Origin of the sequence: Streptomyces rishiriensis, assembly GCF_003112535.1 — a bacterium.
Lineage (GTDB): Bacteria > Actinomycetota > Actinomycetes > Streptomycetales > Streptomycetaceae > Streptomyces > Streptomyces rishiriensis.
In genome coordinates this window covers 56,487-112,490 of sequence record NZ_BEWA01000016.1, presented here as the reverse complement: position 1 = coordinate 112,490, position 56,004 = coordinate 56,487, and the positions used below count along the sequence as shown (strand labels likewise).

The 56,004-nt window shown below is 72.0% G+C and carries 54 protein-coding genes (2 of these 54 running past the window's edge); 29 read left to right on the top strand and 25 right to left on the bottom strand.

What is annotated here, in order from left to right; translation table 11 throughout:
• The 5 genes from Sri02f_RS26850 to Sri02f_RS26830 form a co-directional block, all read right to left on the bottom strand.
• On the bottom strand, positions 1-41 hold the start of the coding sequence (locus tag Sri02f_RS26850) for a DUF4383 domain-containing protein (RefSeq protein ID WP_109003895.1). It extends 553 nt beyond the left edge of the window; 41 of the gene's 594 nt are visible here — the first part of the coding sequence; the start codon lies at positions 39-41; the stop codon falls past the left edge of the window.
• 144 nt (positions 42-185) lie between these two features.
• Positions 186-1,691 carry a cryptochrome/photolyase family protein gene (locus Sri02f_RS26845; protein ID WP_109003894.1) on the bottom strand — a complete coding sequence of 502 codons (1,506 nt, stop codon included), beginning with the start codon at positions 1,689-1,691 and terminating at the stop codon, positions 186-188.
• A 360-nt stretch (positions 1,692-2,051) separates the two neighbouring features.
• Positions 2,052-3,515, bottom strand: coding sequence for an MFS transporter (locus tag Sri02f_RS26840; protein ID WP_373865131.1), 1,464 nt, complete (start codon positions 3,513-3,515; stop codon positions 2,052-2,054).
• Positions 3,512-5,518, bottom strand: coding sequence for a PEP/pyruvate-binding domain-containing protein (locus Sri02f_RS26835; RefSeq protein WP_109003892.1), 2,007 nt, complete (start codon positions 5,516-5,518; stop codon positions 3,512-3,514). The genes Sri02f_RS26840 and Sri02f_RS26835 overlap by 4 nt, the downstream gene beginning before the upstream one ends.
• Positions 5,515-6,888 carry an ATP-grasp domain-containing protein gene (locus Sri02f_RS26830; RefSeq protein WP_109003891.1) on the bottom strand — a complete coding sequence of 458 codons (1,374 nt, stop codon included), beginning with the start codon at positions 6,886-6,888 and terminating at the stop codon, positions 5,515-5,517. Before Sri02f_RS26830 ends, Sri02f_RS26835 begins: the two co-directional genes overlap by 4 nt.
• 406 nt (positions 6,889-7,294) lie before the next feature.
• On the opposite strand from Sri02f_RS26830, the gene Sri02f_RS26825 reads away from it, so the two are divergent.
• Together Sri02f_RS26825 and Sri02f_RS26820 are read left to right on the top strand one after the other, a co-directional pair.
• On the top strand, positions 7,295-8,395 hold the full coding sequence (locus tag Sri02f_RS26825) for a PAS domain-containing protein (RefSeq protein ID WP_245970817.1): 1,101 nt from the start codon (positions 7,295-7,297) through the stop codon (positions 8,393-8,395).
• 169 nt (positions 8,396-8,564) lie between these two features.
• Positions 8,565-9,716 carry an acyl-CoA dehydrogenase family protein gene (locus tag Sri02f_RS26820; RefSeq protein WP_109003889.1) on the top strand — a complete coding sequence of 384 codons (1,152 nt, stop codon included), beginning with the start codon at positions 8,565-8,567 and terminating at the stop codon, positions 9,714-9,716.
• Here the strand turns inward: Sri02f_RS26820 and Sri02f_RS26815 are convergent.
• From Sri02f_RS26815 to Sri02f_RS26790, 6 genes are all read right to left on the bottom strand, one after another.
• Complete coding sequence (locus Sri02f_RS26815; protein WP_245970816.1) at positions 9,710-10,222, bottom strand: PaaI family thioesterase; 513 nt, start codon at positions 10,220-10,222, stop codon at positions 9,710-9,712. The two genes, Sri02f_RS26820 and Sri02f_RS26815, sit on opposite strands and share 7 nt — an antisense overlap.
• A gap of 16 nt (positions 10,223-10,238) precedes the next feature.
• Entirely contained in the window at positions 10,239-11,213 is a 975-nt protein-coding gene (locus Sri02f_RS26810; RefSeq protein ID WP_109003888.1) for an LLM class flavin-dependent oxidoreductase, read from the bottom strand.
• Positions 11,210-13,630, bottom strand: coding sequence for a bifunctional acetate--CoA ligase family protein/GNAT family N-acetyltransferase (locus Sri02f_RS26805; protein ID WP_109003887.1), 2,421 nt, complete (start codon positions 13,628-13,630; stop codon positions 11,210-11,212). The genes Sri02f_RS26810 and Sri02f_RS26805 overlap by 4 nt, the downstream gene beginning before the upstream one ends.
• 22 nt (positions 13,631-13,652) lie before the next feature.
• Positions 13,653-14,732 carry an amidohydrolase family protein gene (locus Sri02f_RS26800; protein WP_109003886.1) on the bottom strand — a complete coding sequence of 360 codons (1,080 nt, stop codon included), beginning with the start codon at positions 14,730-14,732 and terminating at the stop codon, positions 13,653-13,655.
• A 93-nt stretch (positions 14,733-14,825) separates the two neighbouring features.
• Positions 14,826-15,782, bottom strand: a complete 957-nt coding sequence (locus Sri02f_RS26795; protein ID WP_109003885.1) for an electron transfer flavoprotein subunit alpha/FixB family protein — start codon at positions 15,780-15,782, stop codon at positions 14,826-14,828.
• A gap of 27 nt (positions 15,783-15,809) precedes the next feature.
• The gene (locus tag Sri02f_RS26790; RefSeq protein WP_109003884.1) at positions 15,810-16,592 is read right to left on the bottom strand and encodes an electron transfer flavoprotein subunit beta/FixA family protein; all 783 of its coding nucleotides are present in this window, start codon (positions 16,590-16,592) and stop codon (positions 15,810-15,812) included.
• Positions 16,593-16,736: 144 nt separating this feature from the next.
• On the opposite strand from Sri02f_RS26790, the gene Sri02f_RS26785 reads away from it, so the two are divergent.
• The 7 genes from Sri02f_RS26785 to Sri02f_RS26755 are packed head-to-tail and all read left to right on the top strand — an operon-like array spanning position 16,737 to position 23,661.
• Complete coding sequence (locus Sri02f_RS26785) at positions 16,737-18,059, top strand: phenylacetate--CoA ligase family protein (RefSeq protein WP_109003883.1); 1,323 nt, start codon at positions 16,737-16,739, stop codon at positions 18,057-18,059.
• Complete coding sequence (locus tag Sri02f_RS26780; protein ID WP_109003882.1) at positions 18,059-18,790, top strand: hypothetical protein; 732 nt, start codon at positions 18,059-18,061, stop codon at positions 18,788-18,790. The genes Sri02f_RS26785 and Sri02f_RS26780 overlap by 1 nt, the downstream gene beginning before the upstream one ends.
• A gap of 2 nt (positions 18,791-18,792) precedes the next feature.
• On the top strand, positions 18,793-19,704 hold the full coding sequence (locus Sri02f_RS26775; protein WP_109003881.1) for an SDR family oxidoreductase: 912 nt from the start codon (positions 18,793-18,795) through the stop codon (positions 19,702-19,704).
• 1 nt (position 19,705) lies between these two features.
• Entirely contained in the window at positions 19,706-20,149 is a 444-nt protein-coding gene (locus tag Sri02f_RS26770; protein WP_109003880.1) for a Zn-ribbon domain-containing OB-fold protein, read from the top strand.
• Positions 20,146-21,294 carry a thiolase family protein gene (locus Sri02f_RS26765; RefSeq protein ID WP_109003879.1) on the top strand — a complete coding sequence of 383 codons (1,149 nt, stop codon included), beginning with the start codon at positions 20,146-20,148 and terminating at the stop codon, positions 21,292-21,294. Before Sri02f_RS26770 ends, Sri02f_RS26765 begins: the two co-directional genes overlap by 4 nt.
• Positions 21,295-21,340: 46 nt before the next feature.
• Positions 21,341-22,549 (top strand): acyl-CoA dehydrogenase family protein, encoded by a 1,209-nt coding sequence (locus Sri02f_RS26760; protein ID WP_245970815.1) that lies wholly within the window; start codon positions 21,341-21,343, stop codon positions 22,547-22,549.
• The gene (locus Sri02f_RS26755) at positions 22,546-23,661 is read left to right on the top strand and encodes an acyl-CoA dehydrogenase family protein (protein WP_109003877.1); all 1,116 of its coding nucleotides are present in this window, start codon (positions 22,546-22,548) and stop codon (positions 23,659-23,661) included. The genes Sri02f_RS26760 and Sri02f_RS26755 overlap by 4 nt, the downstream gene beginning before the upstream one ends.
• A 56-nt stretch (positions 23,662-23,717) precedes the next feature.
• On the opposite strand, the gene Sri02f_RS26750 is transcribed toward Sri02f_RS26755, so the two are convergent.
• From Sri02f_RS26750 to Sri02f_RS26725, 6 genes are read right to left on the bottom strand one after another with little or no spacing between them, the layout of a single operon-like run.
• A complete protein-coding gene (locus Sri02f_RS26750; protein ID WP_109004076.1) occupies positions 23,718-24,875 on the bottom strand; it encodes an acyl-CoA dehydrogenase family protein in 1,158 nt (385 codons plus the stop codon).
• Positions 24,876-24,895: 20 nt separating this feature from the next.
• Positions 24,896-25,450, bottom strand: coding sequence for a DoxX family protein (locus Sri02f_RS26745; protein WP_109003876.1), 555 nt, complete (start codon positions 25,448-25,450; stop codon positions 24,896-24,898).
• On the bottom strand, positions 25,447-26,358 hold the full coding sequence (locus Sri02f_RS26740; RefSeq protein ID WP_167467631.1) for an SDR family NAD(P)-dependent oxidoreductase: 912 nt from the start codon (positions 26,356-26,358) through the stop codon (positions 25,447-25,449). Before Sri02f_RS26740 ends, Sri02f_RS26745 begins: the two co-directional genes overlap by 4 nt.
• Before the next feature lie 57 nt (positions 26,359-26,415).
• The gene (locus Sri02f_RS26735) at positions 26,416-27,570 is read right to left on the bottom strand and encodes a CaiB/BaiF CoA transferase family protein (protein ID WP_109003874.1); all 1,155 of its coding nucleotides are present in this window, start codon (positions 27,568-27,570) and stop codon (positions 26,416-26,418) included.
• Positions 27,571-27,612: 42 nt separating this feature from the next.
• The gene (locus Sri02f_RS26730; RefSeq protein ID WP_109003873.1) at positions 27,613-28,392 is read right to left on the bottom strand and encodes an enoyl-CoA hydratase/isomerase family protein; all 780 of its coding nucleotides are present in this window, start codon (positions 28,390-28,392) and stop codon (positions 27,613-27,615) included.
• Position 28,393: 1 nt separating this feature from the next.
• A complete protein-coding gene (locus Sri02f_RS26725) occupies positions 28,394-29,149 on the bottom strand; it encodes an SDR family NAD(P)-dependent oxidoreductase (protein WP_109003872.1) in 756 nt (251 codons plus the stop codon).
• A 100-nt stretch (positions 29,150-29,249) separates the two neighbouring features.
• On the opposite strand from Sri02f_RS26725, the gene Sri02f_RS26720 reads away from it, so the two are divergent.
• From Sri02f_RS26720 to Sri02f_RS26695, 6 genes are all read left to right on the top strand, one after another.
• Positions 29,250-30,392 carry an acyl-CoA dehydrogenase family protein gene (locus tag Sri02f_RS26720; RefSeq protein ID WP_109003871.1) on the top strand — a complete coding sequence of 381 codons (1,143 nt, stop codon included), beginning with the start codon at positions 29,250-29,252 and terminating at the stop codon, positions 30,390-30,392.
• 99 nt (positions 30,393-30,491) lie between these two features.
• Positions 30,492-31,982 carry an aldehyde dehydrogenase family protein gene (locus tag Sri02f_RS26715; protein ID WP_109003870.1) on the top strand — a complete coding sequence of 497 codons (1,491 nt, stop codon included), beginning with the start codon at positions 30,492-30,494 and terminating at the stop codon, positions 31,980-31,982.
• Between the two features lie 21 nt (positions 31,983-32,003).
• Positions 32,004-33,608, top strand: coding sequence for an AMP-binding protein (locus tag Sri02f_RS26710; RefSeq protein ID WP_245970814.1), 1,605 nt, complete (start codon positions 32,004-32,006; stop codon positions 33,606-33,608).
• Between the two features lie 4 nt (positions 33,609-33,612).
• Positions 33,613-34,764, top strand: coding sequence for a thiolase family protein (locus Sri02f_RS26705; RefSeq protein WP_109003869.1), 1,152 nt, complete (start codon positions 33,613-33,615; stop codon positions 34,762-34,764).
• Positions 34,761-35,162, top strand: coding sequence for a Zn-ribbon domain-containing OB-fold protein (locus tag Sri02f_RS26700; protein WP_109003868.1), 402 nt, complete (start codon positions 34,761-34,763; stop codon positions 35,160-35,162). Before Sri02f_RS26705 ends, Sri02f_RS26700 begins: the two co-directional genes overlap by 4 nt.
• Before the next feature lie 17 nt (positions 35,163-35,179).
• Positions 35,180-35,929 carry a FadR/GntR family transcriptional regulator gene (locus Sri02f_RS26695; protein ID WP_245970813.1) on the top strand — a complete coding sequence of 250 codons (750 nt, stop codon included), beginning with the start codon at positions 35,180-35,182 and terminating at the stop codon, positions 35,927-35,929.
• Positions 35,930-35,933: 4 nt separating this feature from the next.
• Here Sri02f_RS26695 and Sri02f_RS26690 read toward each other — a convergent pair whose 3' ends face one another.
• The 3 genes from Sri02f_RS26690 to Sri02f_RS26680 are packed head-to-tail and all read right to left on the bottom strand — an operon-like array spanning position 35,934 to position 38,883.
• On the bottom strand, positions 35,934-36,956 hold the full coding sequence (locus Sri02f_RS26690; RefSeq protein WP_109003867.1) for an LLM class F420-dependent oxidoreductase: 1,023 nt from the start codon (positions 36,954-36,956) through the stop codon (positions 35,934-35,936).
• The gene (locus Sri02f_RS26685; protein WP_109003866.1) at positions 36,953-38,095 is read right to left on the bottom strand and encodes an acyl-CoA dehydrogenase family protein; all 1,143 of its coding nucleotides are present in this window, start codon (positions 38,093-38,095) and stop codon (positions 36,953-36,955) included. Before Sri02f_RS26685 ends, Sri02f_RS26690 begins: the two co-directional genes overlap by 4 nt.
• Before the next feature lie 20 nt (positions 38,096-38,115).
• A complete protein-coding gene (locus Sri02f_RS26680) occupies positions 38,116-38,883 on the bottom strand; it encodes an enoyl-CoA hydratase/isomerase family protein (RefSeq protein ID WP_245970812.1) in 768 nt (255 codons plus the stop codon).
• Positions 38,884-38,986: 103 nt separating this feature from the next.
• On the opposite strand from Sri02f_RS26680, the gene Sri02f_RS26675 reads away from it, so the two are divergent.
• Positions 38,987-39,877 carry a crotonase/enoyl-CoA hydratase family protein gene (locus tag Sri02f_RS26675; protein WP_109003865.1) on the top strand — a complete coding sequence of 297 codons (891 nt, stop codon included), beginning with the start codon at positions 38,987-38,989 and terminating at the stop codon, positions 39,875-39,877.
• 263 nt (positions 39,878-40,140) lie between these two features.
• Entirely contained in the window at positions 40,141-41,541 is a 1,401-nt protein-coding gene (locus tag Sri02f_RS26670) for a family 1 glycosylhydrolase (protein ID WP_109003864.1), read from the top strand.
• Here Sri02f_RS26670 and Sri02f_RS26665 read toward each other — a convergent pair.
• Both Sri02f_RS26665 and Sri02f_RS26660 read right to left on the bottom strand, forming a co-directional pair.
• Entirely contained in the window at positions 41,520-42,020 is a 501-nt protein-coding gene (locus Sri02f_RS26665; protein ID WP_109003863.1) for a MaoC family dehydratase, read from the bottom strand. The genes Sri02f_RS26670 and Sri02f_RS26665 overlap by 22 nt on opposite strands.
• A gap of 40 nt (positions 42,021-42,060) precedes the next feature.
• A complete protein-coding gene (locus tag Sri02f_RS26660; RefSeq protein WP_109003862.1) occupies positions 42,061-42,882 on the bottom strand; it encodes an enoyl-CoA hydratase/isomerase family protein in 822 nt (273 codons plus the stop codon).
• A 108-nt stretch (positions 42,883-42,990) separates the two neighbouring features.
• On the opposite strand from Sri02f_RS26660, the gene Sri02f_RS26655 reads away from it, so the two are divergent.
• From Sri02f_RS26655 to Sri02f_RS26640, 4 genes are all read left to right on the top strand, one after another.
• Positions 42,991-44,109 carry an acyl-CoA dehydrogenase family protein gene (locus tag Sri02f_RS26655; protein ID WP_109003861.1) on the top strand — a complete coding sequence of 373 codons (1,119 nt, stop codon included), beginning with the start codon at positions 42,991-42,993 and terminating at the stop codon, positions 44,107-44,109.
• Between the two features lie 69 nt (positions 44,110-44,178).
• On the top strand, positions 44,179-45,357 hold the full coding sequence (locus tag Sri02f_RS26650; protein WP_109003860.1) for an acyl-CoA dehydrogenase family protein: 1,179 nt from the start codon (positions 44,179-44,181) through the stop codon (positions 45,355-45,357).
• Positions 45,354-45,866, top strand: coding sequence for a nuclear transport factor 2 family protein (locus Sri02f_RS26645; protein ID WP_109003859.1), 513 nt, complete (start codon positions 45,354-45,356; stop codon positions 45,864-45,866). Before Sri02f_RS26650 ends, Sri02f_RS26645 begins: the two co-directional genes overlap by 4 nt.
• Positions 45,866-46,621 (top strand): SDR family NAD(P)-dependent oxidoreductase, encoded by a 756-nt coding sequence (locus tag Sri02f_RS26640; protein WP_109003858.1) that lies wholly within the window; start codon positions 45,866-45,868, stop codon positions 46,619-46,621. Before Sri02f_RS26645 ends, Sri02f_RS26640 begins: the two co-directional genes overlap by 1 nt.
• Before the next feature lie 26 nt (positions 46,622-46,647).
• Here the strand turns inward: Sri02f_RS26640 and Sri02f_RS26635 are convergent, their stop codons facing one another.
• Positions 46,648-47,829 (bottom strand): CaiB/BaiF CoA transferase family protein, encoded by a 1,182-nt coding sequence (locus tag Sri02f_RS26635; protein ID WP_109003857.1) that lies wholly within the window; start codon positions 47,827-47,829, stop codon positions 46,648-46,650.
• Between the two features lie 147 nt (positions 47,830-47,976).
• Here Sri02f_RS26635 and Sri02f_RS26630 point away from each other — a divergent pair, with 147 nt between their 5' ends.
• From Sri02f_RS26630 to Sri02f_RS26605, 6 genes are read left to right on the top strand one after another with little or no spacing between them, the layout of a single operon-like run.
• Positions 47,977-48,474 (top strand): PaaI family thioesterase, encoded by a 498-nt coding sequence (locus Sri02f_RS26630; RefSeq protein ID WP_109003856.1) that lies wholly within the window; start codon positions 47,977-47,979, stop codon positions 48,472-48,474.
• Positions 48,474-49,316, top strand: coding sequence for an enoyl-CoA hydratase-related protein (locus Sri02f_RS26625; RefSeq protein WP_109003855.1), 843 nt, complete (start codon positions 48,474-48,476; stop codon positions 49,314-49,316). The genes Sri02f_RS26630 and Sri02f_RS26625 overlap by 1 nt, the downstream gene beginning before the upstream one ends.
• Before the next feature lie 18 nt (positions 49,317-49,334).
• On the top strand, positions 49,335-49,787 hold the full coding sequence (locus tag Sri02f_RS26620) for an FAS1-like dehydratase domain-containing protein (RefSeq protein WP_109003854.1): 453 nt from the start codon (positions 49,335-49,337) through the stop codon (positions 49,785-49,787).
• Positions 49,784-50,206 carry a MaoC/PaaZ C-terminal domain-containing protein gene (locus Sri02f_RS26615; protein WP_109003853.1) on the top strand — a complete coding sequence of 141 codons (423 nt, stop codon included), beginning with the start codon at positions 49,784-49,786 and terminating at the stop codon, positions 50,204-50,206. Before Sri02f_RS26620 ends, Sri02f_RS26615 begins: the two co-directional genes overlap by 4 nt.
• Positions 50,207-50,210: 4 nt before the next feature.
• The gene (locus Sri02f_RS26610; RefSeq protein WP_109003852.1) at positions 50,211-51,674 is read left to right on the top strand and encodes a class I adenylate-forming enzyme family protein; all 1,464 of its coding nucleotides are present in this window, start codon (positions 50,211-50,213) and stop codon (positions 51,672-51,674) included.
• The gene (locus tag Sri02f_RS26605) at positions 51,667-52,764 is read left to right on the top strand and encodes a serine hydrolase domain-containing protein (protein ID WP_109003851.1); all 1,098 of its coding nucleotides are present in this window, start codon (positions 51,667-51,669) and stop codon (positions 52,762-52,764) included. The genes Sri02f_RS26610 and Sri02f_RS26605 overlap by 8 nt, the downstream gene beginning before the upstream one ends.
• A gap of 35 nt (positions 52,765-52,799) precedes the next feature.
• Here Sri02f_RS26605 and Sri02f_RS26600 read toward each other — a convergent pair whose 3' ends face one another.
• Positions 52,800-53,981 (bottom strand): amidohydrolase family protein, encoded by a 1,182-nt coding sequence (locus tag Sri02f_RS26600; RefSeq protein WP_109003850.1) that lies wholly within the window; start codon positions 53,979-53,981, stop codon positions 52,800-52,802.
• 135 nt (positions 53,982-54,116) lie between these two features.
• Entirely contained in the window at positions 54,117-54,920 is an 804-nt protein-coding gene (locus Sri02f_RS26595) for a FadR/GntR family transcriptional regulator (RefSeq protein WP_109003849.1), read from the bottom strand.
• Positions 54,921-55,088: 168 nt separating this feature from the next.
• Here Sri02f_RS26595 and Sri02f_RS26590 point away from each other — a divergent pair, with 168 nt between their 5' ends.
• Both Sri02f_RS26590 and Sri02f_RS26585 read left to right on the top strand, forming a co-directional pair.
• Positions 55,089-55,937, top strand: a complete 849-nt coding sequence (locus tag Sri02f_RS26590; protein WP_109004072.1) for an enoyl-CoA hydratase-related protein — start codon at positions 55,089-55,091, stop codon at positions 55,935-55,937.
• On the top strand, positions 55,934-56,004 hold the 5' end (the start) of the coding sequence (locus Sri02f_RS26585; RefSeq protein ID WP_109003848.1) for a DUF2889 domain-containing protein. Its footprint extends 514 nt past the window's final position; 71 of the gene's 585 nt are visible here — the first part of the coding sequence; the start codon lies at positions 55,934-55,936; the stop codon falls past the right edge of the window. The genes Sri02f_RS26590 and Sri02f_RS26585 overlap by 4 nt, the downstream gene beginning before the upstream one ends.

Here is a 56,004-nt window from a genome sequence, read left to right as displayed (position 1 = left end):
GCCAGCTGGTGATCGACGGGAAGCTCGTCGCTCAGCCTCATGGAAGATCCTCTCGGAGTGGGGTTCCCTCCCTCGGAGCCGCGCGTTCGCCGCCGCTCTTGTCCTCCTCTTCGCGTCGCGCACGGCGAACGGTTGCACTCCGAACGGGTGAGTTCGCACCGGACGCGGTTGTCCGCCGCCGCGGCTCATGGGGGGCCGTTCCCTCGCCGCCTCTCCTGTTCGAGCAGGTCGTCGAGATCCGTCAGCCGGTCGAGTCCGCGCACCGCCTGTGACATGCGCGGATTGCGTTCGAGCCGTGCACGGTGCCGATGCAGGAAGGCCCAGTACCCGGCGGTGAAGGGACAGGCGCCGGCGCCGGCTCGCACGCTCGGGCGGTAGGCGCATGGACCGCAGAAGTCGCTCATGCGGTTCACGTACGCGCCGCCCGAGGTGTACGGCTTGGTCGTCATCCGCCCGCCGTCCGCGTACTGGGACATGCCGACGACGTTCGGCAGCATCACCCAGTCGTAACCGTCGACGAAGCAGCGGTGGAACCAGTCGGTCACCGCTGCCGGGTCCCAGCCGCGCTGGAGCGCATGACTGCCGAGCAGCATCAGCCGGGGGATGTGATGGGTCCAGCCGGTGTCGCGCACCTGCGCGAGGACGGTGGAGAGACAGCGCGCGGTGACCGCGTCGGCGTCGAGGTCGAGGAACCAGTCGGGCAGCGGCGCGTGGTGCCCGAGGGCGTTGCTGCGCCGGTAGTCCTCTCCGAAGTACCAGTAGAGCTGCCACACGTACTCGCGCCAGCCCGCGATCTGCCGCACGAACCCCTCGACGCTGTTGACCGGGGCGTCACCGCGTCGCCACGCATCCTCTGCGAGGCCGACGCACTCCGCGGGATCGAGGAGCCCGAGGTTGAGCGACGACGACAGCAGGCTGTGACTGAGCACCGGGTCGTCGGCGAGCATGGCGTCCTCGTGCGGACCGAACCCGGCGAGCCGGTGCCCGACGAAGCGGCGCAGGGCGCTGCGGGCCTCACGCCGTGAGGCGGGAAACCGACGCGGTCCGTCACGGCCGACGAACGACACCTCCCCTGACCGCTCCCACCGGTCCAGGTCGTGGCGCACCTCCTCGTCCACGTCGTCCTCGTGGGGGCGGTAAGGGGCCGGCGCGCCGAGCGTGCGGGCCCCGGCGGGAGGCGCCTCCCGGTTGTCGTGGTCGTGGTTCCAGCGCCCGCCCGCCGGCTCCTCGCCGTTCATCAGCAGCTCGTGGCTGCGGCGCACCCAGCGGTAGAAGGTCTCCTGGCGCAGCCGCACTCCGCCATGGCCGTCGGCCCATGCCCGGAAGTCGTCGTGCGGGACGAGGAAGCCGAGCGCGGGAAGCACGCGCACACCGTCCATGGCCCGTACGAGCCCGAGAGCCGCTCGCGAGGTCGGGTGGTGCACGGTCAGCGGCGAGGAGCCGACCGCTTCGCGCACCCCTTCGCGGTACGTCTCGGCCTTGACGTAGCGCACACGGTCGCCGAGTTCGGCCGCCCGGTGGCGCATCGCGGAGAGCACGAGGTGGGCCTTGGCACGGTGGAAACGGCGCCGCCGGAAGACCGACCGCGCCTCGATCATCACGACGGGCGCGTCGCGGTCCGGGCCCTCCTGGCCGGGAGCCAGGAAGTGGGGTCCGAGCTGGTCGCCGAAGAGCCAGTGCGCGGTGGTCACGGGCGGGCTCCGGGCGGGATCGGCGAGGGCACGGTGATCATGGAGCGGCTCCGGGGGCTGTCGAAGGTGTCCACAGGGAGATTGCACCCGTGAGGCGTCCAGGGATGCACGGCGAACGGGTGACGTGCCCGCGCCCGCCCCCTCGCGGGAGCAGGAACCCTGCGGCGGCGGGCCCACCGCCGGGCCGGCCCGAGCGGCCCGCCGTCGCCTCGCTTGAACGCAGCCGCAGCCGCAGCCGCAGCCGCAGCCCATCGTCTCGCCTGAACGCTGCCGCTGGCGCTGCCCATGCCGGAACGGTGGCCGCCGCTCGGACCGTCCGTCGTCGGACGCCCTTGATGCGGGGCGCACGACGACGGGCCGTCAGCTCGTTCGTGGTCTGCGCAGGACCTGGTCCGGTTCCAGGGCCTCCTTGCGAGCGGCATCTGCCGCTTCCCCCGCGTCCGACAGGTCGGTCTTTGCACCGTCGTCCGCCTCCGCCGACGCGGTGCCACCGGCTCCCGCGCGGCCGTCGGACCGCGTCGGCACCGCCCGATCCCCGTCCCGGCCCCCGCGGGCGACCACGCCGCTGCGCAGCAGCAGTTGGAAGACCCCGAGCAACACGGCCGTGGCCAGCGCGCTGTGCCACAGCAGGGCGTCCAGGCGCCCGGCCGACAGGTACGCGCCCGCGGCGATCGCGGCGAGGGCGCACACCGCGCGGTCCACGATGCTCTCCACCGACAGCAGGGTGGCCCGCGGTGCGTGGGCGGGGATCGCGTCGTTGACCAGTTTGCGCTGGATCGGGAACGCGAACCCGGTGGCGGCGGCGAACAGGCAGAGCAGCGCGACGACGACCCACGGCCCGCCGAGGGTCATGGCCGCCAGGGTGCCCGCCAGCGCGAGACTGAGGACGGAGACCCAGGCGACCGGCGGGAGTCTGCGGCTGAGCCATCGGGGGCGTGCGGACGTCACCGCCTCCGCCACGGTCATCGCGGCCAGCACCCCGCCGTGCGAGGCCTCGCCGATGCCGTGGTCCAGCAGGATCGGCTGGAAGAGGTTGACCTGGCAGATGCGCGACAGCGTGAAGACCGCCACGCCCTGCACCATCACCAGGGCCAGCCACGGCGAGGAGGCGACGCAGCGCAGCGCGGTCCCCGCGTCCCGCAGGAAGCCGCCGCCCCGGCGCCCGCCGTCACCTCGGCCCTTGTCCGCTCCGGCTTCCGCTCCGCCTTCCGCTCCGGCGAGACGCGGCAGCAGCACCGCGCAGACGAGGGAGCCCGCCGCGCTCGCGGCGCTGAGCACGTACGGGGCCGGGTGCGCGAGAGCCATCAGCGGCCCGACCAGCGGCCAGCACACCACCTTGGCCGCCAGCCCCAGGGCCCGCGCGGTGCCCTCCGCCCGCAGGTAGTGGTCGTCGCACCGTTGCGCCCGAAGCCCGTCGTACAGGTAGGCGCTCGCCGCGCCCGAGGTGAGCGACCGGCCGGCGGCGATGGCCAGGAAGTGGAGGAGGAACCCGGTGTAGGTGGCGCTGACCACCGGGGCGAGGTTCGCGGCCGTCATCACCACCGCGCCGGCCCGCAGGCAGTTGCGGGCGCCGATCCGGTCGGCGATCAGCCCGGTCGGGATCTCCAGCAGGCAGAAGGCCACGTAGTAGATGCTCTGGATGCCGAAGATCTGCCCGTCCGAGAGGCCGGCCTCCTTCTGGTAGGCGTAGAAGACCGGCATCCACCACAGCAGGTTGAACAGCAACTGGAAGCCGTAGTTGAGCCGGATGATCCGGCGGGCGGTGTCGGTCAGGCCCGTGACCGCTCCGGTGCGGGGGCGCGGCGGGCCAGGACGCGCCCTCACAGCGCGTAGGGGCGGATCTGGACCAGCCGGAAATCGCCCTGCTCGGTCATCAGCCACTCGATGTCGAGGGGCTGGTCCACGTCGGTCCCGCTGAAGTGGGACTGCAGGAGCCGTCCGGTCAGGGACAGGTCGGCGAGGCGGGCGCGGACGGCGGCGGACAGCCCCTGGCCCCACGAGCCCAGCGCGACGGTGCGGCCGCCGCCCTCCACGGTGTTGTACAGGTACTGCTGCGGGAGTACCGTCCCGTCGACCACCTGCTCGGGCGAGCCCGGGGAGCAGTTGAGGTAGACGTTGCGGAAGTCCTCCCGGCGGGTCGGATTGCAGGTCACGAGGACGCCGCCCAGGGAGGCGGGCACGTACTCCTGGACGATCACACCCATGTAGGTGTCGTCGAGGGAGATGCCGACCTGGTGGCGCAGCCGCACGCTGCGGGGCGACACGAGGGAGGCCCACACCTGGCGTACGGCGTCGAGGAGTTCACCCGTGCCGTGGATGGTGGTGACGGAGTCGTAGACGCCCGCCGCGGAGAACCCGGGGAGGTCCTCGGCGTTGGAGGAGGAGCGCACCACCAGCCGTCCGCGTGAGGCCGCCGCGGCGGGGAAGGCCTGGTCGATCTGCCGGGCGACCGACTCGGGGACGGGGGTGAGCCGGATCAGGTGCTGCAGGTGCAGGCACAGCGAGTCCAGGACGTCGGTGGCGTCGAGTTCGAGCGCCATCTTGAGCTTGCCGATGCCCTGCTGCAGGGCCGGGGAGGAGGCGAGGAACCGCTGCTGGAGCGCGAAGGGGAGCGCGACGCCCTCCGGGGCGCCGACGGCCTCGGCGACGAACTCGGCCGCCCGGGCGCGCAGTTGCCCGGCGTCGGCGGTCGTGAGGCCGAGGCGGGCGGCGAGGTGGCCGTAGAGGTCCTCGCGCGGCGGACGGGGCCGCCCGTAGAAGGAGGTCAGGTCCACCGTGCGGCTGTCGAGGACGTGGTGCAGCTCGCCGAGGTTGGCCGCCTTCGTGCCGTAGCGGTCGCGGTCGGCGCTGCGCAACCGGTGCAGGGACAGCACGGGAGCGTCTTCGAGCAGCGGCGGTTCGAGGCGTATGCGCTGCTGGTGCCAGGCCGGCGCCCGCAGATCGGGATCGTGGTCGAGGCGCCGCAGAGATATGTCGTCCTCGTCGACCCGGTAGCGCACCCACGCGTCGTCGAGGCCGTCCTTGTCGACGAGTTGCTCCAGGTCGCGGACGATCGCGTTGGGGATGCCCCAGCCGGAGGCGAGGACGTTGGTGTGCGAAAGCGGCGTGATCGGCGCGGTGTTGATGAATCCGGCGACGCGCGGTACGTCGTCGGGCAGGCAGGGCATCGCCACGATGTCCGCCCAGCCCAGGCCGGCCGCCGCCGCGGAGTACTCCTCGGCCGTCCGGAAGAAGCGCAGCCGTCCGATGGCCTCGCCGGGGTTCAGCGGGGTGCGCTCCCGGGAACCGAACAGCTCGTGGCTCAGGATGCGGGGCACACGCTGTTCGCTGATCGCCGACAGCTCCTCCTCCTGCCCGTGGTTGGCGGGCTTGAGCAGCAGCGGCAGCCTGCTGTCGATCCGGGCCCGGACGAACTCGTAGAAGAATGTGAGCAGTTCGCCGTGCATGGTGTCGGCCTCGGTCGTCTCCAGGACGAGGAAGGGCCGCTCCCTGCTCTCCTCGCGCTCGCTGTGCAGGGACAGCACGCCGAGCAGGAAGCGGCGCTCGGGATCGGTGTAGACGGATGCGTTGAACGCGTCCAGCTGCGCGTCGAGCGCGGCCAGGTCCATCCCCAACACCCTGGTGGCGACGTAGTTGACGTGGAAGGGGTGCGCGGCGGTGTCGAGCAGGTGCCAGGTGTTCTCCGCGCGGTCGACGACGACCTTGAGGTAGGGGTGACCCGCCAGGACTCCCGACAGCGTCCGGAAGAGCGGCAGGGAGAGGTTCTCGCCGACGACCGTACGGTCCGCGGCGGCCTCGGCGGTTCCGGTGGCCAGGTGGGTGCTCATGCGGGAACCTCCTCGGACTGCGCGGCGGGCAGCACCCGGGGCAGGGCGTCCACCAGGGTCTCGAAGTCCCGCAGCACCGTCCGCGCGTCGGCGGCCGAGAGCAGGCACAGGGCGGCCATGGTGTTGGCGCCCGCGGCGGGGTCGTAGACCGGCACGACACTGCCGTCGGGCAGGGAGCTCTCCGCCACCACCGACAGCTCGCTGTCCGGGCTCAGCGGGACGTCCGACGCGACCACGGGGAAGTCCCAGACCCTGCGCCCCTGCCAGGCCTCGCCGCGGCCGTCGACCGCGAGGACGACGAGGGAGCCCGCCGCACCCCGGGCCTGCGCCGGTGTCAGGGCCTGCTCCGGCCAGGCGACAGGGCGTCCCAGAAGGTGGTCGACGAGCATGCCCACCAGGTCCAGTCCGAAGACCTCCTCGATCTGCGGCACCGTCATCGCGCCGCCGAACCGGGCGGCGGTCTCGATGAGCCACATGCTGCCGTCGGGGCCGAGCTTGATCTCCGTGTGCGTCCCGCAGTCGCGCAGGCCCAGCGCGTCGACGGCGCGGCGCGCCAGGTCCACGACGCGGTCCTGCGCGTCCGGCGAGAGCAGGGCGGGGGTGATGCCGGCGCGCTCGGTGAAGGGCTCGACGGTGGGCATCCGGCCGCTGAGGCAGACGGGGCGGAAGACACCGTCCGCCACGACGCCCTCGACGCTGAGGTAGTCGCCCCAGCCGGGCTCGGCGAACCAGTCCGCCACGGTGCCGCTGACGATCTCCTCGACCACGAAGTCGGCATCCGCCTCGGCGACATGCAACTCCGCGTATCCCAACTTGGCGGACTCCGCCATGACCTGGCGCGAGCGGGCCCAGGCGGCGGCCGCCTCGCCGGGGGAGGCGATGATCTGGTGGGCGGTGGATCCCGCGCTCCAGGCCGCCTTGAGCAGCACCGGACAGGACAAGGAGTTCACCGCCGCGTGCAGATCCGCCTCCGTGGCGACGGGACGGAACGCGGGCTGCGGCAGGCCGCTTCGCTGCCAGGTGCCGCGCATCAGCCGCTTGTCGCGCGCGAGTGCGGCGGCTGCGCCCGCGCCGGGCAGGCCGAGCTTCTCGCAGGCCTCGGCGACCGCGACGACCGCGTACTCGGAGAAGGTGATCACGGCGTCCGCGCCCACCTCCCGGGCGCGCGAGACGATCAGGGAGACCAGATCGGAGCGGACCGCGCCGTCCGGCGTCGTGACCGAGGCGCACCGTCTCGTGGCGGGACCCGCCACGGCGGGGGGAAGAGCGCTGAGCGCCAGCAGGTGCACATCCGCCCTCGCAGCCGTCCGGGACAGGACATGGCCGAGCGGCGGACCACCCTTGGCATGCACCAACAGCACCGTGCTCACAGGAATTCGTCTCCATTCACCTGGTCGGCAGGGGCCGTCGTCGGCACCGGCGGTGCGGTGACGGGCCCGGGGATCGCGTGCGGGGAACGGCGTCCGGTGTGTCCGCCCGCACCCTCCAGGGGACCAGGCCGTAATCGTCCATATCGCCGCAGAGGGAGCTCACGACTCAGGCAAATGCCTGAGTCGCCGGGTGATCCGCAGACTTCCGGCAACTCGGCCGGGAATGGAGCTTGTGCCGTACCGGGCGGGATATCCAACGTCATGTGACTGTGCGTCAGCCGGTCGTATACGGACGGAGACCGTTGTGGGCGACCCGAGCCTCAAGACACTGCTCGAGAACCTTCCCGTGTTCTGGAGAGAATTCGACGAGCCGTGCCGGGCGGGGGAGGGGCACGCCAAAGGGTCCTTGCGGACAGGTGAGTCCGCGGACGCGGGCGGCCTCGCCGACCCGGGCGGCTCACAGCGCACCGCGCACCGGCGGCAGCGGGGAGCAGAGCTCGCGCCGCCCCGCGGCTACGCCGCCTTCGCGGACCTCGTGGACCTCGCTCCGGCGGCCGCCTTCATCCGGGACCGCGACGGGCGCTACCTGTGGGCCAACCACGCCTACGCGCACCTCTACGGCACCGTGCCGCAGCAACTGGTCGGCAGATACATCGAGGACTTCGACGCTCCGGCCGAGGCCGACCGGTTCCGGGCCCTGGACCAGCAGATACTCACCCGGGGCACGCCCGTCCGCCACACTCTGCGCTACCTGCGCCAGGACGGCACCACGGGCCGTGCGGTCGGCCATCGCTTCCCGGTGCGGGAACAGTCCCGGACGTGCATCGCCGGCATCTACGTGGACATCACCGACCACCTGCGGGCCACGGCGCAGCGCCAGGAGGCCGAGGAGAACCTCAGCGCCCTGCGTGACCACAGCGGGCTGCCCTGCGCCCTGTTGTCGGCGAACGGGCGGGTGATCGAGGCGAGCGTGGCGGCCGCCGAACTCTTCCGTCTCGGCCTGACCGACCTCGTGGGCCGCCGTGCACACACCCTGCTGGCCCCCGAACCGGAGCTCGATCTCGACCGGTTGCACCGCCGCTGGAACAGCCTGATAGCCCGCCGCACCCGACGTGTCGAGACCACCGCCGTGCTCGTCGACGCCCATGGACTGCAGCGTCGGGCGGAGCTCCACCTGACGACTATCGGCCATTCCGCCAGCCGAGCGCGGCACGTGTGGGTCGTGATCACCCATCAGAGCCTCGCTCACGAGGCGCATCCGCCGCTGACCGCCGCGCAGATCCGCATCCTGTCGCTGCTGGCGCACGGCAGCAGCAACAGCGACATAGCCGCCTCGCTGAAACTGTCGCGGCAGACGCTCGACTACCACCTCAGCCGTCTGCGGCACCTGCTGGGCGCCGCGACCCGTCCGGCCCTCGTCGCGCGCGCCTACGTCCTCGGCATACTCGCCCCCCACGCCTGGCCCCCGCGCTCGGCCACGGCGGCCCATCCCCTCAGCACCGCGTGACCTTCGCGGACGGCGACGCCCGCGTCGCCGTCGAGCGGCGGCCGGCGGTGAGGGCGACCGCGCCGGGCCGGGCAGGCGGCCGCGGGTGACATGCTGTCGCCATCTAGCCCTATCCGCTAACATAGAATAATTAGATAGATGAATGGCCTAGTGGTGGCGAGGAGTGGCCGTGGACTTCGGGCTGACCGACGAGCAGGACCTGTTGCGCGCGACGGCACGGCAGTTCGTCGCCGACGTGTGCCCGGCCGAGAAGGCCAAGCGGTGGGACGAGGAGGGCGTCGTACCGCCCGAGCTGTTCCGGGGCATGGCGGACCTGGGGTGGTTCTCCCTGCCGTTCAGCGAGGACGAGGGCGGTGACGGCGGGGGCCCGCTGGAACTCGTCCTGATCGCCGAGGAGCTGGGGCGCGCCAGCTTCGACGTCGCCATGTGCTACATCGGGGTCCTCATCCCCGGCATCACGGTGTTCCGGTGGGGCAGCGAAGCGCAGCGCGACTTCATCCGCGAACAGGTCATGACCGGCCGCCACCGGCTCGCCGTCGGCCTCAGCGAGCCGGACAGCGGGTCCGACGCCGCGGCCCTGCGCACCACCGCCGAGGACCACGGCGACCACTTCGTCGTCCGCGGCCAGAAGGCGTGGTGCACCGGCGGCGGCCTGCCCGACACCACCATCGCGACCTATGTGCGCACCGGCCCCCGCGAGCCCAAGCACGGCGGCATCAGTCTTCTGCTCGTCGATCCCGCGACGCACGGCGTCGAGGTCCGGCGCACCCCGACGCTGGCCCGGCACATCCTGGGCACCAACGAGGTCTTCTTCCACGACGCGCCGGTGCCGAAGGAGAACCTCGTCGGCCCGCGCGACGGGGGGTGGAAGGTCATGCTCTCCAACATCGAGCTGGAGAAGGTGATCATCAGCGGGGGATACCTGGGGGCGGCGCAGGCCACCCTGGACGAGATGCTGGAGTACGCCCGCACCCGGCACGCCTTCAACCGTCCGATCGGGAACTTCCAGGCCCTCGCCCACGCCATGGCCGACCTGCAGACCGAGATCGACTCCGCCAGGCTGCTCACCCACCGCGCGGCGTGGCTGCTCGCCCGGGGCGAGCCGTGCACCCGTGAGGGCTCGATGGCGAAGCTGAAGGGCTCGGAGACGTACGTCGCCGCCGCCCGGCTCGGGATGCAGGTCCTCGCGGGACACGGGTTCTCCACGGAGAGCGTGATGAGCTTCCGCTACCGGGAGTCGATCGTGGCCACCATCTCCGGGGGCACGAGCCAGATCCAGCGCAACGGCATCGCCCGCACCATGGGGCTGCGCTCCTACTGAGCCTCGCCGTCCTGCCCGGCCAGCCACTCCTGGTGGCGTGCGAAGTGGCCCGCGTCCCGGGTCACCCAGATCCCCGCGGCCCGGGCCAGCACGGCCCGGTTCGGCAGGAGGACCATCTCGCCCGAGATGTACCAGCGCCTGCCCTCCCGCTTCTCCACCCAGGCCCGTACCTCGAGCGGTCGTTCCACCGGCACCGGCTTGACGAAGCTCAGGCTCAGTTCCGCCGTGACGCTCAACACCCGGTGCAGCAGCGGAAGATGACCGAGGCAGTCGTCCAGAACGGCCGCCGTCCAGCCGCCGTGCGCGACCTCGGGCCCGCCCTCCTGGTCACGCGGGCAGGTCAGCTCGAACCGCGCCGACCCGTCCTCGTCGAGCCGCTCGCGCCGCACTCCCAGCCGGCAGGAGCCGGCCGCGCGGCACGCCCCGCACAGCGCCACCCCACCGGGGGTCCGGGGCGGCTCCTGGAAGTCCGCACCGGCCCAGGGACCCGGTGTCGTCGTGGACATCGTGTGACTCCTCGCGTCAGACATCGGCAAGCAGCGGGCGCAGTTTCCCGGCGATCAGCTGGACCTGGCGGGACACCATGTCCTCGGGCATCCCGGCGAGCGAGGCCCACAGGAAGACCCCTTCCACCGGCAACCCCGCCACGTACGCCTTGACGGCCTCGGCCGTCTCCTGCGGTGTGCCGTACAGGAACTGACCGACGCCGCTCGCGCGCAGCCCGGTCTCCCGCCACTTCTCGGGATCGATGGGGCGGGGGAGCGGCCGGTCGGTTCCCTCGACCATGTAGCGGCGGTAACTGTCCCACTGGTACTGCAGATGCCGGCGCACCACCGGCCAGTCGCCCTCGGGGTCCTCGGTGACGAACGTGGTGAACGAGCCCTGCATCCGGGCCGCCGACGCGTCGAACCCGCTCTCGACCAGCCCCTCCCGGTACGGCGTCAGCAGCGCCGGGTCGAGCGACAGCAACCCCGTGCCGAGCCGGCCGGCCCGCCGGGCGCCCTGCGGGCCCTGGTAGCCGAGCCAGATCGGCAGCGGGTCCTGGACCGGACCGGGGGTGACCAGGGATTCGGCCCACAGCCGGCGGATGTCCCGGACCCGCTGATCGGTCGTCGTGTAGCGCTTGGCGAGGTCGGCTCCGTAGAGCCGGTACTCGGGGACCCGGTAGCCGGTGCCGAGACCGAGGTCCAGGCGACCGTCGCTGATGACGTCCACGATCGCGGCCTGCTCGGCGATCTCGGGCGCCGCGTGCAGCGGTGCGGGGACGACCGCGGTGCCCAGGCGCACCCGGCGGGTCCGGGCCGCGGCGGCGGCCGCCATGGTCAGCGGCTGGGGGAGGTAGCCGTCCTCGAAGCCATGGTGTTCGGAGAACCACACCGAGTCGATGCCCAGCCGGTCGGCCTCCTCGCACATCTCCAGGGCGAAGCCGTACACACGCGCCCAACTCCGCCGCCAGGGCGGAGGGTTGCGCAGGTCGAAGTAGATGCCCACCTTCATGCGGGGCCGCCTTTCACGATGCCTGCCGTGGCGTCGTCCGCCAACCGGATCGTCGCGTGCGCGACGGCCACTCCGTCCCCCGGCGGCAGCAGCCGTACCGGGCGCAGCTCCAGGGCCTCGATCTCGGGGAGGTCCTCGACCATCGCCGAGATCCGCAGAACCGTCTCCTCGATGGCCGCGAACTCCACGCCCCGCTTCTCCAGCAGTGGGGTGGCCCGCAGCGAGCGGACCATCTCGCGTGCGTCGCGGTCGCTCAGCGGAGTGACGCGGTGCGCGACGTCCGCCATGAGGTCGGCGTAGTCCCCGGTCAGCCCGAAGGAGACGACCGGTCCGAAGACCGGGTCGGCGCCGACGGAGAGGAACGCGTCCGGGCCGGGGCCCGGTTCCGTGTCGCGTACGGCGATCCCGTACGCGGCCAGCAACCCGGTGGCCACCGCCGCGGGCACGGTGCCGGGGCCGCAGGCGGCGACGAGGGAACGGGCGCGCTCGGCGTCGACTCCCGGGAGATCCGGTAGGACGCCCGCCGGGGTGCTGCGCCAGGCCTGGTAGGCCGCCGCGTGTCCGAGTGAGCCGGCCGCCGCCTCCGGGAACGCGTACGTCGGCACGACCAGGTCGCCCCGGTGCAGGAGATCGGCGACGCCCGCGCCGCCCAGGAAGCTCGCCACCACCGGTTTCTCGGGCCGGGCAGCGGCCGCGTCGAGGATCGCCGACGCCACCTCGTCGGCCTTGTCCGCCAGCGGCGGCATGAACAGGACGACGGCCGCGTCGATGCCGTCGTCGGCCAGGACCGCGTCCAGCGCCTGCCGGTAGTGCGCCGCCGCGGCCATCGGGGTCAGGTCGACCGGATTGGAGACGTCGGCCCGGGGCCCCAGGGCCGAACGCAACACGTCCCGGGTGCGCTCGCCGAGCGCGGGCACGCACAGACCGCTCGCCGCGCACGCGCCCACCGTCAGCGCCGCGGGCCCGCCCGCGTTGGTGACCACGGCGACCCGGTTGCCGGGCGGGGGAGGCTGGTGGGCGAGCAGCAGGGCCGCGTCGAACAGCTCCTGGAGACCGCGGGTGCGGATCACGCCGGACTGGGCGAACAGCGAGCTCACCGCCGAATCGGCGGGTCCCGGGTGGACCGCGACGATCGGTTTGCGCGGCGCTATCCGGCGGGCCACGCGGGCGAACCGGCGCGGATCGCCGAAGGCCTCGACGTGCAGCAGGATCACCGAGGTCCCCGGATCCTCCTCCCACCACTGGAGCAGTTCGTCGGTGGACACGTCCACGGCGTGCCCCACCGACACGAAACCGGAGAAGCCGAGCCGCAGCCGCCGGGCGAAGTCGAGCACGGCGAGCCCCAGCGGCCCGGACTGGCTGGACATCGCCACCCGGCCGGGCGACGGCAGCGCGGGCGAGAACGTCGCGGCCAGCCGCGCCGCAGGCGTCGTGTTGACCACGCCCATGCAGTTGGGCCCCACCAGCCGCATCCCCGAAGCCCGCGCGAAACGGGCCAGCTCCCGCTCGGACGTCCGGCCCCCGGCTCCGCTCTCGCCGAAGCCTGTGGAGACGACGACCACCGCCTTGACCCCGGCCTCGGCGCACTGCCGTACGACGTCGGGCACGGCGTCGGCCCGGACGGCCACCACCGCCAGGTCCGGCGGTTCGGGAAGGTCGCGGACGCGCGCGTACGCGCGTACGCCGGCGATCTGCTCGGCCTGCGGGTTGACCGGGAACACGCTGCCGCCGAAGCCGCCCCGCAGCAGGTTGGCCACGATCTCGTGGCCGATGGTCAGCGAGGAGCGGTTGGCCCCGATCACGGCGACCGACCGCGGTTCGAGCAGGGGCCGCAGGGAGCGCCGTACCGCGGTCTGCTCGCGGCGCTCGGCCCGGGCCACGGCGAGGGCCTGTGGGTCGACGGCGATCTCGAAGTGGATGATCTGGCCCGGCGGCCCGCTCTCGACCCGGTAGCCGGAACCGAGGAAGACATCGATCATCCGGGTGTTGTCGGCCAGGACGTCGGCCTCCAGCACCCGGATGCCGCGCGCGCGTGCCGCGGCGGCGATGTGCTCGAGCAGCAGCCTGCCGAACCCCTCGCTCTGGTGGTCGTCGCGGATGGTGAAGGTGACCTCGGCGTGCTCTGGATCCTGCGGGTCGCGGACGTAGCGGACCAGGCCGGCGATCTCGTCGCCGGACAGGGCGACCAGCGCCAGCTCGTCGAGGTAGTCCACGTGCGCGCCGCGCCGTATGACGTCGTCGCGGGCGCGGACCACCGGGCCGAGGGAGCGGTAGGCCAGGGTGGCCCGGGACAGGCTGCCGACGAACGCGACCAGCCGGTCGGCGTCCTCGGGCCGGATCGGCCTGACGAACGTCGACCGCCCGGTCCTGACGAGTCCGGGCCGTTCCAGGTCCTCGGGATACGGGGGAGTGGTCACCGCCGGTTCGCCTCGCTGCCGCTCAGACGGCCGCTTCCCGGGGAGTGCGTTCGGGCAGGCCGAAGAGCTCGTTGAAGGTCCCGCGCGTGACGCGCTCGCGCACCTCGTCCGGCACGCCGTCGAACAGGTCGTGGAGCGTGGCCTGGGTGTGGCCGTAGGTGCCCTCGAGATGGGGGTAGTCGTCGCCCCACATGACGTTGCGGTAGCCGGTCGACTCGACGATCTCCACCGAGCTCTTGTCGTGCTGGAAGGAGGCGTACACCTGCTGCCGGATGATCTCGCTGGGCAGGCGGCTCAGCTTCGGCCGGACGAACATGCCGTGCTGGCGGTACGCCTCGTCCATCCGGTCGCCGATGGCCGGCATCCAGCCCGCGCCGCCCTCCGCGATCAGGATCTTCAGGTCGGGGTGGCGGTCGAGGGCGCCGCCCGCGACCATGTGCGACACGACGCGCATGCCTGGGTAGGTCGTCTCCATGTAGTTGACGACCGCTCCGCCGGGTCCGCGGAAGACGACGTTCTGACCGCCCGTGCCGATGTGGAAGCCGAGCACCATGCCCGCCCGCTCGGCCGCGGTCCACAGCGGCTCCCAGCGGTCGAGGGCGTACTCCTCGCCTTCCCGTGTCGAGCACGGCAGGAAGACCGCCTTGAAGCCCAGCTCGGCCGCCCGCTCCAGCTCGGCGACCGCGTCGCCGACGTCGGCGGTCGAGACGCAGGCGGTGGTGATGACCCGCTCGTTCTTGCGGAGGATCTCCTCGTGCGCCCAGTCGTTCCAGGCCCGTACGGTCTCCCGGGCCAGCTCCGGGTCGGTGATCGACACGAGCCAGAACCCCATGGAGGGGAAAGCCAGTTGGGACCACACGCCCTCCTGGTCGAGGTCCTGGAGACGGACTTTCAGGTCCCAGGCGCCCGGCGGGCGCATGGCGTCCATGAAGTCTCCGAGCTGGCGGTCGATGCGCTCCCCGTCGATGTAGAGCATCTCGTACTTCTCGCCTCGCTCGCTGCGCGGGGCGCGAGCGCCGAGCCGCGCGGGGAGCCTCTCGGTCCACACGTCGGCGGGTTCCATCACATGGGAGTCCCCGGAGTTGACCCAGATCTTCGACATGCCGCTCCTTCGGGGCAATGGATGTAATCAGTTAGCGATTTTAGTTGTATGGGCGGTCGAAAGGGAAGGCCGGGAAGGACGGAGGGCCGGGAATCAGCTCCGGCGCCGCCGGATCTCCTCCACGAGCTGCGGCAGCACCTCGAAGAGGTCCCCGACGACGCCGTGGTCGGCGAGCTCGAAGAGGGGGGCGTCGGCGTCCTTGTTGACGACGACGATGGTCTTCGACGTCTGCATGCCCGCCCGGTGCTGGATCGCGCCGGAGATGCCGGCGGCCAGGTAGAGCTGCGGCGAGACCTGGGCGCCGGTCTGGCCGACCTGGTGACGGTGCGGGTACCAGCCCGAGTCCACGGCGGCCCGGGACGCCCCGACGGCCGCGCCGAGCGCGTCGGCGACCCGCTCGATCACGGTGAAGTCGCCGTTCACCCCCCGGCCGCCGGATACCACGATGTCGGCCTCGGTCAGCTCGGGACGGTCGCCGCGCTCGCGCGGTGTGCGGGCCAGGACCCGGACCGCGGCGGAGGCCGGGCCGAAGGCGACGTCCTGCTTCTCGACGAGCGGGGTGACGGGCGCCGGTTCGGGCGCGGTGGCGTTCGGCTTGACCGTGATGACCGGGACGCCGCGGGTGACGTGTGCCGTCACCTGGTAGGTCGCCGCGAACACCGACTGCTCGGTGACCGGGCCGTCCGGCCCGGGGACGACGTCGACGGCGTCGGTGATCAGCCCGGAGCCGAGGCGGAGCGCGACCCGTGCCGCGGTCTCCTTGCCGTCGGGCCCGGAGGGCAGCAGGAGAGCCGCCGCGCCGGTGCGCCCGGCGAGCTGCGTGAGGGCGTCGACGGCCGGGGTGACGAGGTGCTCGCCGACCTCCGGCGCGTCCACGACGTAGACCTTGTGCGCGCCGTACCGGCCGAGGACCTCGGTCGCGGAGTCCGCGCCGGGCCCCAGGAAGACGGCCGACGGCTCGCCCAGCCGGCGGGCCAGGGTGAGCAGTTCGAGGGTCGGCTTGTGCACGGCGCCGTCGGTGTGGTCGACGAGGACGAGGATCTCGGGCATGGCGGTGCGCTCCTTTCGGCGGGCGGGTCAGATGAACTTCCGGGCGGTGAGGAAGGCGGCCAGCCCGGCCCCGCCCGCACCGTCGTCGACGACGATCTCGCCCTTCGTGCGGGGCGGGCGCCTGGCCGTCGTGTCCACGGCCGACCGGGCGCCGCTGCGTCCCACCTGTGCCGGGTCGACCCCGAGGTCGGCGAGGTCCAGGGTCTCGACCGGCTTCCTCTTCGCGGCCATGATCCCCTTGAAGGAGGGGTAGCGCGCGTCGCCGGAGCGGTCGGTCACCGACACCACGGCCGGCAGCGTTCCCTGGACGCTCACGGTCGCGCCGTCGCCCTCCCGGCGACCGCTCACCGTGCCGTCGTCGACCGTCAGCCCCTCGACATGGGTGACGGCCGGGACGCCGAGCCGCTCGGCGAGCATCGCCGGCACGACGCCCATGGCGCCGTCCGTCGAGGCCATGCCGCACAGCACGAGATCGAAGCCGTGTCGCTCGATGGCCCTGGCCAGGACGAGTGAGGTGCCGAAGGCGTCGCTGCCCTCGATGCCCTCGTCGCTCACGTGGATGGCCGAGTCGCCGCCCATGGCGAGCGCCTTGCGCAGTGCGTCCCTGGCGTCGTCGGGTCCGACGGTGAGGTAGCTGATCTCGGTGTCGGCGCCGTCGGCCTCGGCGATCCGCAGCGCCTGCTCGATGGCGTACTCGTCGAGCTCGGACAGCAGTGAGTCGACCGAGGCGCGGTCGGTGGAGCCGTCCTCGGTGAAGGTGCGGTCGGCCGCGGCGTCGGGCACGTGCTTCACACAGACAACGATCTTCACGGCGCCTCCCGTAGGGTGAATGAGTATTAATAGTTAACTATATAGGTCCCGTGATGCGCGAGCCCTTGCCTTGAATCCGTCCAATTGGTTGACTGATTGCGCTGATAGCTGGAAGATCTGGGCACCGAGCCGCGAGGAGGCGCCATGGTCGGTGACAGGGACACCGCTGACAGGTACTTCGAGCCCCAGGTGGAGACCATGCCCCGCCGGCGACTGCGGGCACGGCAGGAGGAACGGGTCCTGGAGCTCGTCGGGTACGCCTACGCGAACTCGGCCTTCTACCGTGAACTCTGGGACGGGCACGGGGTGCACCCGCGCGACATCCGGTCCCTGGCGGACTTCCGGGCGCGCGTGCCGTTCATCACCAAGGACATGGTGCGGGCCTACCGTGCGCGCACCGGGGACCCCTTCGGCGGTCTGCTCTGCGTGCCCGGCGAGGAGCTGACCTCCGTCTCCTCCAGTTCGGGCACCACCGGCGAACCGGAGTTCTTCGCCGAGATCTGGCAGGACGCCCCGCCCCTGGTGACCGCGCAGGTGCGGGACCTGTGGGAGCTCGGGCTGCGGCCCGGGGACCGGGTACTGAGCCCGCCCGGCACCTTCCGCAATCTCATGGACCCCGGCTACCAGGCACTCGGCGCCGTGGTCATCGAGGTGGACACCTGGATGGGGAGGATGCACGAGGTCGTCGAGGCCATGCGCACCTACCGGCCGGCCTATCTGCAGATGATGTATCCGCAGATGGTGGAGCTGGAGCACCTGGCCGAGAAGACGGACCTGAAAGAGGCCTTCTCCTCCCTCAAAGGCGCCTCGTGCGCCGGGCAGCCCCTCAGCCGCAAGATGCGCGAGCGGATCCGCGACGACTGGGGCATCGACGTCTACGAGTACACCAGCGCCGCCGACACCGGCACCGCGTGGGAGTGCCGTGAGCACGACGGCTTCCACCTCTGGGAGGACACCGTCTTCGCGGAGTGCGTGGAGGTCGGGGAGGACGGCTGGCGTGATGTTCCCGAGGGCGACCTCGGCGAGCTGGTCGCCACCGACCTGGACAACCGGGCCGCCCCGCTGATCCGCTACCGCAGCGAGGACCTCGTCCGGCTGTCCGGCGAGACCTGCGGCTGCGGCCGCACCCATGCCCGGATGTGGGTGGCAGGGCGGCGCGGCGACGAGACGCTCGTCCAGGGACGCTCCGTGGTGCTGCGGGACGTCTGGCAGGCGGTGGAGGACCAGCCGGAGACGGTGGCGGGCGTCTTCCAGATCGTCCGGGACCGCCGCGAGGTCGACGAACTGCTCCTGCGCGTCGGCTACGACCCCGCACTCACCGGCGACGTCGACGCCCTGGCCGGCCGGCTGGGCGAGGCCGTGCGCGAGCGGACCGGAGTCAAGCCGGTGCTCGACATGCGCACCGAGGAGGACCTGTTGAAGACCATGACCAGCGTCGCCAAGTTCCCCCGGGTGGTGAAGAGGTGATGACCCGCGCCGACACCCTCGCCCGGGCCGGGCTACTCGACCGCCCCGCACTCGCCTACGTCGTGCGCTTCCCCGCCGCCGACGGCACGCGCGAGACGGAACTGACCTGGGCGGAACTCGCCCGGGACACCGAGTGGGCCACCGCACGGCTGCGGGAGCACGGCCTCGCCGCAGGACAGCGGGCGCTGCTGACCATGTCCGGCTTCGAGGGCTTCTGGGGACACGCGGTGATCGGCGCCCTGCGCGCGCTGAAAGTGACGTACGGCATCGCCGAGGCGATGGGCTGGGACCACCGGCGCACCTCGGTCTTCCACCGCGAACTGCGACCGCACGCGGTGATCGGCCTGTCCGCCGAGACCCTGGAGGGGCTCTCCGGGGTCGCCGACGTCGGTGAGATGTTCCGCCCGACGTCGGTCGTCCTGGCCCGGCCCGCCGCCGTGCCGGTGCTGCGCGCGCTGGGCGTGTCCGCCTGTCTGTTCTCGCCCCTGGGACCGGCACTCGCCCTGGAGTGTCCCGAGCGGAGCGGCGCGCACGTCAACGCCGCCGAATGGCGGGTCGCGGAGCGGGACGGGGAGTTGTCCGTGGCGGCGGGGGAGCAGCGCACGTCGCCCCTGCCCGAGACCCCGCTCGGCATTCCCGGCCGCGTCGCCGTCGGCCGGTGCGCCTGCGGCAGCCAGGACCCGCGGGTGCTGTTCTCCGTGGCCGGCCGGCCACTGTCATCGAGGAGCTGAGGATGTCCGAAGGAGTGGTCGACGGCCGGGTCGTGGTCGTCACCGGAGCCGGCAACGGCATCGGCCGGGCGCACGCCCTGGCGTTCGCCGCGCACGGGGCGAAGGTCGTGGTCAACGACCTGGGCGGCGGCCGCGACGGTGGGGGCGCGTCCGCCGGACCCGCCCAGGCCGTGGTGGACGAGATCGTCGCGGCGGGCGGTGAGGCCGTGGCCAACACGGACGACATCTCCGCCTGGGACGGCGCCGGCCGGCTCGTGCGGCAGGCCGTGGACGCCTACGGCGGCCTGGACGTGCTGGTCAACAACGCCGGCATCCTGCGCGACCGGATGATCGTGTCGATGACCGAGCAGGACTGGGACAGCGTGCTCGCCGTCCACCTCAAGGGCGGCTTCGCCACCCTGCACCACGCGGCCGCGTACTGGCGCGAGCGCGCCAAGTCCGGTCACGCCAACGACGCCCGGGTGATCAACACGACGTCCCCGTCCGGCATCTTCGGCAACCCGGGGCAGTCCAACTACGGCTCCGCCAAGGCCGGCATCGCGAGCCTCACCCTCATCGCCGCCGCCGAGCTCGCCCGCTACGGCGTGACGGTGAACGCCATCGCGCCCACCGCGCTCACCCGGCTCACCGAGGACATCGAGATGATGCGGCGGGCCGCCGAGGCGCAGGACCTCACCCCGGAGGCCGTCTCGCCGCTCGTGGTGTGGCTGGGCTCGGCGGCCTCGCGCGAGGTCACCGGCCGCGTCTTCGGCGTCGTCGGCAACCGCATCACCGTACTGGAGGGCTGGGTCAACGGCCCCGGCGCGAGCGCCGGGGCCCGGTGGACGCCGGAGGAACTGTCCTTCGTCGTCCCGAACCTGGTGGCCAAGGCGGCGCCGAACGCCGACGCCCTCGGCAACCGGAACGGAGCCTGAGATGACGCCGGACCGACGGCCGGTCGCCGAGGGCCTGTTCACCTGGCCGACCGACGAAGAGAACCCACTCCGGCTCATCGGCTCCGAGTGCGCCGACTGCGGTCTGGTCAGCTTCCCGGCCGCCCCGGACTGCGTCCGCTGCGCGAGCACACGGTCCGAGGAACGCCTGCTCGCGGACCGCGGAACGCTGTGGACGTACACCACCCAGGACTTCCGCCCGCCCTCCCCGCCGTACGACGGACCCGAGGCCTTCGAGCCCTACGCGGTCGGCTACGTCGAACTCCCCGGCGAACTGCTGGTCGAGGCGCGCCTCACCGAACCCGACCCGCGCAAGCTGCGCATCGGCCAGCCCATGCGGCTCACGCTCGTGCCGTACACCGTGCAGGACGACGGCACCGAGGTCGTCACGTTCGCCTTCACCCCGACCGCGGAGGAGACACCATGACCGAGGCCGTCATCATCGGCGTGGGACTCCATCCCTTCGGGCGGTTCCCCGGCAGAACCGCCCTGGACATGGGCGCGGACGCGGTGCGCATGGCGCTCGCCGACGCGGGCGTGACCTGGCCCCGGATCCAGGGGGGGTACATCGGCAGCTACGAGGTCGCCAACCCGGACGCCATCGTCGCCCGGCTGGGGTTGACCGGAGTCCCGCTGCGCGGCGTGTTCAACGGCTGCGCCACGGCCGGCACGGCCATCGCGCTGGCCGCGCGCGCCATCGAGACCGGCGAGCATGACCTGACCGTCGCGATCGGCCTGGACAAGCACCCTCGCGGGGCGTTCGCCGCCGACCCGTCCGTGGCCGGCATCCCCTCCTGGTACGGGCAGACCGGGCTCTTCCTCACCACCCACTTCTTCGGCATGAAGATCAACCGCTATATGCACGAGCACGGCGTCTCCCACGAGACGCTGGCCCGCGTGGCCTCGAAGAACTTCGGCAACGCCGCCGCCAACGACAAGGCCTGGCGCCGCACCCCCCTGTCGGTGGAGGAGATCCTCGCCTCGCCGGTCCTGAACTACCCGCTCCGCCAGTACATGTACTGCGGCCCGAACGAGGGCGCGGCGGCGGTCGTGCTGTGCCGGGCCGACCAGGCCCACAAGTACACCGGAAAGCCGGTGCGGGTCCGCTCCACCGCCCTGCGCAGCCGCAGGCTCGGCGCGTTCGAGGTGCAGAGCCCGTCGTTCCCCGTCGGCGAACCCGTCGGGAGTCCGACCGTGGCCGCCTCCCGGGCGGCGTACGAGCTGGCGGGCATCGGCCCGGAGGACGTCGACGTCGCGCAGCTCCAGGACACCGACGCCGGGTCGGAGGTCATCCACATGGCGGAGAACGGCCTGTGCAAGGACGGCGAACAGGAGCGGCTCATCGCCGAGGACGCCACCGCCATCGGCGGCCGGCTCCCGGTCAACACCGACGGCGGGCTGCTGGGCAACGGCGAGCCGATCGGCGCGTCCGGCCTGCGACAGATCCACGAGATCGTCCTGCAACTGCGCGGCACGGCCGGGACCCGGCAGATCCCCGGCGCGCCCCGCGTCGGCTACACCCACCTGTACGGCGCGCCGGGCGCGTCGGCCGTGACGATCCTCTCGACCTGACAGCACAGGGGACCCCGCAATGGGCTTGCCACAGGAAACACCCGACATGCAGGACTTCGCCGCCGAGGCGCGCCGCTTCCTCGACGCCCACGCGGCGAAGGCCCCCGACCGCACCGCCGTCACCTGGGGCGAGGGCGACGACTCGATGGCGTACTTCAGCAGCCTCCCGCCCGAGGCGGAGGCGGAGCAGGTGCGGCGGGCACGTGCGTGGCAGCGGATCCGCCACGAGAACGGCTTCGGCTGGATCACCGGCCCGCCCGAGTACGGCGGACGGGGGCTGACCCCGGTCCACGACCTGCTCTACGACGCCGTGGAGTCCGAGTACGACGTCCCCGACACCGGAGTGCTCGCCGTCGTCGGCCTCGGCATGATCGGGCCGACGATCCTCGCCCACGCCCGGCCCGCCGTCAAGGAACGCTGGCTGCCCGCGATGTACCGCGGGGACGCCATCGCCTGCCAGCTGTTCAGCGAGCCCGGCGCCGGATCGGACCTGGCGAGCGTGGCCACCCGCGCCGTGCGCGAGGACGGGGACTGGGTGCTCAACGGCCAGAAGGTGTGGACGTCGGTCGCCCAGCACAGCGACATCGGTCTCGCACTGACCCGCACCAACCCCGACGCGTCCAAGCACCGCGGCATCACGGCCTTCCTGGTCCCCATGGACGCCCCTGGCGTCGAGGTACGGCCACTGCGGCAGATGACCGGCGGCGCCGACTTCAACGAGGTCTTCCTCACCGACGTCCGCATCCCCGACGACCACCGCCTCGGTGAGGTCGACGGCGGCTGGACGGTCGCCCTGACCACCCTGATGAACGAGCGCGACACGGTCGGCGCCGAGGGCGCGGGCCCGGTGGCGGCCGCCCTGTCCCCGGACCGCCTCTCCGCGCTCATGCGCGCCACCTGGACCTGGGACGACCGCGCCCTGCGCGGCCGCCTCGCCGAACTCCTCGTGGACGCCATGGCCACCGGCTACCTCAACGACCGCGCCCAGCGCACTCTGCGGGCCGGCATCGCCCCCGGCCCCGAGAGGTCCGTCGCCAAACTGATGTACGGCCAGAACCTCACCCGGGCCGCCCACTTCGTCTCCGAGTGCCTCGGCCCGCGCATCATCGCCGACACCGGCCGGTGGGGCACCTATGCCTGGTCCGAACTCCTGCTGGCCACACCGGCGTTGCGTATCCTCGGCGGCACCGAAGAGATCATGAAGAACATCCTCGCGGAACGGGTCCTCGGCCTGCCGAAGGAGGCACGGGCATGAGTGCAGACGACGCGGAGCTGAAGGCGCTTCGCAGTTCCGTACGGGAGTTCCTGGAAGCCAAGTCACCCGAGGAAGCCGTACGCAAGATCATGGAGAGCGAGTCGCGCCACGACCCCGCGGTGTGGGCCCAGGCGGCCGACCAACTGCGCCTGCCGGGCCTCGCGATCCCGCCGGAGTACGGCGGTGACGGCTTCGGCCTCGTCGAACTCGGCGTCGTCATGGAGGAGATGGGCCGTGCCCTGCTGTGCGCGCCCTTCTTCGCCACCGTCGTCCTCGCGGCCCAGGCCCTGCTGGCCTCGGGCGACGACGAGGCCTGCGCGCGCCATCTCCCCGGCGTCGCGGACGGACGCACCACAGCCACCCTGGCGGTCGCCGAGGACGACGGCTCCTGGGACCCCGCGCTGATCACGGTGCGCGCCCGGCCGGACGGAGGGGGCGGCTGGAAGCTGAGCGGCCGCAAGTGCTTCGTCATCGACGGCACGACCGCCGATCTGGTCCTCGTCGTCGCCCGGACCGTCGCCGGTCCGTCGTTGTTCGCCGTCGACCGGTCGGCGACGGGACTGTCGGCCGAACCGCTGCAGACCCTGGATCCCACGCGGGCCATGGCCCGGCTGACGTTCGACTCCGTGCCCGCGACCCTCGTCGGCACGGACGGGGCGGGCGGACGCGTCATGGCCCGGGTCCTGGACGTGGCCTCGGTCGCCCTGGCCGCCGAGCAGTCGGGCGGGGCCCGCCGGTGCCTGGAGATGAGCGCGGAGTACGCCCGCACCCGACACCAGTTCGGCCGGCCCATCGGCTCCTTCCAGGCCGTCAAGCACAAGTGCGCCGACATGCTCGTCCAGGTGGAACTGGCCGAGGCGTCCTCCCGGGAGGCGGCGCGGCTGGCCGCCGAGGGCGCGCCGGACGTCCCGGTCGCCGCCGCCGTGGCACACGCGTGCTGCTCACGGGCGTTCATGGCCGTGGCGATGGAGACCATCCAGGTCCACGGCGGCATCGGCTTCACCTGGGAGCACCCGGCCCACCTGTACTTCCGCAGGGCCAAGTCCTCGCAGCTGCTGTTCGGAGGGCCGGCGGTCTACCACGAGCGGCTGCTGGACCGGCTCGGGATCTGAGCGGCGGCCGCGGACAGGGTGGAAGGCCCCGGGGCCTTCCACCCTGTCCGCGGCCGTCAGCCGCGCGCCGCCTCGCCCAGCAGCGCCTTGGCGATGATGACCTGCTGGATCTGGCTGGTGCCCTCGTAGATGCGGAACAGGCGGGCGTCACGGTAGAAACGCTCGACGGCGACCCCGCGCATGTATCCCGCGCCGCCGTGTATCTGCACCGCGCGGTCCGCGACCCGCCAGACCATCTCGCTGGCGAAGTACTTCGTGCAGGACGGACCGATCTTGGTGTCCGTCCCGGCGTCGAACGCCCGGGCGGCCTCCAGGACCGTGGCGCGCCCGGCGTAGTAGTCGGTCATCGAGTCGGCGATCAGGCCCTGGACGAGCTGGAAGGAGCCGATGAGCCGGCCGGACTGGCGGCGCGTGCGGGCGTAGGAGACCGACTCGTCGACCAGGCGCTCGGCCATGCCCACGCACAGGGACGAGATGTGCACCCGGCCGTGTGCGATACAGCCCATCGCCGTGGCGAACCCTCGGTTCAGGCCCTCCTCGCCGCCGACCAGGGCGGACGCCGGCACCCGGACGTCGTCGAAGTACACGTCCGCCGTCCAGGCGCCGAGCTGGCCCATCTTGTGGTCCCTGGGTGCCACGGTCAGGCCCGCAGTGCCGGCCGGCACCAGGAAGGTCGAGATGCCGCGGGTGCGCGGGGCGTCGGGGTCGGTGCGGGCGAACACCATGAAGACGTCGGCGAGCGGGGCGTTGGTGATGTACCGCTTGGCGCCGTTGATCACCCACTCCTCGCCGTCCGGGTGGGCGCGGGTGGTGAGCGTCGACGGGTCGGACCCCGCTTCGGGTTCGGTGAGCGCGAACGACGCGAGTGCGTCACCGGAGGCGATCCTCGGCAGCCACCTGGCCTTCTGTTCCTCCGTGCCGCCGACCATCAGCACGTGCCCCGCGATGCCGTTGTTCGTGCCGAACATGGACCGCAACGACGGTGTCGTGTAGCCGAGTTCGAACATCAACTGGGCCTCTTCGTACATCGACAGCCCCAGCCCGCCGTACTCCTCGGGCAGCGCGAAGCCGAACAGACCCATCTTCTTGGCCGCCTCGCGGATGTCCGCGGGCATCTCGTCCTTCTCGTCGATCTCCGCCTCGAGCGGCACGACGCGTTCCCGGACGAAACGCCGGACCTCGGACAGCACCGCGCTGAAGTCAGCCGCGTCCATGTCGACTCCCTTGCCCATTCCTAGTGATCCGCTGATGTCTCGTCCGGCGTCTCCTCCGGCGCGCCGTCCGGCTTCCGCTCCGGCCGGTAGCAGACGGCCAGCAGCGCCGCCGCACTCGCCGTACCGAGGCCCGCGGCCAGCAACGCGGCACCCGTGCCCGTGCCCCCGGTCCCGCGCCGCAGCAGCCCGTCGAGGGAGTACCCGCCGTTGCCGAGCGCGGCCAGCGCGACGGCCGCGCCGCCCACGACACCGGCGTACTCCCAGCCGCCCTTGAAGACGAAGAAGCCCTTGCCGCGGTGGTCGGTGCGGGCCGCCACCGTCATCAGACCGACGGCGGCCGCCGCGGGGAAGGGGCCCGCGGCCCCCAGGGCGATGCCCGCGCCCGCCGCCATCTCGGTTCCGGCCGCCAAACGGGCGTGCAGGCCGGCCGGTCGGAGACCGAGCGCCTCGAACCAGCCCTCGGTGCCCTCGAGCCCGCCCGGACCGGCGACCTTGTTCCAGCCGTGGGCGAACAGCATCGGGCCGAGCGCAGCACGCAGCACGAGAGTCCCGACGTCGTGTCCCCGGGTCTTCACTGGCCCGCTCCCGTGGCCCGGCCCGCCGGTGCGACGCCGTACAACTGCGGTACGGCGTCGACGAGTTCGTCGTAGGTGAGGGCCTTGCCCGACCGGCTGGGGTGGACGCCGGCGACGGTCCAGCCCTGGAGCCGGTTCAGCCGGTCGCCCTCGATGCGCAGAACCTGGCCGGTCAGCCAGGCCGCGCTGTCGGACGCCAGGTAGACGACGACGCCGGAGGCGTTGGCCGGGTCGCGCGGGTCGAAGTCGTCGGACGCCCGCAGGGACGCGCCGACGTCCAGTCCGTCCGTCATCCGGGTGGCCGCGATGGGCGAGATGGCGTTCGCGGTGACGCCGTAGCGGCGCATCTCCAGCGCGGTGAGGACGGTGAGCCCGGCGACCCCGGCCTTCGCGGCACCGTAGTTGGACTGGCCCTGGTTGCCGAACAGGCCTGTGCCGGACGTCGTGTTGATGACGCGGCCGGCTACGCGCTCACCGCGCTTCGACGCCTCGCGCCAGTACGCGCACGCATGCCGCGTGAGGGCGAAGGCGCCCTTCAGATGCACCGCGATCACGGCGTCGAACTCGGCCTCGGTCATCGAGAACAGCATGCGGTCGCGCACGATCCCCGCGTTGTTCACCACGATGTCGAGGCGTCCGAACTCCGCGACGGTGTGCGCGACCATGGTCTCGGTCGCCGCCCAGTCCGTCACCGAGCCGTGGTCGGCGACCGCGCGGCCACCGAGCTCGGTGATCTCGGCGACGACGTCGTCGGCGGGGGAGTCCCGCGTCCGCTCGCCGTGCACGCCCGAGCCGAGATCGTTCACGACCACGGTCGCGCCGGCCTCGGCGAGGGCCAGGCAGTGCGCCCGCCCCAGCCCTCTGCCGCCGCCGGTGACGATGGCGACTTTGCCGTCGAGGATGCCCACGTCCTGCCTCCAGAACAGAAGTAGCGGATGTCTGCGCATGTATGCGCATGTATGCGATCAGCCGAGTTCGCGCAGTACGTCGTCGGTGTGCTCGCCGAGCACCGGCGCACCGGTGCTCGGCTTGTCGGCGACGCCCCAGAAGCTGACCGGCGTCGCCACCGTCCTCAGGGGCGGCGCGTCGCCCATGCCGGGCTGTTCGACGAACGCCCCGACCGCCTCTGCCTGCGGATCGGCGGACACCTCCGCCAGGGTCTGCACGGGCGCCCACCACACGCCCTCGGCGTCCAGCCGCGCCGCCCACTCCGTCAGCGGCCGCCGTGCGAACTCCGCGTCGAACTCGGCGATCAGTTCCCGTACGTGGCCCCGCCGGGCGCCGCTCGTCGCGAACCGCTCGTCCGTCTCCAGGTCCGGGCGGCCGAGCGCCTTGACGACGCCGGGCCAGTGCCGGCTGCCCTCCAGGCCGACGAGCCAGAACCAGCGGTCGTCGGCGGTCCGGTAGCAGTTGTAGAGCGGGGACTCGTGCTCGGTGCGGTGGCGGGTTCGGCCGCGCTTGCCGAAGAAGTTCTGCAGGGCGAGGTCGTTGCCGTTGGCGTACGTCCCGGACCGCAGCAGCGACACGTCCACCACGCCGCCCTCGCCGGTGCGTGCGCGGCGCAGCAGCGCGGCCAGCACGCCCGCCACCAGGTTGGACGCGGCCGTGCGGTCGCCGAGTCCGGGGCGGATGCCGGGCGGCGGCTCACCGGCCGGGTTGAGCATGGCGGCGATGCCGGGCCGGGCCCAGAAGGCGGAGACGTCGTATCCGGCCCGGTCGCGCTCGGCTCCCGCCCAGCCGTAGCCCGTCAGCGTGCCGACGACCAGGCGGGGGTGGCGGGCCCGCAGCTCGTCCGGGGCCAGACCGAGCCGCTCCAGTGCGCCGGGGCGGAGGTTGGTGACGAAGACGTCGGCGCGTTCCAGCAGCCGCTCCAGTACGGCCTTGCCCTCCTCGGACCTCAGGTCGAGGACGATCCCGCGCTTGCCCCGGTTGTCGGTCTCGAACGGGGGCGCGCTGTCGATGTCCTGGCCGACGTGACGGAGCGTGTACCGGTTCGGGTCGCCGGTCGGCGCCTCCACCTTCACCACGTCCGCACCCCAGTCCGCGAGCATGGTGGCCGCGGCCGGAGCCGCCACCCACATGCCCAACTCGACGACAGAAATGCCTTCCAGCGGCCGCACGGCCCACCTCCGGTTGAAAAGTGACGGGATGCTTCGTGCGGCCTACCTGCCGCGGAACTCTCCCGGCCGGCGCTCGCGGAAGGCCTTGAGGCCCTCCTCCCGGTCTTCGGTGGCGAACAGCACCGACACCGTCTCGCGCTCGTACGCGATCGCCGTCTCCAGGTCCATGCCGAGTCCGTAGTCGATCAGCCGCTTGCCCGCCGCGAGGGCGAGCGGCGCTCCGGCCGTCAGCCCTGCGGCCAGCTTCTCGGCGGCGGCGAGCACTCCGCCGGGCTCGGCCAGTTCGTTGACCAGACCGAGCTGCCAGGCGCGCTCCGCGTCGATCGGTTCGCCGGTGAGGATCATCTGCTTGGCGATGGCCGTCGGCAGCAGGCGCGGGAGCCGCTGGGTGCCGCCCGCGCCCGGCAGGACGCCCAGCTTCATCTCGGGCAGCCCGAGCCGCGCGCCGCGCTCCGCCACCCGCAGGTCGCAGGCGAGGGCCAGTTCCAGACCGCCGCCGAAGGCGAAGCCGTGGACGGCGGCGACCGAGGGCTTGGGGAAGGCCGCCAGGAGCGCGTACACGTCGGTCAGGCGCCCCACGAAGGCGCGGAACTGCCCGGGCGCGGAGAAGGACTCGATCTCACCGAGGTCGGCGCCGGCCGAGAAGGCCCGGCCCGCGCCGGTCAGCACCACGGCACGGACGTCGTCGTCGTCGCGGACGTCGTTCAGGGCCTCGGTCAGCCGCCGCGCGGTGTCGGAGCCGATGGCGTTGAGCCGCCCGGGCCGGTCCAGGGTCAGCACGGCGAGTCTGTCGCGGATGTCGACACGCAGCACGGTGCTCACCTCAGACCATGGTCAGGCCGCCGCTGACCGACAGCGTCTGCCCGGTCATGTAGGCGGCGTCGTCGGACGCGAGGAAGGCCACCAGGCCGGCGATCTCGGCGGGCCGGGCGACGCGGCGCAACGGGACGGCCCGCACGGTCGCGTCGTACATCTTCCGGCTGTACTCGGCGACCTGCCCGAGCAGCGCGGTGTCGGTCGGGCCCGGGCAGACGCTGTTCACGGTGATGCCGTGCCGGGCGACCTCGCGGGCGAGTGCCTTGCCGAAGGCGATGACGCCGCCCTTCGTCGCGGAGTACACGACCTCGCCGGAGGATCCGACCCGGCCGGCGTCCGAGGCGATGTGGACGATCCGGCCGCCGCCGCGCTCGATCATCGGGTCGAGCACCGCCCGGGTCATCGTGATCGTGCCGCGCAGATTGACGCCGATGATGCGGTCCCAGGTGTCCTCGCCGCTGTCGACGAACCGGCCGATGACGTCGATGGCGGCATTGTTGACCAATACCTCCACCGGCCCGAGTGCGGCCGTCACCCGCTGCACGGCCGCGTGCACGGCCGCGCTGTCGGAGATGTCCGCGCCGACTCCCGTGGTCCGCACCGCGTACCGCTCCGCGAGCTGTGCGGCAGCCTTCTCCGCGGTCTCCGGGTCCAGGTCGCAGACGGCGACCGCGGCTCCCTGGGCGGCGAACCGGTCGGCGATCGCCTCCCCGATGCCGCGCCCCGCTCCGGTGACGAGCGCCACCTTGTCCCGTACGCTCACGCGTCCTCCCTCGCCCGGTACTGAAAACAGCGCTATCGTATAACTACTTCAGCTAAATAAGCGAGATGCGAACGCGTGAGAACCGGGAGCGGAGTCGAGCATGCGCCGTACGATCTTCACCGACGAGCACCAGCTGTTCCGGGAGACCGCCCGCTCCTACTACCTGCGGGAATGCGTCCCGCACACCGAGGAGTGGGAGCGTGAGGGGCAGGTGGGCCGCGCCGCGTGGGCGGCCGCGGGCAAGGCCGGACTCATCGGCTGGCAGTTCCCCGAGGAGTACGGCGGCCAGGGCATCCAGGACTTCCGCTACAACGCCGTCATGGCGGAGGAGATGGCGGCCACCGGCTCGGTCGGCATAGGGCTCGGCCTGCAGAACGACGTCATCCCGCCCTATCTGATGCAGCTCACCACCCCGGAGCAGAAGGCCCGCTGGCTCCCCGGCGTCATCGCGGGTGAGACGATCTGCGCGCTCGCACTGTCCGAGCCGGCCGCCGGGTCCGACCTCAAGGGCATCCGCACCACCGCCCGCCGGGACGGCGACGCATGGGTGATCGACGGCTCCAAGACCTTCATCACCAACGGCATCCTGGCCGACCTCGTCATCGTCGCCTGCAAGACCGACCCGGACGCCGGCCACAAGGGCATCAGCCTGATCGTCGTCGAGCGCGGCGCCGAGGGCTTCGAACGGGGACGCAAGCTCGACAAGATCGGCATGAAGGCCCAGGACACCGCCGAACTCTTCTTCCGCGAGGTCCGCGTCCCCGCCGAGAACCTCATCGGACAGGAGGGGCGCGGTTTCTACCACATGATGGGCAACCTCCCTACCGAGCGGCTCGCCATCGCCGTCGCCGCACTCGCGTCCGCCGAGCGGGCCTTCGGGTGCGCGCTGGAGTACGCCAAGGACCGCACCGCCTTCGGCCGGCCGATCGGCCGGTTCCAGGCGAACAGGTTCGCCCTGGCCGACATGAAGGCCACACTGCAGGTCGCCCGGGTCCACCTGGACGGCTGCATCATGGCGCTGGTCGAGGGCGAGCTGACGGCCGAGGAGGCCGCCGCGGCCAAGTACTGGACGACGGAGACCGGCTGGCAGGTCATCGATCGCTGCATGCAGCTCTTCGGCGGCTACGGCTACGTCAACGAGTACGAGATCGCCCGCATCTGGCGGGACAGCCGGGTGCAGCGGGTGTTCGGCGGCACCTCGGAGATCATGCAGGAGATCGTCGGGCGGTCGCTGGGACTGTGAGCGCGTCGCCCGGCCGGTGCGGAGCATTGATTGGTTCGGCTAAATAGGTTATCTATTTAAGCTGTACGCATGTCAGGGTAGCGGGCTCCGGGAGGCACCGTGGTCACGGTCGACGTGAAGCTGCACCAGGAACGGGCCGAGCGGCACCTGCCGCGTCCCCGGCTCGTCATCGGCGGCAAGGATCTCCACGAGGCGAGCGGCGGCGTGCACGATCACGTCAACCCCGCGACCGGACTCGTCCAGGCTCGCATCCCGCTCGCGGGGTCCGCCGAAGTGGACCGGGCCGTGTCCGCCGCCCGCCAGGCCTTCGAGGTGTGGGGCGCCATGAGGCCCGCCGAGCGCCGCCGCCTGCTCACCCGCTTCGCCCAGCTCATCCGCGAGCACGTCGACGACTTCGCCGCGATCTGCCCGCTCGAGAACGGCGTCTGCATCGGCGGCTGGGCGGAGAACGTCGGAGCGCACGTCGCCGAGTGGACCGCGTACTACGCCGGCTGGGCCGACAAGATCGAGGGCATGGTCGGCGCGGCCTACAGCCCGCACGAGAACGTCGAGTACACCCTCGCCGAGCCGTACGGCGTCATCGGCCACATCATCACCTGGAACTCACCCGCGCTGTCCCTGGGCATGAAGGTCCCGCCGTCGCTGGCCGCCGGGAACACCGTGGTCGTCAAACCGGCCGAGTCCACACCGTTCTCCGCCCTGCTCTTCGCCGACCTGGCCCGTGAGGCGGGCATCCCCGACGGCGTGATCAACGTCGTCACCGGGCTCGGCGACGCGGGCGAGGCCCTGGTGACGCACCCCGGCGTCGACAAGATCTCCTTCACGGGCGGGCCCGCCACCGCGCGCCGCATCATGGCGAGCGCCGCCCGCACCCTCAAGCCCGTCGTCTTCGAGCTGGGCGGCAAGTCCGCCAACCTGCTCTTCGCCGACACCGACCTGGACACCGTCGTGCCGTACTGCGCGGCCTTCGCCATGAGCAACACCGGCCAGGGCTGCGCACTGCCGACCCGGCTGCTGGTCGAACGCCCGGTCTACGACGAGGTCGTCGCGCGCGTGGCAGGGGTCATGGCCCACCTGCCGGTGGGCGACCCGCTCGACCCGACGACCTACATCGGGCCCCTGATCGACGAAGCAGCCCGCGACCGCGTCCGGAAAGTGATCGACAAGGCGGTCCACGAGCGCGCGGGCCGACTCGTGTACGGAGGCGAACGCATCGAGTCCGGCGGCTACTTCGTCTCCCCGACCGTGTTCGCCGACGTCGACAACCGCAGCGACCTCGCCCGGCGGGAGATCTTCGGCCCGGTTCTCGCCCTCACCCCCTTCGACACCGAGGACGAGGCCGTCGCCCTCGCCAACGACACCGAGTACGGCCTGTCCGCCTACGTCCAGACCCGTGACATCGCACGCGTCAACCGCCTGGTGCCGCGGCTCAGGGCCGGGACGGTCTACGTCAACCCCGGCCCGAACCCGATCACCTCGCCCGCCACGCCGTTCGGCGGGGTCGGCATCAGCGGCTTCGGGCGAGAGGGCGGCCGGGCAGGGCTCGACGAGTTCATCCACGTCAAAGGCGTCGGCGTAGCCCGCGTCTGACGAGACCGCACAGGAGACCACGTGCTGAATCCCCCCGGAGGCAACACCCCGGACCCCCGCGCCCGCCGTCTGACGTTCGGCGACGTCGTCCGCGAGCACCGCAGGTCCTACCCCGACCGCGTCGCCCTCGTGGACGGCGACGTCCGGCTGACCTGGCCGCAGCTCGACGAGCGCACCAACCGGCTGGCCCACGCCCTCACGGACGCCGGGGTCGGACGCGGCGACCGCGTCCTGTGGCTGGGCCAGAACTCCTTCCGCGTCTGGGAGCTGCTCGGCGCCGCCGCGAAGATCGGCGCCATGGTCTGTCCCGGCTACTGGCGCTGGGCCGCCCCCGAAATGGCGTTCGCCGTCGAGGACTTCGGCCCCCGGGTCGTCATCTGGCAGGACGAGGAGATCGGCGACACCGTCAGCAAGGCACGGGCCGAACTGGGCGACGAGCACGGCGCGTTGTGGCTGCGGCACGACACCGAGGGACCCGGTTCGTACGAGGCGTTCCTGGCCTCCGGCTCACCCGAGGACCCGGCCGTCGACGTCGACCCCGACGTCGCGCTGCTGGTCATCTACACCGCCGCGATCTCCGGACGGCAGTCCGGCTCGATGCTCTCGCACCGCAACCTGCTCGCCATGGGCGCGAGCGCCGCCTGGATGGGGGACATCGGCGCCGAGACCGCCTTCCTCGGCGCCGGACCGATGTTCCACATCGGCAACTACCAGTTCTGGGGCGTCCCGGCCTTCGTGCACGGCGGCAAGAACGTGATCGTCCGCCGCGTGGTCGCCGAGGAGCTGCTCCCCCTGCTGGCGGGGGAGCGGTGCACCCACGCCTATCTGATGCCGCCGACCATCGCGCAGCTCGTCGCGTTGAACCGCGAGGCCGGACACGACCTCTCCCACCTGCGGGCGAGCGTCGCCGCACCTCTGTGGCAGGGCACCGTGCCCACGGACGCCAGCCGCTTCACCCGCAACGGCGGCGGCGAGGGCCGCGGGTACGGACAGACCGAGGTCACCGGCTTCGCCGTGACCGGGGCCTACGGCGGGAGCGGCGCCGGCAACGCGGGACGCCCGGGTCCGTTCACCGCCGTTCGAGTCCTCGACGGCACCGGCGCCGAGTGCCCCGCGGGGGTGGCCGGCGAGATCTGCGTCCGCGGCGACCTGGTCCACCTCGGCTACTGGAACCGGCCGGAGATCAACGCGGAGCGCTTCCGCTTCGGCTGGTGGCACACCACCGACCTCGGACGGCGCGAGAGCGACGGCACGATCAGCTTCCTCGGGACGACGACCCGCATGCTGAAGTCCGCCGCCGAGAACATCTTCCCGGCCGAGGTCGAGAACTGCATCGAATCGCACGCCGCGGTGAAGGAGGCCGCCGTGATCGGCGTGCCCAACCAGCGCTGGGCGCAGGACGTCAAGGCCGTCGTGGTGCTGCACGCGGACGCCGACGCGGTCACCGCGCAGGACATCGTCGAGCACTGCCGGACACGCATCGCCTCGTACAAGAAGCCGAAGACCGTGGAGTTCGTCGACGCCCTGCCGCGGACGAAGGACCACGCCAAGGACTACGAGGCGCTCGACTCCCGCTTCGGCGGCGGCGGCTATCCCGGCGGCGACACGCTCGGCGCGGGACGGTGACGCGATGAGCGACCGCCGGCCCGTCGTCGTCGGGGTGTACGCCACCGAGCAGGCCCTGTCCCTGCCGGACCGTGACGCGATGGACCTCGCCCTGGAAGCGGTGACCGGAGCGCTCACCGACGCCGGGCTCACTCGGTCGGACGTCGACGGCGCGCAGGTCGACTGGCCGGGCCCGGGCGGAGTGCCCGGCGAGGGCAGTTCCTGGGCCCGGCTGCTGGGCCACGGCCTGCGCTGGACGAGCGACTCGATGCTCGACAACGCGGGCTCCCGGGGCCTGCTCAAGGCGGCCGCCGCCGTCCGCGCCGGCTACGCCGACACCGTCGTGGTCGGAGGCTGCAAACTGGTCGCGCGCGGCGCCGGCCCGGTCGGCGCCGGGGTGGCGCTGGAGTTCGCCGACGTGTGGGGCGGCTATGTCGTCGCCCAGTTCGCGCTGGTCGCCGCACGGCACATGCACGAGTACGGCACGACCTCCCGCCAGCTCGCGGAGGTCGCCGCGACCATCCGCAACAACGGCGCGACCAACCCGGAGGCGATGATGTACGGGCGCGGTCCGTACACCGCCGACGACGTGCTCGCCTCCCGCATGGTGGCCACCCCGTTCCACCTGCTGGACTGCTGCATCGTCGGCGAGGGCGGCGCCGCGATCGTGGTGACCACCGCCGAACGCGCCCGCGATCTGCCGCACCCGCCCGTCGCCGTCCTCGGCGGCGGCATGGAGTACCACCAGGCCGCCTACGCCAACCCGGCGCTGTACCGGGAGGTCGGCGGGCTCGGCCGGGACGCCGCGACACGTTCCTACGCGATGGCCGGGGTGAGCGCGCACGACGTGGACGTCTTCTCCCTCTACGACCCCAACTCCTTCGAGATCATCCGGCAGTTGGAGGTCCTCGGACTGTGCGGGGAGGGGGAGGGCGGACCGCTGGCCGCGAGCGGCGCCATCGAGGTCGGGGGCAAGCACCCCGTCAACCCGGACGGCGGCTGTCTGTCGTACGCGTGGAACGGGACCCAGCAGATGACGCTCAAAGTGATCGAGGCCGTACGTCAGTTGCGCCGCACGGCGGTTCACCAGGTCGAGGGCGCGGAGCTCGCGGTCGTCGGCAACGCCGGCTCGGGCGCCCAGCACTACGAGATGAGCGTGCTGGGGAGGCTGCGATGAGCCGGCCCGTGCCCGTCCCCACCGAGCTGTCCCGGCCGTTCTGGGAGGCCGCCCGGCGCGGCGAACTCGTCGTGCCGCACTGCCCGGGCTGCGGCCTGCGCTTCTTCGTCCCCGAGCCCGCGTGCCCCGGCTGCATGTCACAGGACTGGCGGTACGCACCCAGCGCGGGCCTGGGAACCGTCTACTCGGTGACCGTCGTGCACCGCGCACCCGGTCCCGGTTTCGCCACGCCCTTCGCCCTGACCGTCGTCGACCTCGACGGCGGCGGCAGCCTGCTGTCGCACGTGGACGCGGGCGACCCCGACGACGTCGTCATCGGGATGCGCGTCCGCGTGGAATTCCGCGCCCTCGACGACGAGATCGCGCTGCCGTACTTCGTACCGGAGAACACTCACTGAGGGCGGAGGTGGGCGCCGTGGCGAGCACGCCGGTACGCGTCCCCAAGATGGCCGAGCTGGTGGCGGCACGACTGCGCCGGATGATCGTGCGCGGCGAACTGGCCGAGGGGGACGCACTGCCGTCCGAGACGGCGCTGATGGAGGAGTTCGCCGTGTCCCGCCCGACTCTGCGCGAGGCGTTCCGGGTGCTGGAGTCGGAGTCGCTGATCACCGTGCGTCGGGGCGCCCGGGGCGGAGCGCGGGTACAGGTACCGGAAGGCACGGTGGCCGCCCGCTACGCCGGCGTGGTGCTGGAGTACCGGGGCACGACCCTCAAGGACGTGTACGACGCCCGTACGGTGATCGAGGCGCCGTGCGCCGGTCTGCTGGCCGAGCGCCGCACCGACGACGACCTCCAGCGGTTGCGCGCCGCGGTCGCCGAGGCGGAGGGGCTCATGGACGACCCGTCGGCGTTCATCCGCGCCCATATGGAGTTCCACGCCCTCGTCGTCGAACTGGCGGGCAACGAGACGCTCGGCGTCCTCAACGGCATGGTCCGGCACATCATCGACCAGGCCAACTGGTCCCACGTCGACCTGGACGCCGGCAGCCCCGACAACATCCGGGCCAACCGCCACGGTTTCCGTGCCCATGGCGCGCTCGTCGGCCTGGTCGCCGCGCGCCGCGCCGAGGCCGCCGAGGAGCTGTGGCGCGTCCATCTCCTGGAGGCCGAGGACTATCTGCTGCAGAGCAGGTCCATGGCCACCGTCCTGGACCTGCTCGGCTGACCGGTCAGCCGTCGCGCAGTTCCCGCACGATCGGCTCCCACACCCCGGCGTCGATCTCGTACGCGGTGTAGAAGGACACCCGGTCGACCAGCGCCCCGTACCGGCGCCGGATCTCACCCGCCACCCGCTCCGGTTCCGCGACCACGGCGAAGGCGTTCAGGACCTCGTCGTCGACGAGCCGCGTCATCGCCTCCCACTTGTCCTCGCGCCGGGACGTCGACAACGCGTGCAGCTCGTCGCCCAGTTCACCCCAGCCGTGCAGCTCCAGCACGCCCCGGTAGGCCGGCGTGCTGCCGTAGAAGGCGACCTGCTTCCGGGTGCCCTCCACCGCGCGTGCCATCTCCTCCTCGGTGCGGCCGGTCGCGGTCAGCAGCAGATGCGAGACGGAGAAGGCCGTGCGCGTACGGCCCGATGCCGCCAGCCCGGCCCCGAGGGTCGGCAGCGTGACCTCGCGCAGATAGCGCTCGGTGGTGAAGCCGTGTGCGAGCAGCCCGTCCGCCACCTCGCCCGCCACCCGCGTCATCGCCTCCCCGACGGCGGCCACGAAGACCTTCGGCGCCCCGCCGGTCGCGGGCGGGGGAGAGAAGAACGGGGACATGAGTGTGTGGGAGTAGAAGTCGCCGCGGAAGTCCAGCCGTTCGCCCTCGTTCCAGCAGGCCCAGATGGCGCGCAGCGCGCTCACGTACTCCCGCATACGCGCCGCGGGCCGGCTCCACGGCATGGCGAAGCGCCGCTCGATGTGCGGTCTGACCTGGCTGCCGAGGCCGAGCGAGAACCTCCCGCCCGCATACGTCTGCAAGTCGTGTGCCGTGTAGGCGAGTTGCATGGGCGAGCGGGCGAAGGCCACCGCGATGGCCGTACCGACCTCCAGCCGGTCCGTGTGCTCGGCGGCCAGCAGCAGCGGCAGGAACGGGTCGTGCTGGGACTCCGAGGCCCACAAGCCGTCGTAGCCGGACTTCTCGTGGCGCCGGGCCTCCTCGACGACCTCCGTGGTGCTCCACACGTTGAGCTTGCCGTCGACCTTCATGCCGCTCCTTCTCCCGTGACCGCGTCCAACCCGATGCGCTGTGCGAGCAGTTCCCGGTGGTACGCCGGGTCGCCGAACAGCAACTGCGAAGTCTTGGCCCGCTTCAGATACAGATGGGCCGGGTGCTCCCAGGTGAAGCCGATCCCGCCGTGCACCTGGATGTTCTGCGTGGTCGCCTGCAGACAGGCGTCGGAGCAGAACGCCTTGGCCAGGCTCGCGACGGCCGGCAGGTCCGGGGCCTCGTTTTCCGCGGCGAGCAGCGCGTAGTGCGCGGCCGCACGCGCCGACTCCACTTCCAGGAGGACGTCGGCCAGGAGGTGTTTGACGGCCTGGAAGGAGCCGATGGGCCGCCCGAACTGGTGTCGCGCCTTGGCGTAGTCCACCGCCATGTCGAGCGCGCGGGAGGCCACCCCGACCTGCTCGGCGGCCAGGGCGACGGCAGCCCGGTCGAGGACCTGCGCGACCAGGTCCCAGCCGTCGCCGTGCGTGCGCAGCCGGGTCGCCGCTACGTCGTGGTAGTCGAGACGCGCCTGCCGGCGGGTCGGGTCCATCGTGGGCAGCGGCCGGCGCGTCAGGCCGCGGGCGTCGCCGTCCACCAGGAAGACGCCGATCCCGTCGTCGGCACGGGCCACCGTGAGGACGACGTCGGCGGTCGCGCCGTCGAGGACGAACGTCTTGTGCCCGGTGAGCGCCCAGCTCCCCCGGGACTCGCGGGCGCTGAGCCGCACTCCCGCCGCGTCCCAGCGGGCGGAGTCCTCGGTCAGGGCCACCGTCGCGACGAGCTCGCCGCAGGCCAGTCCCGGAAGCAGCCGCTTGCGGGCCTCCTCGTCGGCGCAGCACAGCAGCGCGGTCGTCCCCAGCACGGCCGAGGACAGAAAGGGGGCGCACAGCAGCGCGCGGCCCATCTCCTCCATGACCACGCCCACTTCGACCGGGCCGCACCCGGCGCCGCCGTACTCCTCCGGCACCGCCAGCCCCTGAAGACCCAGCTCCGTGCCCATACGGCGCCACAGCGCCCGGTCGAAGCCCTCCGGCGTCTCCATCAGGCGTCGCACCTCGGCCTCGGGCGAGGTGTCGGCCAGGAACGCCCGCACCGTGCGGCCCAGTTCCTCCTGCTCCTCGCTGAACGCGAAGTCCATCCGAGTGTCTCCTCTCCGGCTCAGCGGCGGCCGCGTGAGGCCATGATCCGCTCGACCGCGGCGATGTGATCCGGTGCGTGCATGGTGTCCCGCTCGGCGAGCAGGGCCGGTTCCATCACATTGGCGAGGGCCTGCTCCAGGTGCCGGTTGACCGCGCGCTTGGTCTCGCGCAGCGCCTGCACGGGCAGGGCCGCCAGCCGGCCGGCCAGGTCCATGGCCTCGTCCATGAGCTTGTCCCCGGGCACGGCACGGTTGGCGATGCCCAGCCGGACCGCGTCATCGGCGCGCACCCGGTCGCCCAGGAACAGCAGCTCCTTCGCCCGGGTCAGGCCCACGAGCAGCGGCAGGACGTAGGCCCCGCCGTCGCCGGCGACCAGCCCGACCTGCACGTGCGGGTCGGCCACATAGGCGTCGTCGGCGATCAGCACGAGGTCGCTCAGCAAGGCCAGGCTGCAGCCGAGGCCCACGGCCGGGCCGTTGACCGCCGCGATCACGGGCAGCGGGCAGCGGACCAGGCCCGTCACGATCCTGCGGGCCTCCTCGACCTGCTGCTCCCGAAAGGCGCTGTCGCGCTGGACCCGGGTCATGATGTCGAGGTTCCCGCCGGCGCTGAACGCCCGGCCGCGCCCGGTGAGCACGATCACCCGTGCCCGGGGATCGGCGGCGATCTCGTCCCACAGCGACGCGAGGCCGGTGTGCAGCTCCTCGCTCATCGCGTTCAGCTGCTCGGGCCGGTTCAACTCGACCAGCCGGACCGGCCCGACGGCCGTCACCAACAGATCCGTCATCTCCACCGCCATCATCGCCGTCACCCATGAACGAGTCAGTAGGGTTGAATGGTATAACTAATTAAGCTTTCTGGAAACCGGTCGGCGGAGTGACGGAGGATGCATGCCACAGCAGGAGTACGAGACCGTGCGGGCCGAGACGGCGGACCGGATCCTCACCGTCACCCTCGACCGGCCCGAGAAGCTGAACGCGTTCGACCCGCGGATGATGCGGGAACTCCTCGACGTGCTGGACGCGGCCGACGCCGACGACGGGGTACGGGTGATCGTGGTGACCGGCGCCGGACGCGGCTTCTGCGCGGGCGCCGACGTCAGCTCCGGCGGCTCGTCCTTCGACCACCGCACGGCGGGCGCATGGCACCGGGACACCGGCGGCCGGGTCGCTCTGCGGATCTTCTCCAGCACGAAGCCGGTCATCGCCGCGATCAACGGCCCGGCCGCGGGCGTCGGGGCCAGCATGACCCTGCCGATGGACATCCGGCTGGCCTCCACCTCGGCGAGGTTCGGTTTCGTCTTCGCGCGCCGCGGCATCGTGCCGGAGTCGGCGGCGAGCTGGTTCCTGCCGCGGGCGGTCGGCATGCAGCGGGCCATGGAGTGGGTGGCGACGGGCCGCCTCTTCGGCCCGGACGAGGCGCTGGAGGCCGGGTTGGTCCGCTCCGTCCATCCACCGCAGGAACTGCTGCCGGCGGCGTACGCACTCGCCCGGGAGATCGCCGAGAACACCTCGGCGATCTCGGTCGCCCTGGCCCGCCAGATGATGTGGCGGATGCTCGGCGAGCCCCATCCGATGACGGCCCACCGGCTCGACTCGCGCATCATGAGCCAGATCGGCGGCGGCCCGGACCCCGTCGAGGGGGTCGAGTCCTTTCTGGCCAAGCGGCCGCCGGAGTTCCCCGGCCGGGTCAGCGAGGACATGCCGCCCGTCTATCCCTGGTGGCGGGACGAGGAGTTCCGCCCCTTCGGCGAACCTGCATCCGACGCCCGGGGGGCGTGACGGCGGCATACCGCCGCATACGGCGGAGAGGGCCTGCGGGAAGCGAACCGCTCCGCGGCCCTGTCGGCCGTGGCCTGCGCAGAACTCCGCGGTCCCGATCACGGCGACGACCTGGCGGGCGGCCGACCTCGTCCCCGGGACGTTCTGATCCGGTTCGGGCGAGATCCGGCCGAAACATTGTCGTAGTTTGCTCGAAGTGTTAGCGTCCCGTCGGCGGACATTCAGTTGAATGCGCTAAACCATTGACCGCCCGGACGGTGACCATGAGCGATGGTTTCCTGCATGAATCCCTGCGCGGCGTCGACTGGGGGGTCGCCACCGCGGACGCCATCGCGGCCTCGCCGCCGCCGGTGCCCGAGCGTGGCGGGCACTTCCGGCAGTGGACCGACGACATCCGGCATCTGCTCGGCGTCACGGCGGACACGCACCGCATGGTCGCCGGATGGCCGCAGCTGCAGCCCGACGGCCCCGGCAGCTGGGACCGGGAGGCGCTGGACCGCTGCGACCGGGCGCTCGACGCCCTGCTCGACGAGGGGACGCGACCCGCTGTCACCCTGTTCGACCGAACGCTGCCGCCCTGGCTGGACGCCGCCGGCGGCTGGCTCGCCCGCGACACCGCCGAGCGCTTCGCCGCGTACGCCGCCGAACTGGGCCGCCGCTTCGGCGACCGGGTGGAACGCTGGATCACCTCCACCGACCTCGCGGGTCCCACGCTCGCCGACCATGTGGCCGGAATGTACTCACCGGGCCGCGGTGCGGGGCGCGCGGGGCTGCCCGCGGTCCACCACATCCTGCTCGCGAACGGGCTCGCCACCCAGGCCCTCGGGGCCGCCGGCGTCACGGGCCGGATCGGGACGACGGTCACACTCGTCGGCGGCTACGCGGCCACCGACGACCCCTACGACCGGCTCGCCCTGGAGCGACTGGAAAGCTGGACCAACCGCCTCTTCCTCGACCCCCTGCTGCTCGGCGAGCACATGGTGACCGAGGACGACGTCGCGCCCGTGGCGGCGACCGGCTGTGTGCGTCCCGGAGACATGGAGATCATCGCCGTCGCGCAGGACCTGCTCGGTCTGTCCTGGCACACCCCGTTCCGGGTCACCGCACCGGAGAACCTCCCCCGGGTGCTGCCGGCGACGAAGTGCCGCAGCGCACTCAACGAGGTCAATCGCCTGCTCGTGGGACTCGGCTTCGCGATCGTCCCGTTCGAGGACGTGGAGACGACCGCCTACGGCTGGCCGATCATTCCCGAGGGGCTCGCCGACGCCGTCGCCGGCCTGTGCGACCTGTACGGGGACCTGCTGCCGGCGCTGTCGGTCGTCGACAACGGCATGGGCGACCTGGACCTGGTCGACGGGGGCGGGCGCCTCGACGACGCCCGCCGCCGTGCCCTGCTGCGGGCCCGGCTCTCCTGGCTGGCCGGGCTCATCGCCGCCGGAGTGGACGTGTGCGGCTACGAGTACTGGTCGGTCCTGGACAACCTGGAGGCCAAGTTCCGCTACACCCGCCTGTACGCCATGGCGATCCCGGACCACGAGGCCGGACCGCGGCCCGCGATGCCGTCCGACTGGGTGCACGGGGGAGCGTTCGCCGCCGCACCCGCCGTCGGCGCGGGGACCGGACTGCGTCTCGTGCCCCGGGCTCAGGGCGCCGGAGCCTCGTAGTCCCGGCCGCGGATCAGCCGCACCGGGCAGTAGACCAGGACGTCCTCGTCGCGCTGGTTGCGCACGGTGATCCGGCTGGTCACCACACCGCGGCCGGGCTTGCTCGAGGGGCGGCAGCCCGTGGTCTCGACGACGGCGTACAGCGTGTCGCCGACGTACACCGGGCTCCGCACGGTCAGCTCCATGTGCAGGAAGGCGAGGCCGGTGCCGTGCAGCACGTTCGTCTGCAGGACGAGTCCCTCGGCCAGGCAGTAGGTCAGACCGCCCGGAACCAGCCGACCCGTGTACCCGCCCTCCGCCGCGTGCGTGGCGTCCCAGAAGAGCGGCTCGGTGAAGCCGCCCCAGGTCACGAAAGTGACCAGGTCGGTCTCGGTCACGGTCCGGCGGGCGGTCCGGAAGACCTGCCCGACCGGCATCTCCTCGTAGGTCAACCCCTTCACCAGCGGCGGGATCTCGGTCGTCGTGTGCTGCGCGGTCATCGTCGGGTCCTGTCTGTGCGGGTCACGGGGGTATGGGGGGTTACAGATCGAGCGGGTGCTTGGCCGCCACGGCCTCGAAGTCCGGGGTTCGCTTGTCGCGGTGGGCGGCCAGGCCCTCGGCGACCTCGTGACCGGCGAACCCGAAGAACTCCAGCCCGAGGGAGGCCTCGAAGAGCGGCTGGGCGGTGCGGTACCAGTGGTTGAGGGACCGCTTGGTCCAGCTGATGGCGCTGGCGGGACCGGCGGCCAGGACCGTCGCCACGCGCAACGCCTCCGCGTGCACCTCGTCGTCGGCCACGCACTTCGACACCAGGCCGATCCGCTCGGCCTCCTCGCCGGTGAGCGCCTCACAGGTCAGCAGGTAGTACTTGGCCTTGGCCATGCCGCACAGCAGCGGCCAGCAGATGGCCGCGTGATCGCCCGCCGCGACCCCGAGGCGCGTGTGCCCGTCGACGATCTTCGCCGTGCGGGCGGCGATCGAGACGTCCGCCAGCATGCCGATGACCAGGCCCGCGCCGACGGCCGGCCCGTGGATCGCGGAGACCACCGGCTTCGAGCAGTTGATCACTCCGTAGACCATGTCCCGCGCCTCGCGCATCACCCGGGCCCGCACCGCGAAGTCCCCGGTCATGGCCTCGATGGAGTCGAAGGTCCCCCCTGCGGAGAACGCCCGGCCCGCCCCCTGCACCAGCACCGCGCGGGTCTGTTCGTCCCGGTCGATCACCGGCCAGACATCGGCCAGTTCACCGTGCATCCGCGGCCCCACCGCGTTGAGGTGGGGGGCGTCGAGCACGACGCGCAGCACGCCGGGCGCGGGCCGCTCGAAGGTCAGGCTCGTGAACGGGGCGTAGAGATCGGTCACGTCGCGCTCCTGGTGTATTCAGTGCGGATACTATAATTATCTAACTGTATCGAGCGGAGAGCGGCAAGCGATCGGCAGACGCGTCGCACCGAGGACGGGAAGCTCGGCATGGATCTCACCTTCAGCCAGGAACAGGACGAACTGCGCAAGGTCGTGCGGTCGTTCCTGGCCAAGCACTCCGACGAGGCGGCCGTGCGCCGCCTGGCCGCCGACACGCGGGGTCACGACCCCGTCGTCTGGCGGCGGATGGCCGGCGAAATCGGCCTGCAGGGGCTCGCCGTGCCGGAGGAGTACGGCGGTTCGGGCTCTTCCTACGCCGACCTCGGCATCGTCTTCGAGGAAGCGGGCCGCGCGCTGCTGTGCGGCCCGTACTTCGCCACCGTCGCCCTGGCCGCCGAAGCCCTGCTGCGCTGCGACGACGAACAGGCCCGATGCGACCTCCTGCCCGGGATCGCGTCCGGCGAGACGATCGCCACGCTGGCGCTCACCGAGGACAGCGGCCGCTGGGACGAGCCGGGCATCCGGTTGGCAGCGCACGACACCCCCGGCGGATGGCGGCTGACGGGCGCGAAGACCTATGTCCCCGACGGACACCTCGCCGACCTGCTTCTGGTCGCCGCCCGCACCCCCACGGGCGTCAGCCTCTTCGTGGTCGACGCCGACGCGCACGGCCTCACGCGCACGCCGCTCCCGACCCTCGACCAGACCCGCAAACAGGCCCGACTGGAGTTCGGCGGCACCCCGGCGCGCCTGCTCGGCGCGCAGGGCGCGGCGTGGCCCGCCCTCGAGCGCACGCTTGCCACCGCCTCGGTGCTGCTCGCGGCCGAGCAGGTCGGCGCGGCGGCCGCAGCTCTGGAGGCCGCCGCGGACTACGCCAGGATCCGCGTCCAGTACGGGCGCCCCATCGGTTCCTTCCAGGGAATCAAACACAAGTGCGCCGACATGCTGGTGGAGATCGAGTCCGCCCGCTCGGCCGTGTACGCCGGACTGTGGGCACTGGACGGCCGGGACGACGCGGAGATCGGCCTCGCGGCCGCACTGGCGCAGGCCTTCTGCTCGGAGGCCTTCACCAGGGTGGCGGGCGACACCATCCAGGTCCACGGCGGGATCGGCTTCACCTGGGAGCACCCGGCGCACCTGTACCTCAAGCGGGCCAAGAGCTCCGAGGTGCTGCTCGGCACGCCGTCGTACCACCGGGAACTGCTGGCCGCCAGGCTCGGTATCTGAGGTCCGAGGCCTCAGGGGCCTGGGATCAGGGATCGGAGATCAGGGATCAGGGATCAGGGAGGTACGGACATGGAGCTGGACTTCGGACCCGCCGTGCGTGATTTCCGCGACGAGCTGCGGGACTGGCTGGCGGACCATCTCGTCGGTGAGTTCGCGGCACACCGGGGCGTGGGCGGCCCCACCGACGGCGCGGCCTGGGAGGTCCGCCTGGCCTGGGACCGTGAGCTCGCCAGGGGCCACTGGCTGGGCGTGAGCTGGCCGCGGGAGTACGGCGGACGCGGCCTCGGGCTCCTCGAGGAGATCGTCTTCGAGTACGAGTACGCTCGCGCGAACGCTCCCTACCGGGCCACCGGCAACGCACTCGACCTGCTCGGCCCCCTGCTCCTCAAGATGGGCGCGGAGGAGCAGAAGAAGCGTTTCCTGCCACCGGTCCTCGCCGTCGAGGAGTTGTGGGGCCAGGGCTTCAGCGAGCCCGGCGCCGGCTCCGACCTGGCGTCGGTCCGCACCCGGGCCGAGCGCGACGGCGAGGCATGGGTGGTGAGCGGGCAGAAGGTGTGGACGTCCTTCGGTGTCCACGCCGACTGGCTGTACGTCCTGGCCCGCACCGACCCGGACTCCGCGCGGCACAGGGGCCTGACCATGCTGCTGCTGCCCACGGACCAGCCGGGCGTGGAGATCCGCCCCATCCGTAACCTCGCCGGCCAGGACGAGTTCGCCGAAGTGTTCCTCTCCGACGCGCGCACCGGTGCGGACATGGTCGTCGGCGAGGCCGGCCAGGGCTGGCGCACCGCGATGGCCGCGCTCGGCATCGAGCGCGGCGCCACGCTCCTGCCTCAGCAGCTCACCTTCGAACGGGAGGCCGAGGCGCTGCTCGACCTGGCCCGGGAACGGGGCGCACTCGACGATCCGATGCTGCGCCGCCGCATCATCGACGCCTGGATCTCCGTACGCATCATGCGCACCACCAACCTCCGCACCCTCGCCGAACTGACGGCGGGCCGCACCCCCGGCGCCCAGGCCACCACGGCCAAGCTGTACGCCTCGACACGCCATCAGCAACTCGGTCACCTCGCGCAGGAGTTGGCCGGCCCCGCCGGGCAGATCGTCGGCGAGGACTACGGCCTGGACACACGGCAGCGTTCCTTCCTGCTGTCCCTGGCGGAGACGATCTACGGCGGGTCCAGCGAGATCCAGCGCACCATCATCGGCGAGCAGGTCCTCGGTCTGCCGAAGGAGCCCAGGCCGTGACGACGCCGGAGGAACGCCTCGACCGCATCGAGTCGCATCTCGCCGTCCAGCAGCTGCCCGTCCGCTACGCCCTTGCCGTGGACGCCCGGGACCTGGACGCCTGGGCCGGCTGTTTCCGGCCCGACGTGGACATGGGCCGCCGCGGTCGCGGCCGGGAGGCGCTGCTGGCGTACATCGAGCCCCTGGTCCGGGGCTTCGACCGGTCGGTCCACCAGATCTGCGGCCACCGGATCGAGTTCACCGGCCGTGACACGGCCACCGGATCCGTCTACTGCCGCGCGGAGCACGAGGTGGGGGAGCGGTGGATCGTGATGGCCATCCGCTACCTCGACGAGTACGCGCGCGTGGACGGCGACTGGTACTTCTCCCGGCGCCGCGAGCAGCACTGGTACGCGGCGGACGTGACCGAGCGCCCCCAGTCGGTGAGCTTCGAGGGCTGGGACGGCGCCGGCCGTCCGGCGCTGCCCGACGCGTTTCCCACCTGGGCCGGCTTCTGGAAGGAAACGTGATGGGACGGCTTGCGGGGAAGACGGCGCTGGTCACCGGCGGCGGTCAGGGGGTCGGCCGGGGGATAGCGCTCGCGCTGGCGGCACAGGGCGCGGCCGTGGCGATCACCGGCCGTACCGAACGCACCCTGAAGGACACCGCCGCGGAGATCGCAGGGCGCGGCGGCAGGGCGCTCACCGTGGTCGGGGACGTCGGCGAGCGGGACGACGTCGACCGCATGGTGGCCCGGACGGTGGGGGAGTTCGGCCGGCTGGACGTCCTGGTCAACAACGCGCAGAGCTCGGTGCAGCGTGCGCTGGAGCAGACGTCGTACGCCGACGTCGAACTCGCCTACCGCAGCGGTCCGCTGGCGGTCTTCCACGCCATGCAGGCCGCCCTGCCCCATCTGCGGGCGAGCCGGGGCAGCGTGGTGAACCTCGGTTCCTCGGCCGCGGTGCAGGGCGAGGCGACCTTCGCCGCGTACGCGATGGCCAAGGAGGCGATCCGCGGGCTGACACGGGTGGCCGCACGGGAGTGGGGCCGGTACGGGATCCGCGTGAACGTGGTCTGCCCCGCCGCGCTGAGCCCGGCGGCGGAGGAGTTCTTCGCCGCGCACCCGGAGAAGGCCGAGAGTGTGCTGTCCGCCATCCCGCTCGGGCGGATGGGCGACCCGGAAAGGGACGTCGGCCGCGCGGTGGCCGCGCTCGTCAGCGACGACATGGCCTATCTGACCGGCGCGACGCTGATGCTGGAGGGCGGGCGAACCCTGATCGGCTGAGGGCGACGGGCCCGGAAGGCACCGGCTCAGACGACCCCCCGTGCGCGCAGCTCCTTCAGTTGACGCTCCGTCACTTGCGCCAACTCGCACAGCACTTCGGCGGTGTGCTCGCCGAGTGCGGGCGGCGGGGCGTATCCCCCGACGGGGGTCGCCGAGAGCCGGAGGGGGTTGGCGAGCAGGGGGAGCCCTCCGGCCTCGACCAGCATCTCGCGGTGCCGGATCTGCGGGTCGGCGAAGACGTCGGGCAGCTCGTTGCACGGGCCGGCGGGGACGTCGTGCCGGTCGAGCAGGGACAGCCACTCGTCCCGGGTCCGGGTGCGCAGGACGGCCTGGAGCACCGGCAGGAGCTCCGTGCGATGGGCGATACGGGCGGAGGTCGTGGCGAACCGGGGGTCCTGGAGCAGGTCGGTGCGGTCGGCCGCCGCGCAGAGGGCGGCGAACTGCTTGTCGTTGCCGGCCACGAGGAACAGCGGTCTGTCGCTGCACATGAACGCCTGGGACGGGATCCCGCCGTACCCACCGTTCCCGCGCCGCTCGGGCACCTCGCCGGAGACCAGGTAGTTCATCGCGAAATGGGAGAGCGAGGCGAGCCCGCAGTCCAGCAGGGAGAGGTCGATGAACTGACCTTCCCCGGTCGCGTCCCGGTGTCGCAGAGCCGCCAGCACCGCCGTGGCGGCATAGAGCCCGGTGAGGATGTCGACCATGCTGATCCCGACCTTCATCGGTTCGTCGGGGTGTCCGGAGACGCTCATCATCCCGGACATGGCCTGGAAGATCCCGTCGTAGCCGGGCCGCCGCGCATAGGGGCCGGTCTGCCCGAAGCCGGTGACCGACAGATAGACCAGCCGGGGGTTGATCTCGCTGAGGCTCTCGTGGTCGAGGCCGTACTTCGCCAGCGTGCCCACGCGGAAGTTCTCGACGAGCACGTCCGACCGGGCGGCCAGCGCGCGGATCAACTCCTGCCCCTCGGCGGTGGCGTGGTTGACGGTGACGGACCGCTTGTTGCGATTGCAGGAGAGATAGAAGGCGGCGGTGTCCGTCCCGGCCGCGAAGGGCGGCCCGTACGTCCGTGAGTCGTCGCCCGTGCCGGGCCGTTCCACCTTGATGACCTCGGCGCCGAGGTCGGCCAGCAGTTGGGTGGCCAGGGGCGCGGCGAGGATGCGGGACAGGTCGAGGACGCGGATTCCCGACAGGGCGGTCGACGGCATTGCGGGGCCCTCTCTCGACAAGCGGAATGAGTTAGATAAATAATACATACGTGGAGCTGCCGGGGCAGGTCCCAGGATTGCCGTAACCAGCCAAATCATGTAACTATATCGATCGGCTGTCAGGCCGAGACCGGAGGGCGTGCGCAAATGACCGTCGCGACGAGGTCCCTCACCGACGAGGAACAGCGTGAACGCCGGGAGTGGTTCCGGGCCCGCTGGGAACGCGGGGTCGCCTTCAACCGCGGCTGTGGCATGCGCGTGCTGCGCTGGGACGCGGAGGGCGTCGAGATGGCGCTCCCCTATGCCGAGGCCCTCTCGGCCCACGAAGGCGTCTTCCACGGCGGGGTGATCTCGGCGCTGATCGACACCGCCGGCGCCGGTTCCGTGATCGCCGGGCACGACTTCGGCAAGGGCAGCCGGCTCAGCACCGTGTCGATGTCCGTGCAGTACCTCGCGCCCGCCCGCGGCCGGGAGGCCGTCGCCCACGCCCGCTGCGTCCGGCGCGGCCGCAGAGTGCACTTCGCCGACGTCGACGTGATCGCCGACGGACGCGTCTGCGCCCGGGGGCAGGTCGTGGTGACCATCTCCGGCGAGCGACCGGGCGTCGGCGATCCCATCGAACCACTCACCGAGGAGCGACCGTGATGCCCGAAGACGGCCAGGACCTGGTGCTGTACGAGGTCGACGAGGACGGCGTCGCCACCGTCACCCTGAACCGGCCCGAGCGCAAGAACGCCTGGAGCATTCCCATGGAGCGCCGCTTCTTCGCGCTCCTGGACCGGGCCGCGCAGGATCCCGCCGTCCGCGCGGTGATCGTCACGGGCGCGGGCCGGGCCTTCTGCCCCGGCATGGACGTTCAGCGTCTGGAGCAGAACGCCCAGCCCGGTCAGTCCCTCGACCTCCAGGCCCGCGTCCCCATGTACAGCCGACGGAACCTGCCCAAGCCGATGATCGCGGCCGTCAACGGCGCCTGCGCGGGCATCGGTCTGGTCCAGGCGTTGATCTGCGACATCCGCTTCGCCGCCCGCGGCGCACGCTTCACCACCGCCTTCACCCGCCGCGGCCTGGCCGGCGAGTACAACCTGCCGTACGTCCTTCCGCGCGTGATCGGGCTGGAGAGGGCACTCGACCTGCTGCTGTCGGGCCGGGTCTTCGACGCCGACGAGGCCTGGGACCTGGGTCTCGTCAGCCGGGTCGTCGACCCCGAGGACCTGCTGGACGCCGCCCGCGCGTACGCCCGCGACATCGCCCGCAACTGCTCCCCGCGCGCCATGGCCGTGGTACGCCATCAGGTGTACGGCGACCTCGACCGCACGTTCACCGATGCCCTGGCCCGCTCCTACTCCGCCATGGAGTTCTTCGCGGGCTCGCCCGACTTCCGCGAGGGCGTCGCGAGCTTCGTGGAGACGCGGGAGCCGAAGTTCGAGGGCCTGCCGCCGGACTTCGACCCGGACGAGGCCACCCGCGACGCGTTCCTGCCGTACTGACCCAGGAGGTTCTTGACGATGACAGGGCAGCCGTTCCCCGTCGAGGCCGGGCACATCATGATGTTCGCCCGCGCCATCGGCGACGAACACCCCGCGTACCAGGGCGAGTCCGCGATCGCGCCGCCCACCTTCACCATGGCGAGCGCCCACCACGACCCCGGCTATCACCTGCGGCCCAGGCCGGACGAGGACTGGTTCGGGTCCGGCGGCGGCCCCGGGGAGATGGCCGAGGGCGGCGGCGGACTGCACGCCGAGCAGCACTTCGCCTACCACCGCCCGGTGCGCGCCGGCGAGACGCTCTACGCGCACACCGTCCCCGGACGCAGCTGGGAGAAGCACGGCCGCAGCGGCCGACTCCTGTTCAGCGAACGCATCACCGAGTACCGGGACGCCGACGGCGAGCCGGTCGTCAGCGCGGTGACCGTGGCCGTCGTCCCCGAGGGCCCCGCGACCCCGAAGGACGCGCGATGAGCCTGAGCCCGGACGAGATCAAGGTCGGCGAGAGTCGCGAGCGCGTCCTCGTCGAGGATCTGAGGCGCACCCGGATCGTGCAGTACGCCGGCGCCTCCGGCGATTTCAACCCGCTGCACACCGACGAGCGGTTCGCCGTCGAGGCCGCGGGATATCCCGGCGTCTTCGCCCACGGCATGCTGACGATGGGCATGACGGGCAGAGTGCTGACCGACTGGGCCGGACCCGAGTCCCTGCTGCGCTACGGCGTGCGCTTCAAGGCCCAGGTCTGGCCCGGCGACACGCTGACCGCCACGGTCACCGTCGAGTCGATCGAGGAGACGCCGGACGGCCCGGTCGTCCACTTCACGCTGCGAACCGTCAACCAGCACGGCGCCGAGGTGGTCACGGGCACCGCGGCGGCCCGCCTGGAGCCCTGAACCGGTGGCCGCCGCACAGCAGAGGGGGCCGGCGGCCACCTGGACCGCCATGGTGAGCCGTGCCTACGACCATCCCCGCCCCGCCGTCCGGTTCGGCGACCTGATCTGGACCGGACGGGAACTGCTCGACCGGGCGGCCGGCGCGGCCGACTGGCTGGACATGGTCGGTCTGGAGCCCGGCGTCCCCGTCCCGGCCCTGGTCGCCACCTCCGCGGACGCCCTGGCGCTGGTGATCGGCGGCGCCGGATCCGGCCATCCGCTCGCGCCGCTGGGCGTCCGGATGACCGCGCACGAGATCGCCGCCGTGGTCACGGCGACACCTTCCCCGGTCCTGCTGACACAGCCCGGGTTCGCCGACCTCGCCGGACAGGTCGCCTGCCTGACCGGCCGGCGGATCGCCACCGTGCCCGAACTCGCCGTCAGCGCCAGGCCCTTGCAGGCCCTGCCGGGCGAACTCGCCGCCGTCCTGCACACCTCCGGAACGACCGGCCTGCCCAAACCCGTCCCCATGACCCAGCGGCGGCTGGCCGCCCGAGCCCGCGTCAACGGGCTGCTGTGCGAACTCGACCCGGACAGCTTCTACGGCGGCAGCGCGCCCTTCCACCACATCGCGGGCCTCGGCAACATCGCCGTCGCGCTCGCAGCCGGCGCCCTGGTCACCGGACTGCCCCGCTTCAGCGTCGAGGGCTGGACCCTGCTGCGGACCCTCGGCACCACGCACACCAGCATGGTCCCGGCGATGCTGGAGACCCTGCTGGCCGCGGGTCAGGCACGGCACGAGCACCTGCGGACCCTCCAGTACGGAGGTGCTCCCGTCCGCCCCGACACGCTGCGACGGACGTACGAGGCGATGCCGGGCGTCCGCATGCTCAACATGTTCGGCCAGACCGAGGGCTCGCCCATCAGCGTGCTCACCCCCGAGGACCACCGGGAGGCGGTCGCGGGACGCACCGAGCTGCTGCGGTCGGTGGGACGGCCCGCGCCAGGGGTCGAGGTCAGGGTCGCCGGCGCCGGGCCCGACGGCGTCGGCGAGATCCACGCCCGCGCCGACCACTTCTTCCGGCTCGACGACGAGGGCTGGCTGCGCAGCGGCGACCTGGGCCGGACCGCGGCGGACGGCTACCTCTACCTCCTCGGCCGAAGCACCGACATGATCATCCGGGGCGGCGAGAACGTGCACCCGCTGGAGGTCGAAACGGTCCTCGCGGCACATCCGGGCGTGGCCGACGCGGCGGTGACCGGCATGCCCGACGAACGGCTCGGACAGACCGTCGTCGCCTTCGTGGTGCCGTCCGACCCCGCGGCTCCACCGGATCCCGCGCTGCTCAGGAGCTACACCCGGGCCCGGCTCTCCGGGTTCAAGGTCCCCGTCCGCTGGTGGTTCGTGGACGACCTGCCGCGCAACGCCAACGGCAAGGTCGTACGCCGCCGTCTGCGGGAGCCGTACGAAGGAGGAACGCGTGCCTGACACCGTCGACCCACAGCGCCTCGGCACACTGCTGAGCCGCATCCGCCGGGAGGTCGAGCACGGCCCCCTGCCCTCGGCCCAGGTCGCCGTCGCCCGCGACGGCCGGCTGGTGGCCTTCGAGAGCTACGGCGACGCCCACCCCGGCACCCGGTACGTCCTGCAGTCCGTCGGACGGTCGATCGTCGCGGGCGTGGTGTGGAAGCTGATCGGCGACGGACTCCTGGACGTCGGCGAACAAGTCGCGGAGATCGTCCCGGAGTTCGGGCCGAACGGGAAGGAGACGGTGACGGTCGAGCAGGTGCTCACGCACACCGCCGGTCTCCCCTTCGCGCCCCTGGGCTACCCCAAGATGCTCGACCGCGAGCAGCGGCTCGCCGCCTTCGGCCGCTGGCGGCTCGACTACCCGCCGGGCAGCCGGTTCCAGTTCCACCTCACCTCGGCCGCCTGGCTGATCGCCGAGATCGTCGAGCGGCGCACGGGCCTCGCCTTCGCCGACTACCTGCGCGAGCGGATCGCAGGGCCGCTGGGCCTGTCGTCGATCGAGCTGGGGGTGCCGGAGCACCGGCAAGCGGGCGGTGTCGCCCCGATGCTCGCCACCGACCGCGTCGAAGACGGTCAGGAACCCGACCCCTGGGGGCCGTGGTACCTGTCCGACCCGAAGGTCCTGGCGGCAGGGGAGCCCAGCCACGCCCTGGTCGCCACCGCCGCCGACGTCGCGCTCTACTTCCAGGCGCTGGTCCACTCGGGCCTGTGGAAGCCCGGGGCGGTGGCGGAGGGGACGCGGATCAGGCTGACCGGCCATCCGTACGGCGAGCGGATCCACGGGGGCGGCGGACGGCGCCGGACCAGCATGGGGCTGTTCGTGACCGTGGCCGGCCCCGACGCGGGGAGCAACCTGCCGTCGACCGGCTCGTCGGCGCTCTTCGGCAGTGCGGGGGCCGCCTACCAACTGGGCTTCATGGACCCGGAGTCCGGCCTGTCCTTCGCCTGTCTGAGCAACGGCTACCCGCTCGCCGGCTACGACCACTCGCCCCGCGGCACCGCGTTCCTCACCGACATCGCGAACCTGGCGGCGGGCCTGGTCCGTTAGACCGGGCCCGCCGCCAGGCGGGGGTGCTGCCACGCTCAGCGGCTGATCAGCTGCTGGGCGTTGTTGTACATGATGTCGTCCTGGGCGGTCTCGTCGAGCTCGGCGATGAGCTTGCGGAAGTCGCCCGGAGCGGCGAGGCCCTCCGCGTGCGGGAAGTCGGAGCCCATGACGATGGACTCGTGGTGGCCGAGCCGCCTGACGACGCCCACGATGTCGTCCTCGGGGTAGGGCACCACACGGACGTGCTTGCGGAATATCTGGCTGGGACGTTCGTCCAACTGCCCGCCGATCCACGGGCCGTTGCGCCCCATGCCGCGGCTCTTGTCCATGTGGCGCACGAAGTGCGGCACCCACTCGGAGCCGAACTCCGACACCAGGACGTTGATGTTCGGGAAACGCCCGAAGAGGTTGTCGAAGATCAGCGCGGACAGCGTCTCCTCGACGGGGCGCTGGCCGTAGGTGTTCTGCCACTGCCAGGCCGACATCCGGAAGTGGATGGGGTGCGGGTCGAAGCCCCAGGAGGGCGCCACCTGCGAGTTGTAGTAGAACTCGCTGATGTGGTAGCAGACGCTCGCCTTGGCCTCGTCGACCAGTTTCCAGAACGGGTCGAAGTACGGGTCGCCCGGCGAGCGGCCGTAGACCGGCCCGGTGGGCAGCAGGATGAAGCGGGCGCCCTGGTTCAGGACGTACTCGAGTTCCTTGACCGCGTGGTCCAGGTCGCGCAGGGAGAGCAGGGCAGGGGCGTAGATGCGGCTCTGGTGTGCAAACCCCCACACCTCGTTCATGTAGCGGTTGAACGAGTGGTAGTTGGCGTAGAGCGGCTCGACGCCCTTCACGTACTCCTCGGCGACCAGTGCCCAGCCGCCCGGATACATGATCGTCTGGTCCAGGCCCTGCTCGTCCATGACCCGCAGCCGGGACTCGCGGTTCTGGTACGAGTCGTGCATCGGCTCGAACTGGTACGTCTCCTCCGGATCGCCCGAGGCCATCGCCTTGAGCATCTCCTTCAGCGAACCGGGCCGGTACACCTGCCCGAACTCGGGTTCCAGGCATACGACGATCCGGTCCCCGGCGAGGATCACCTCCCGCCCGTCCGGGAGCGTCACCGGTGCGACCGCCGCACCGAGGAACTCCTTCGGGAGGTAGCGGGTGAAGGAGTCCCGTTCCTCATACATGTGCTGGTCGCAGTCGAAGATGCGCTTGCGCTGGTCGGCCATGGCCGTCGCCTCCGGACCCCAGGAGCTATTCAGTACGCCTTCTATAATTATCTAACTGTTTCTCGGAGGCAAGGGGTTCGTGAGGACGGTCTGGCCCGCGGTCCCGCCCGTGGACGGGACCGCGGGTCGGCCGGGTCAGTCGAGCAGCTCGAGCACCGTCTTGGGCCCGGCGGCGTTCACGACGTCGTCGGCGCTGGAGATGTGCCGCTGCCACAGCTTCTCGGCCTCGTCCGCCTTGCCGGACTCGATCAGTCCGACCAGCCGCACGTGTGCCCGGTGCCCCTTGACGGCCTGCGCCTTCTGGGTCTCGGCGTCGGTGGCGGCCGCCGTGTACGAGGCGTTGGCCCGGTCGATGATGTTGCGCAGCATGCTGCACAGCAGGATGAGGGTCTGGTTGCCGGTGAGCTCGACCAAGAGGGCGTGGAAGGCGTCCTGCGCGTCCACCAGGGCGAGCGGGTCTTCCAGGACGGCCTTCTCGGCGGCCACCGCGTCGCGCAGTCGTCTGATGTCGTCCGCCGCGTGCTTGGCGGCGAGCTGGCGGGCGCAGGGGGGCTCGATGAGGGCGGCCGCGCGGTAGACGTCGCCGAGGGTGGCGCCGCGGTATTCGAGGATCAGGCCGGCGAAGCGGGCGGCGACGTCCGCGTCGGGCGCGCTCACCCGGGCGCCGCCGTGCGCGCCGCGGCGCACCGTGATCAGGGACTCCGACTCCAGCACGCGGAAGGCCTCGCGCAGAGTCGGCCGCGAGATGCCGAACTGCTCCATCAGCCCCGACTCCGGGGGCAGCGCGTCGTCCGGCTTCAGGTCGCCCCGGACGATCTGGCGACGCAGATGGGCGGCGACCAGTTCGGCGGTCTTCGGCACCCGCACCTGGCGTCCGACGCGGTTGCGGGCGGGGGCGGGCACGGTCGCCGTTTCGCTTGCGCGGGCTGCCTCGGCCACGATGGACTCCTCATATAGCCAAATGAATCGTCTTAGTGCATCGAGGGTACCAGGTCAAGGGATGCCTGATCTTGTCTTCCGCGTGCCCGGTCTGGTGCCCGAGCCGCCGTTGGGTATATAGATGATTCATCTAGCGATAAACTCTACGGGCCCGTGGGAGTGACCTCGATGACCGAGAATCCGACCCCGTTGATCCTCACCGAACTCACCGACGACGGTGTCATGCTCCTCACCCTCAACCGGCCCGAGCGCCACAACGCCTGGACGCTGGAGATGGAGCTGCTCTACAACGAACTGTTCGACCGGGCGGAGGCGGATCCACGGGTGCGGGCCGTGGTGCTCACCGGCGCCGGGCGCAGCTTCTGTCCGGGGATGGACATGAGCGTGCTGGACGGGGCGTCGTCGGGCGCCCGCCCGTGGCCCACCGGTCAGCTGCCGCCGCGCACCCGCCCCATGTCGTTCCCGAAGCCCGTCGTGGCGGCCGTCAACGGGGCCTGTGCGGGCATCGGCTTCAACCAGGCGCTGATGTGCGACGTCCGGTTCGCCGTGCCGCACGCCAGGTTCGCCGCCGCCTTCAGCGCGCGAGGACTGGTGGCCGAGGACGGCGTGTCCTGGATCCTGCCCCGGCTGGTCGGCTACGGCAACGCCGCCGACCTGCTGCTGTCCTCGCGGCGCGTCACCGGGACGGAAGCCCTGTCGCTCGGCCTGGTCAACCGCCTGGCCGAGCCTGGACGACTCCTCCCCGAGGCGCTCGCCTACGCGACCGAGCTGGCCCGCTCGGCGAGCCCGTACGCGATGTCCCTCATCAAGCGTCAGCTCGCCGAGGACCAGGCGAGGACCTTCGCCGACAGCAGCGACCGCGCGGCCGCGCTACTGGCCGTGGCCAAGCGCGCACCGGACTACCGTGAGGGCGTGCTCAGCTTCATCGAGCGCCGGCGCCCGGAGTTCGCGGGGCTGGGCGGGACGGCGCCGGAGCCGTCGGTGGCCTCGTCATCACCGGCGGAGACCTCGTCATGACCGGCCCCGGACTCCCGCTGCACCGCCGTACGATCTCCGTCACCGCCCACGCGGAGGAGGGCGGCCG

What these genes read in the sequence shown, in the direction of transcription:
- Sri02f_RS26835 (WP_109003892.1), bottom strand. Translation starts at nt 5,518, where the DNA reads ATGAGCACCCACCTGGCCACCGGAACCGCCGAGGCCGCCGCGGACCGT.
- Sri02f_RS26815 (WP_245970816.1), bottom strand. Translation starts at nt 10,222, where the DNA reads ATGTCCACGACGACACCGGGTCCCTGGGCCGGTGCGGACTTCCAGGAG.
- Sri02f_RS26810 (WP_109003888.1), bottom strand. Translation starts at nt 11,213, where the DNA reads ATGAAGGTGGGCATCTACTTCGACCTGCGCAACCCTCCGCCCTGGCGG.
- Sri02f_RS26800 (WP_109003886.1), bottom strand. Translation starts at nt 14,732, where the DNA reads ATGTCGAAGATCTGGGTCAACTCCGGGGACTCCCATGTGATGGAACCC.
- Sri02f_RS26795 (WP_109003885.1), bottom strand. Translation starts at nt 15,782, where the DNA reads ATGCCCGAGATCCTCGTCCTCGTCGACCACACCGACGGCGCCGTGCAC.
- Sri02f_RS26785 (WP_109003883.1), top strand. Translation starts at nt 16,737, where the DNA reads ATGGTCGGTGACAGGGACACCGCTGACAGGTACTTCGAGCCCCAGGTG.
- Sri02f_RS26780 (WP_109003882.1), top strand. Translation starts at nt 18,059, where the DNA reads ATGACCCGCGCCGACACCCTCGCCCGGGCCGGGCTACTCGACCGCCCC.
- Sri02f_RS26775 (WP_109003881.1), top strand. Translation starts at nt 18,793, where the DNA reads ATGTCCGAAGGAGTGGTCGACGGCCGGGTCGTGGTCGTCACCGGAGCC.
- Sri02f_RS26770 (WP_109003880.1), top strand. Translation starts at nt 19,706, where the DNA reads ATGACGCCGGACCGACGGCCGGTCGCCGAGGGCCTGTTCACCTGGCCG.
- Sri02f_RS26765 (WP_109003879.1), top strand. Translation starts at nt 20,146, where the DNA reads ATGACCGAGGCCGTCATCATCGGCGTGGGACTCCATCCCTTCGGGCGG.
- Sri02f_RS26760 (WP_245970815.1), top strand. Translation starts at nt 21,341, where the DNA reads ATGCAGGACTTCGCCGCCGAGGCGCGCCGCTTCCTCGACGCCCACGCG.
- Sri02f_RS26755 (WP_109003877.1), top strand. Translation starts at nt 22,546, where the DNA reads ATGAGTGCAGACGACGCGGAGCTGAAGGCGCTTCGCAGTTCCGTACGG.
- Sri02f_RS26750 (WP_109004076.1), bottom strand. Translation starts at nt 24,875, where the DNA reads ATGGACGCGGCTGACTTCAGCGCGGTGCTGTCCGAGGTCCGGCGTTTC.
- Sri02f_RS26720 (WP_109003871.1), top strand. Translation starts at nt 29,250, where the DNA reads ATGCGCCGTACGATCTTCACCGACGAGCACCAGCTGTTCCGGGAGACC.
- Sri02f_RS26705 (WP_109003869.1), top strand. Translation starts at nt 33,613, where the DNA reads ATGAGCGACCGCCGGCCCGTCGTCGTCGGGGTGTACGCCACCGAGCAG.
- Sri02f_RS26700 (WP_109003868.1), top strand. Translation starts at nt 34,761, where the DNA reads ATGAGCCGGCCCGTGCCCGTCCCCACCGAGCTGTCCCGGCCGTTCTGG.
- Sri02f_RS26690 (WP_109003867.1), bottom strand. Translation starts at nt 36,956, where the DNA reads ATGAAGGTCGACGGCAAGCTCAACGTGTGGAGCACCACGGAGGTCGTC.
- Sri02f_RS26685 (WP_109003866.1), bottom strand. Translation starts at nt 38,095, where the DNA reads ATGGACTTCGCGTTCAGCGAGGAGCAGGAGGAACTGGGCCGCACGGTG.
- Sri02f_RS26680 (WP_245970812.1), bottom strand. Translation starts at nt 38,883, where the DNA reads ATGACGGATCTGTTGGTGACGGCCGTCGGGCCGGTCCGGCTGGTCGAG.
- Sri02f_RS26675 (WP_109003865.1), top strand. Translation starts at nt 38,987, where the DNA reads ATGCCACAGCAGGAGTACGAGACCGTGCGGGCCGAGACGGCGGACCGG.
- Sri02f_RS26670 (WP_109003864.1), top strand. Translation starts at nt 40,141, where the DNA reads ATGAGCGATGGTTTCCTGCATGAATCCCTGCGCGGCGTCGACTGGGGG.
- Sri02f_RS26665 (WP_109003863.1), bottom strand. Translation starts at nt 42,020, where the DNA reads ATGACCGCGCAGCACACGACGACCGAGATCCCGCCGCTGGTGAAGGGG.
- Sri02f_RS26655 (WP_109003861.1), top strand. Translation starts at nt 42,991, where the DNA reads ATGGATCTCACCTTCAGCCAGGAACAGGACGAACTGCGCAAGGTCGTG.
- Sri02f_RS26650 (WP_109003860.1), top strand. Translation starts at nt 44,179, where the DNA reads ATGGAGCTGGACTTCGGACCCGCCGTGCGTGATTTCCGCGACGAGCTG.
- Sri02f_RS26640 (WP_109003858.1), top strand. Translation starts at nt 45,866, where the DNA reads ATGGGACGGCTTGCGGGGAAGACGGCGCTGGTCACCGGCGGCGGTCAG.
- Sri02f_RS26635 (WP_109003857.1), bottom strand. Translation starts at nt 47,829, where the DNA reads ATGCCGTCGACCGCCCTGTCGGGAATCCGCGTCCTCGACCTGTCCCGC.
- Sri02f_RS26630 (WP_109003856.1), top strand. Translation starts at nt 47,977, where the DNA reads ATGACCGTCGCGACGAGGTCCCTCACCGACGAGGAACAGCGTGAACGC.
- Sri02f_RS26625 (WP_109003855.1), top strand. Translation starts at nt 48,474, where the DNA reads ATGCCCGAAGACGGCCAGGACCTGGTGCTGTACGAGGTCGACGAGGAC.
- Sri02f_RS26620 (WP_109003854.1), top strand. Translation starts at nt 49,335, where the DNA reads ATGACAGGGCAGCCGTTCCCCGTCGAGGCCGGGCACATCATGATGTTC.
- Sri02f_RS26615 (WP_109003853.1), top strand. Translation starts at nt 49,784, where the DNA reads ATGAGCCTGAGCCCGGACGAGATCAAGGTCGGCGAGAGTCGCGAGCGC.
- Sri02f_RS26600 (WP_109003850.1), bottom strand. Translation starts at nt 53,981, where the DNA reads ATGGCCGACCAGCGCAAGCGCATCTTCGACTGCGACCAGCACATGTAT.
- Sri02f_RS26590 (WP_109004072.1), top strand. Translation starts at nt 55,089, where the DNA reads ATGACCGAGAATCCGACCCCGTTGATCCTCACCGAACTCACCGACGAC.